The 57,671-nt window shown below is 62.9% G+C and carries 50 protein-coding genes (1 of these 50 running past the window's edge); 16 read left to right on the top strand and 34 right to left on the bottom strand.

Annotated features, from left to right (window positions below):
* Positions 1-1,060: the 3' portion of a hypothetical protein gene (locus VKV28_01330; GenBank protein HLH75423.1), read on the top strand. The gene continues 113 nt to the left of window position 1, outside the view; 1,060 of the gene's 1,173 nt are visible here — the last part of the coding sequence; the start codon falls outside the window, past its left edge; the stop codon is at positions 1,058-1,060.
* Positions 1,061-1,124: 64 nt separating this feature from the next.
* Here the strand turns inward: VKV28_01330 and VKV28_01325 are convergent, their stop codons facing one another.
* Together VKV28_01325 and VKV28_01320 are read right to left on the bottom strand one after the other, a co-directional pair.
* A complete protein-coding gene (locus VKV28_01325; GenBank protein ID HLH75422.1) occupies positions 1,125-2,414 on the bottom strand; it encodes an MFS transporter in 1,290 nt (429 codons plus the stop codon).
* Positions 2,411-3,385 carry an amidohydrolase family protein gene (locus VKV28_01320; GenBank protein ID HLH75421.1) on the bottom strand — a complete coding sequence of 325 codons (975 nt, stop codon included), beginning with the start codon at positions 3,383-3,385 and terminating at the stop codon, positions 2,411-2,413. Before VKV28_01320 ends, VKV28_01325 begins: the two co-directional genes overlap by 4 nt.
* A gap of 249 nt (positions 3,386-3,634) precedes the next feature.
* On the opposite strand from VKV28_01320, the gene VKV28_01315 reads away from it, so the two are divergent.
* From VKV28_01315 to VKV28_01300, 4 genes are all read left to right on the top strand, one after another.
* Positions 3,635-4,450, top strand: coding sequence for a class III extradiol ring-cleavage dioxygenase (locus VKV28_01315; GenBank protein ID HLH75420.1), 816 nt, complete (start codon positions 3,635-3,637; stop codon positions 4,448-4,450).
* 93 nt (positions 4,451-4,543) lie between these two features.
* On the top strand, positions 4,544-5,101 hold the full coding sequence (locus VKV28_01310; protein ID HLH75419.1) for a sigma-70 family RNA polymerase sigma factor: 558 nt from the start codon (positions 4,544-4,546) through the stop codon (positions 5,099-5,101).
* A 1-nt stretch (position 5,102) separates the two neighbouring features.
* Positions 5,103-5,939 (top strand): anti-sigma factor, encoded by an 837-nt coding sequence (locus VKV28_01305; GenBank protein ID HLH75418.1) that lies wholly within the window; start codon positions 5,103-5,105, stop codon positions 5,937-5,939.
* A gap of 252 nt (positions 5,940-6,191) precedes the next feature.
* Positions 6,192-7,061, top strand: coding sequence for a hypothetical protein (locus VKV28_01300; GenBank protein HLH75417.1), 870 nt, complete (start codon positions 6,192-6,194; stop codon positions 7,059-7,061).
* Between the two features lie 154 nt (positions 7,062-7,215).
* Here VKV28_01300 and VKV28_01295 read toward each other — a convergent pair whose 3' ends face one another.
* From VKV28_01295 to VKV28_01280, 4 genes are all read right to left on the bottom strand, one after another.
* On the bottom strand, positions 7,216-8,340 hold the full coding sequence (locus VKV28_01295) for a hypothetical protein (protein HLH75416.1): 1,125 nt from the start codon (positions 8,338-8,340) through the stop codon (positions 7,216-7,218).
* Positions 8,341-9,583: 1,243 nt separating this feature from the next.
* Positions 9,584-9,799 (bottom strand): hypothetical protein, encoded by a 216-nt coding sequence (locus VKV28_01290; GenBank protein HLH75415.1) that lies wholly within the window; start codon positions 9,797-9,799, stop codon positions 9,584-9,586.
* A 175-nt stretch (positions 9,800-9,974) separates the two neighbouring features.
* Positions 9,975-10,634: a TetR/AcrR family transcriptional regulator gene (locus tag VKV28_01285; protein HLH75414.1), complete on the bottom strand. Its 660-nt coding sequence runs from the start codon at positions 10,632-10,634 to the stop codon at positions 9,975-9,977.
* 60 nt (positions 10,635-10,694) lie between these two features.
* A complete protein-coding gene (locus tag VKV28_01280) occupies positions 10,695-11,663 on the bottom strand; it encodes an NHL repeat-containing protein (GenBank protein ID HLH75413.1) in 969 nt (322 codons plus the stop codon).
* A gap of 186 nt (positions 11,664-11,849) precedes the next feature.
* Here VKV28_01280 and VKV28_01275 point away from each other — a divergent pair, with 186 nt between their 5' ends.
* Positions 11,850-12,464: a class I SAM-dependent methyltransferase gene (locus VKV28_01275; GenBank protein HLH75412.1), complete on the top strand. Its 615-nt coding sequence runs from the start codon at positions 11,850-11,852 to the stop codon at positions 12,462-12,464.
* Positions 12,465-12,629: 165 nt separating this feature from the next.
* Here the strand turns inward: VKV28_01275 and VKV28_01270 are convergent, their stop codons facing one another.
* The 7 genes from VKV28_01270 to VKV28_01240 all read right to left on the bottom strand — a co-directional run bounded on the left by VKV28_01270 (position 12,630) and on the right by VKV28_01240 (position 20,428).
* Complete coding sequence (locus VKV28_01270; GenBank protein HLH75411.1) at positions 12,630-13,613, bottom strand: quinone oxidoreductase; 984 nt, start codon at positions 13,611-13,613, stop codon at positions 12,630-12,632.
* A gap of 26 nt (positions 13,614-13,639) precedes the next feature.
* Positions 13,640-14,479 carry a hydrogen peroxide-dependent heme synthase gene (gene hemQ, locus VKV28_01265; protein ID HLH75410.1) on the bottom strand — a complete coding sequence of 280 codons (840 nt, stop codon included), beginning with the start codon at positions 14,477-14,479 and terminating at the stop codon, positions 13,640-13,642.
* Positions 14,480-14,532: 53 nt separating this feature from the next.
* Positions 14,533-15,096, bottom strand: a complete 564-nt coding sequence (locus VKV28_01260) for an arginine decarboxylase, pyruvoyl-dependent (GenBank protein ID HLH75409.1) — start codon at positions 15,094-15,096, stop codon at positions 14,533-14,535.
* 72 nt (positions 15,097-15,168) lie between these two features.
* On the bottom strand, positions 15,169-16,839 hold the full coding sequence (locus tag VKV28_01255) for a methylmalonyl-CoA mutase family protein (protein ID HLH75408.1): 1,671 nt from the start codon (positions 16,837-16,839) through the stop codon (positions 15,169-15,171).
* A 16-nt stretch (positions 16,840-16,855) separates the two neighbouring features.
* Positions 16,856-17,347, bottom strand: a complete 492-nt coding sequence (locus VKV28_01250; protein HLH75407.1) for a biotin/lipoyl-containing protein — start codon at positions 17,345-17,347, stop codon at positions 16,856-16,858.
* A gap of 8 nt (positions 17,348-17,355) precedes the next feature.
* Positions 17,356-18,855, bottom strand: a complete 1,500-nt coding sequence (locus VKV28_01245; GenBank protein HLH75406.1) for an acetyl-CoA carboxylase biotin carboxylase subunit — start codon at positions 18,853-18,855, stop codon at positions 17,356-17,358.
* Between the two features lie 22 nt (positions 18,856-18,877).
* Complete coding sequence (locus VKV28_01240) at positions 18,878-20,428, bottom strand: acyl-CoA carboxylase subunit beta (protein ID HLH75405.1); 1,551 nt, start codon at positions 20,426-20,428, stop codon at positions 18,878-18,880.
* A gap of 267 nt (positions 20,429-20,695) precedes the next feature.
* Between VKV28_01240 and VKV28_01235 the strand changes: the two genes are divergently transcribed.
* On the top strand, positions 20,696-20,947 hold the full coding sequence (locus VKV28_01235) for a hypothetical protein (protein HLH75404.1): 252 nt from the start codon (positions 20,696-20,698) through the stop codon (positions 20,945-20,947).
* A gap of 36 nt (positions 20,948-20,983) precedes the next feature.
* On the opposite strand, the gene VKV28_01230 is transcribed toward VKV28_01235, so the two are convergent.
* Complete coding sequence (locus VKV28_01230; GenBank protein ID HLH75403.1) at positions 20,984-22,651, bottom strand: glycosyltransferase family 39 protein; 1,668 nt, start codon at positions 22,649-22,651, stop codon at positions 20,984-20,986.
* Between the two features lie 9 nt (positions 22,652-22,660).
* On the bottom strand, positions 22,661-23,164 hold the full coding sequence (locus VKV28_01225) for a DUF192 domain-containing protein (GenBank protein ID HLH75402.1): 504 nt from the start codon (positions 23,162-23,164) through the stop codon (positions 22,661-22,663).
* A 118-nt stretch (positions 23,165-23,282) separates the two neighbouring features.
* Here VKV28_01225 and VKV28_01220 point away from each other — a divergent pair, with 118 nt between their 5' ends.
* Positions 23,283-24,527 carry an MFS transporter gene (locus tag VKV28_01220; GenBank protein HLH75401.1) on the top strand — a complete coding sequence of 415 codons (1,245 nt, stop codon included), beginning with the start codon at positions 23,283-23,285 and terminating at the stop codon, positions 24,525-24,527.
* A 5-nt stretch (positions 24,528-24,532) separates the two neighbouring features.
* Here the strand turns inward: VKV28_01220 and VKV28_01215 are convergent, their stop codons facing one another.
* Positions 24,533-25,210: a hypothetical protein gene (locus tag VKV28_01215; GenBank protein HLH75400.1), complete on the bottom strand. Its 678-nt coding sequence runs from the start codon at positions 25,208-25,210 to the stop codon at positions 24,533-24,535.
* A 256-nt stretch (positions 25,211-25,466) separates the two neighbouring features.
* On the opposite strand from VKV28_01215, the gene VKV28_01210 reads away from it, so the two are divergent.
* From VKV28_01210 to VKV28_01195, 4 genes are all read left to right on the top strand, one after another.
* The gene (locus tag VKV28_01210) at positions 25,467-26,336 is read left to right on the top strand and encodes a TIGR03620 family F420-dependent LLM class oxidoreductase (GenBank protein HLH75399.1); all 870 of its coding nucleotides are present in this window, start codon (positions 25,467-25,469) and stop codon (positions 26,334-26,336) included.
* 5 nt (positions 26,337-26,341) lie between these two features.
* Positions 26,342-26,680: a hypothetical protein gene (locus VKV28_01205; GenBank protein ID HLH75398.1), complete on the top strand. Its 339-nt coding sequence runs from the start codon at positions 26,342-26,344 to the stop codon at positions 26,678-26,680.
* Positions 26,681-27,196: 516 nt separating this feature from the next.
* Positions 27,197-28,846, top strand: coding sequence for an Ig-like domain-containing protein (locus VKV28_01200; protein HLH75397.1), 1,650 nt, complete (start codon positions 27,197-27,199; stop codon positions 28,844-28,846).
* Positions 28,847-29,085: 239 nt separating this feature from the next.
* Positions 29,086-30,477, top strand: coding sequence for an O-antigen ligase family protein (locus VKV28_01195; protein ID HLH75396.1), 1,392 nt, complete (start codon positions 29,086-29,088; stop codon positions 30,475-30,477).
* Between the two features lie 10 nt (positions 30,478-30,487).
* On the opposite strand, the gene VKV28_01190 is transcribed toward VKV28_01195, so the two are convergent.
* Genes VKV28_01190 through VKV28_01115 form a run of 16 tightly spaced genes read right to left on the bottom strand, consistent with a single transcriptional unit; the run spans position 30,488 to position 48,117 of the window.
* The gene (locus VKV28_01190) at positions 30,488-31,321 is read right to left on the bottom strand and encodes a polysaccharide deacetylase family protein (protein ID HLH75395.1); all 834 of its coding nucleotides are present in this window, start codon (positions 31,319-31,321) and stop codon (positions 30,488-30,490) included.
* Between the two features lie 16 nt (positions 31,322-31,337).
* Complete coding sequence (locus VKV28_01185; protein HLH75394.1) at positions 31,338-33,155, bottom strand: HAD-IIIC family phosphatase; 1,818 nt, start codon at positions 33,153-33,155, stop codon at positions 31,338-31,340.
* 25 nt (positions 33,156-33,180) lie between these two features.
* Positions 33,181-34,527, bottom strand: coding sequence for a hypothetical protein (locus tag VKV28_01180; protein HLH75393.1), 1,347 nt, complete (start codon positions 34,525-34,527; stop codon positions 33,181-33,183).
* A gap of 38 nt (positions 34,528-34,565) precedes the next feature.
* Positions 34,566-35,303 carry a hypothetical protein gene (locus VKV28_01175; protein HLH75392.1) on the bottom strand — a complete coding sequence of 246 codons (738 nt, stop codon included), beginning with the start codon at positions 35,301-35,303 and terminating at the stop codon, positions 34,566-34,568.
* Positions 35,304-35,309: 6 nt separating this feature from the next.
* Positions 35,310-36,491: a glycosyltransferase family 4 protein gene (locus VKV28_01170; protein ID HLH75391.1), complete on the bottom strand. Its 1,182-nt coding sequence runs from the start codon at positions 36,489-36,491 to the stop codon at positions 35,310-35,312.
* Positions 36,488-37,702, bottom strand: a complete 1,215-nt coding sequence (locus VKV28_01165) for a hypothetical protein (protein ID HLH75390.1) — start codon at positions 37,700-37,702, stop codon at positions 36,488-36,490. Before VKV28_01165 ends, VKV28_01170 begins: the two co-directional genes overlap by 4 nt.
* Entirely contained in the window at positions 37,693-38,556 is an 864-nt protein-coding gene (locus VKV28_01160; GenBank protein ID HLH75389.1) for a glycosyltransferase family A protein, read from the bottom strand. Before VKV28_01160 ends, VKV28_01165 begins: the two co-directional genes overlap by 10 nt.
* Positions 38,557-38,567: 11 nt before the next feature.
* Positions 38,568-39,614 carry a GNAT family N-acetyltransferase gene (locus VKV28_01155; GenBank protein ID HLH75388.1) on the bottom strand — a complete coding sequence of 349 codons (1,047 nt, stop codon included), beginning with the start codon at positions 39,612-39,614 and terminating at the stop codon, positions 38,568-38,570.
* On the bottom strand, positions 39,611-41,017 hold the full coding sequence (locus VKV28_01150) for a sugar transferase (GenBank protein ID HLH75387.1): 1,407 nt from the start codon (positions 41,015-41,017) through the stop codon (positions 39,611-39,613). Before VKV28_01150 ends, VKV28_01155 begins: the two co-directional genes overlap by 4 nt.
* The gene (locus VKV28_01145) at positions 41,010-42,158 is read right to left on the bottom strand and encodes a DegT/DnrJ/EryC1/StrS family aminotransferase (GenBank protein ID HLH75386.1); all 1,149 of its coding nucleotides are present in this window, start codon (positions 42,156-42,158) and stop codon (positions 41,010-41,012) included. Before VKV28_01145 ends, VKV28_01150 begins: the two co-directional genes overlap by 8 nt.
* Entirely contained in the window at positions 42,155-42,655 is a 501-nt protein-coding gene (locus VKV28_01140; GenBank protein HLH75385.1) for an acyltransferase, read from the bottom strand. The genes VKV28_01145 and VKV28_01140 overlap by 4 nt, the downstream gene beginning before the upstream one ends.
* Positions 42,655-43,740 (bottom strand): Gfo/Idh/MocA family oxidoreductase, encoded by a 1,086-nt coding sequence (locus tag VKV28_01135; protein HLH75384.1) that lies wholly within the window; start codon positions 43,738-43,740, stop codon positions 42,655-42,657. Before VKV28_01135 ends, VKV28_01140 begins: the two co-directional genes overlap by 1 nt.
* Entirely contained in the window at positions 43,730-44,515 is a 786-nt protein-coding gene (locus tag VKV28_01130; protein ID HLH75383.1) for a hypothetical protein, read from the bottom strand. The genes VKV28_01135 and VKV28_01130 overlap by 11 nt, the downstream gene beginning before the upstream one ends.
* Entirely contained in the window at positions 44,512-45,816 is a 1,305-nt protein-coding gene (locus VKV28_01125; GenBank protein HLH75382.1) for an ATPase, T2SS/T4P/T4SS family, read from the bottom strand. The genes VKV28_01130 and VKV28_01125 overlap by 4 nt, the downstream gene beginning before the upstream one ends.
* A 15-nt stretch (positions 45,817-45,831) precedes the next feature.
* A complete protein-coding gene (locus tag VKV28_01120; GenBank protein HLH75381.1) occupies positions 45,832-47,340 on the bottom strand; it encodes a hypothetical protein in 1,509 nt (502 codons plus the stop codon).
* A gap of 24 nt (positions 47,341-47,364) precedes the next feature.
* Positions 47,365-48,117, bottom strand: a complete 753-nt coding sequence (locus VKV28_01115; GenBank protein HLH75380.1) for a polysaccharide biosynthesis/export family protein — start codon at positions 48,115-48,117, stop codon at positions 47,365-47,367.
* Between the two features lie 947 nt (positions 48,118-49,064).
* On the opposite strand from VKV28_01115, the gene VKV28_01110 reads away from it, so the two are divergent.
* Positions 49,065-50,327, top strand: a complete 1,263-nt coding sequence (locus VKV28_01110) for a Rieske 2Fe-2S domain-containing protein (GenBank protein HLH75379.1) — start codon at positions 49,065-49,067, stop codon at positions 50,325-50,327.
* Between the two features lie 353 nt (positions 50,328-50,680).
* On the opposite strand, the gene VKV28_01105 is transcribed toward VKV28_01110, so the two are convergent.
* Together VKV28_01105 and fumC are read right to left on the bottom strand one after the other, a co-directional pair.
* A complete protein-coding gene (locus VKV28_01105) occupies positions 50,681-52,057 on the bottom strand; it encodes a glycosyltransferase (protein HLH75378.1) in 1,377 nt (458 codons plus the stop codon).
* Between the two features lie 57 nt (positions 52,058-52,114).
* Entirely contained in the window at positions 52,115-53,530 is a 1,416-nt protein-coding gene (gene fumC / locus VKV28_01100) for a class II fumarate hydratase (GenBank protein ID HLH75377.1), read from the bottom strand.
* A 323-nt stretch (positions 53,531-53,853) separates the two neighbouring features.
* Here fumC and VKV28_01095 point away from each other — a divergent pair, with 323 nt between their 5' ends.
* From VKV28_01095 to VKV28_01085, 3 genes are all read left to right on the top strand, one after another.
* Complete coding sequence (locus VKV28_01095; protein ID HLH75376.1) at positions 53,854-54,993, top strand: acyl-CoA dehydrogenase family protein; 1,140 nt, start codon at positions 53,854-53,856, stop codon at positions 54,991-54,993.
* Between the two features lie 429 nt (positions 54,994-55,422).
* Positions 55,423-56,970: a glucose-6-phosphate dehydrogenase gene (gene zwf / locus VKV28_01090; protein HLH75375.1), complete on the top strand. Its 1,548-nt coding sequence runs from the start codon at positions 55,423-55,425 to the stop codon at positions 56,968-56,970.
* A partial coding sequence (locus VKV28_01085; GenBank protein HLH75374.1) for a glucose-6-phosphate dehydrogenase assembly protein OpcA occupies positions 56,967-57,671 on the top strand: 705 nt, incomplete at its 3' end. The genes zwf and VKV28_01085, both read left to right, overlap by 4 nt.

The raw sequence follows: 57,671 nt of genomic DNA, 5'->3' as shown, positions 1-57,671 counted from the left end.
GACGATCGACGATTTCGCCGCTAGCGGCATCCTGGCGATTTGCCGGCCAGCGCGCTTCGGCGGCTACGAACTGGGGTGGGATGTGGTCTGCCAGGTCGGTCAGACCCTGGCCCGCGGTTGCGCCGCGCAAGCCTGGGTTGCCAATATCTTCAGCGATCATAACCAATTGCTGGCCTCCTTCGATCCGCGCGCCCAGGAGGACGTTTGGGGTGCCAATCCCAACGCGCGCATTTGCGCCAGTATCGAGCCCGCGGGCCAAGCCCGACCGGTACCCGGTGGGGTGATTTTTTCCGGCCGCCATCGCTACCTGAGCGGGATCGATCACGCCACTTGGGCAATTTGCGGCGGTTTCCTGCGCGTCGACGGCCAACCCCCGCAGCGCTGCTTTTTCCTGCTGCCCAGGGCCGCGGGCACGCTGATTGACGATTGGCAGGTGGTCGGGCTTTCCGGCACTGGCAGCAAGAGCCTGGAGCTCAAGGATGTCTTCGTGCCTGCTCATCGGGTGGTGGACGCCGATGCGGCCGACAGCGGCGCTTCGCCGGCGCTCGATTCCCACAGCGCGGCCGTCTTCCGCATGCCGCGGATGCCGATCGTGGCCACCGGTTTCGCCGCGCTAGCGGTGGGGGTTGGCGACGCGATGCTGGAGCAATATCAGAAGGTGATGCAAACGCCGCGCAGCAGTTCCACTGGCTTTGCCATGCCCCATATGGGCACTGAGATGACGGCCGGAGTCGCGGCGGCGGAGCTGACCGCTGCGGGGCTGGCATACCTGAACCCCCTGCGCGCGGCGCTGGAACCCGTGGAAAGGGGCGAGATGCCTTCAACCGATCAGCGCTTGCGGGTGCGGGTCAATTCGGCCTTCGCGGTGCAATTGGCGCTGGCGGCCGCGCAGCGACTGTTTAATGGCGCTGGCGGCCGGGTATTGTTCAGCAACAATCCGATGCAGCGTCAGATGCGCGATCTTTACGCGATCGCAGCTCATCGTGCGCTCAATTGGGATGCCGCGACAGCCGCCTACGGCAGCCATCTTTTGGCCACTGCGTCGGAAAAAACTTCCTGACTGGATAGCCCTGGAGTCATCTCACAGCGTGCAGAGTCCAGCTAGGCGCAGTCTTAATCTAGCGTCAGGTGGGAACGGCGGCGGCGCCCTCTTCCAACGCCGGCATCGATTGTCCGGCCGGGTAGCGATACGGCCCCAGCGGTGCAAACAGGGCGATGGCGACCAGCAGGGCGGCCTGGAACCAGACAAAAGCCGGCCCGTAGGAGTGGTACCAGTTGTAGGAGTGAGTGGCCAAAAAGGGACCCACCCCGTTGGCGCCGGCAAAAAATCCGAACATTACGCCGTAGATGGTGCCGTAGGCCTTGAGGCCAAAGTAGCGAGTAACCAGAAAAGCCATCAGGTTGACCTCGGCGCCCACCGCCAGGCCGCACAGCAGGGTGCCCACGATCGGCACCAATCCGCCGCTGCCGCGGCCGAGCAGCGCGATGCCGGCGATGGGGAAGAGATAGAAGCAGATCGAGACGTAAGGGCCGAAGAATCGGTCCAGGCACCAGCCCGAGATCACCCGGCCGGCGATCAGTGCTAATCCCGCCACCCCCAGGATCGAGGCCGCGGCTTGCATACTCATCCCTCGATCGGTGAGTAGCGGCACCAGTTGCGAGAGGGTCCCGTTGATGGCCGCCACGCCCAGAAAAAAGGCCACCGTCAAAGCCCAAAAGCGCCAGGAATGCAGGATGGCGTCGCGGGCGCTGACTCCAGGCAGGTCGGGGCTTCGGCGCTTGGCCGCGCGGGCGGTGCCGTAGGCGGCGGGTTCGCGCACGAAGATCGCCACCGGAACCCAGGCGATCAGCAGCATGCAGACTCCCAGCCATACAAAGGCCTCGCGCCAGCCATAATGGCTAATCAATAGGGCGGTCAGTTGAGGGACTACTGCCGCGCCCACGCCTACTCCGCCCATCGCAACTCCTAGGGCTAGGCCGCGTTCATGATCGAACCATTTGGAGACTACCGCGGCGTAGGGTACCGGGGACTGTGCGCCGCCGAAAACCCCCGATAGGGCGAATAGTAGATAAATCATCGCGGCCGAAGAGGTCATCAGCGAATATGAGGCCACGCCCATCGCATACAGTGCGATCCCCGGCATAAGCACTCGGCGCGGTCCAAAGCGGTCGACCAAGGCGCCGACCACCGGATTGGCCAGGGTACCGACCGCAGTGGTAATCAGCAGCGCCGATCCCAGCAACCCGCGGCTAATCCCCAACGCCTGCGAGACTGGTTTGAGGAAGACGCCAAAGGCGAAGATGTTGATTGGACCGGCGCTGACGATCAGCCCAAACGCCGAGGCGACGACCACCCACCAGCGATTGGCAAAGATGCCATAGTCCTCCCCTGCCGCGCGGCCCGCGCGGCTCATAAGTGCAGCACGCGCTCCGCGTTGAGATGGGCCACCTTCTCCAGGTCGGCCGAGCTAATCGGCAGTTGGCGCAACCAGTCGGTCCCGGCGCGATTGGATTCGTAGGGCCAATCGACCGAAAACATGATGTTGTCGGCTCCCAGCGCCAGCAAAGTGCAGACAAAGGCGGGAGTGAAAAAGTTGCCGCTGGTGGTGACCAGCAGATTGTCGCGCAGATATTGTGCCGGCCGTTTTTTCAACCCCCGTCGCTTGGCCTGGAAGCGGGTGTGGTCGTCGAAGCGATGGAGCCAAAAGGGCAATCCTTCGCCGAGGTGGCCCAGAATGATTTTAAGCTCGGGGAAGCGGTCAAACAGGCCAGCGGAAATCAAGCGCATGAAATGGGTGCAGGTGTCCATCGCAAAGCCCCAGGCGGCCAGGGCCAATTCGTCGTAGCCGGCGAAGTAGGTCTTCATCACGGTAGGATGGGGGAATGTCGGATGGAGATAGATCGGTACCCCATGAGCCTGAGCGCACTCGAAGATCGGCCAGAACTTCTGGTCATCGAGATACTCACCGCGCGCGTGGCCGTTGATCATCGCGCCTTTGAAACCCAGGCGGCTGACCGCGCGCTCCAATTCCTTGGCCGCGGCCTGTGGCTCGGCGGTGGGCAGCGCGGCGAAGGCTGCCAGCCGCGTGGGATGAGCGCTGACCGCGGCGGCCATCCGATCGTTGGCGTCTGTCGCCATCGCGATCGCGGTGTCGGCGGCAAAGCCTTGGCAGCCGGGCACCGTTAGCGACATCACCTGTAGATCGATACCCGCGGCATCCATCGCGGCTATCCGTTTTGCTCCCAACTCGTCGAGTTCGGCGAAAATGTCGATTCCGAACTCGGCTCCGCGCTCTTCTAGGCTGCTGGTACGTTGGCCGCGCGGCGGTAACATTTGATTGTGCATCGGCGTGCTGATGTGATCTTCGAGGGTTACAATCCTCACGCGCGGTCCCTCCTGGCGGCGGCTTTGGTTAGCTGCGATTAGGATTTTGCGCTATCGCGCAGAACGCTACTGCGAGTGCGATAAAAATGCCAGCATTGGCGTCCTGATCCTCACAGGGCGCGTGAACCGCGGAGAGGAAGTGGCTGAGTGAGCGCATTGTAGCGCGACCCCGAGCGCGGTATCGTGACCCTGTGGGCAAGAGCGTCGGCACACGTATTAGTCCGCTAGGCCCTGGAGTGTGGGAAACCGATGGTTAGCGTCCGGCAATCCACCCTACCGATGCTGTTTATCTCACATGGAGCCGCCGCCGAGGCACTAGCTGAAGATCCCTTTATCGACGCCTTGCACCAAGTAGGGCGTAGCATTCCCACCCCAGCCGCTATCGTGGTTATTTCGGGCCATTGGTGGGAGCCCGGCCCGAGCCAGCTCACCGCAAGTTTGAAACCCCCGACCATTCACGACTTCTCGGGCTATCCGCCACCCTTTTACCGCCTGCGCTATCCTGCGCCAGGCGATCCTGCGCTCGCCGCCCGTATCGCGGCCTTGCTGGAGGCGGGAGGCGAAGCCGCGGGGATCGAGCCCGAGCGCGGGTTGGATCACGGGGCCTGGATTCCGCTGCGCGCGCTCTATCCCAACGCCGATATTCCGGTGCTTCAGCTGTCGATTCCGGCCGGCCGCGACCCGCGCCAATTGGCCCGTATCGGCAGGCTGCTGGAGCCGTTGCGCGGGCAAGGGGTGCTCTTAATCGGGAGCGGGGGCAGCGCCCACAATCTCTTTCTGCGCCGGCGGGAAAAAGAAGTGCCGCCGATGGCCTGGGCGGAGCAATTCGATCGCTGGTTGGCCGACCGCCTGCTTGCTGCGGATAGTGAGGCTATTTTGGACTTCCAGCGGCGGGCGCCTCACGCGGCCTTGGCGGTGCCGACCCCCGACCATTTTGATCCCTTGTTCTACATCCTGGGCGCAATGGCCCCCGGGGAGCGGGTAAGCAGGCTTTACGAGGGGATTTTCTATGGCTGCCTGTCCAATCAGACCTTTCTCTTCGAGCCGCCGCCGTCCGCTAGGTGACCTCGTTGCCTGAGCCGTAGACCCGCCGGCTGGGGTTTTCAGTGAAAATTAAATCTGACAAGCTACCAGCCGCGTATCTCAGCCGAACAAGCGGTGGCCGATCCAATCCAGTCCGAGCTGTCCGATCATGAGTTGATCGGCAAAATCGCGGCGCGCGACACCGCAGCGCTGCGGACGCTCAACGCACGCTACGCCAGGATGCTCACCGCGCTGGCTTGGCGGTTTTTGCGCAGCGAAGAAGATGCCGAGGAGATCGCGGCCGATGTCTTGTGGCAGGTCTGGCGTGAAGCGGGTAATTTCAACCCCAGCCGCGGTACGCCGGCGGTGTGGCTGATTACCATCGCGCGCAGCCGCTGTTTGGACCGCTTGCGCGCGATCAAGGCGCGTTCCAAGACCATGGCGGCCGACGATCCCGAGCCCGTACCTGAGCCGGCCGCGCAACTCGAGCGCGGCCGGCGCTCCCAAGTAGTGCGCACCGTCCTGGCGGGCTTGCAGCGTAGTGAGCGCGACACCTTGGAACTGGCCTACTTTTCCGAGCTTTCGCAAACCGAGATTGCCGCCCGACTGGGAGTTCCGCTAGGCACCGTCAAGACCCGAATTCGCAGTGCTCTGACCAGGATGCGTCAGGCACTGGCGGGGCGGGACGTGTAGCATGGAGCATCAGGATTACAAAGACCTGTTGCCGCTGGCCGCGGTCGACAAGCTGGAGCCACAAGAGGCGCGGGATCTAACCGAGCATCTGAGCGCCGGTTGCGCCGAATGCCAAGCCGAGTTGGACGCCTTGCGCGAGGCCGCCGCCGCAATGGCCTTCGCTCTCGATCCCGCGCAGCCAAGCGCCGAACAGCGGGTGTGGCGGCGTGTGGCCGCGCGCCTGGAGCCCCAGACTGCCGCTCCTCGGGTTGGCTTGGCGCGCCGAGCAGGTGTGACGCGCGGCTGGCGCTGGGTTAGCGCCGCATTGGCGGCTGGCTTGGTTGGAGTCGTGGTTTACGCCGGAGTTATCAGCCGACAGCTTGCACAAATGCGTGGGACTAGCCAACTTCAGAGCGCTCGCATGGCCCAGATGCGCTCGCAATTGGCGTCGGCGCGTGATGCAGTCGCCACGCTGCAACAGGTGCTGGGCGAGCGGGTCCGCATGGAGCAGGTGCTGACCGCGCCCGACCTGCAATTGACCCGCTTGCAGCCGCTTTCTCCCAACCGCGGCGGCGGGGCTCTAATCGCGGTTAGTCAGCGCAACCATGCGGCACTGATCCAGGCCTCGGGCTTACCCCGCACCCCGCCCGGAAAAGCCTACGAGGTATGGTGGATTACCCGCGAGCACGGGCCGCTGCCCGCCGGCCTGTTTCGGGTCGGGCAATCGGGCCCGGTAGTGGCGCCGGTGGCCATGCCGCCTTCAGATCAGCACGTGCTTTTGAGCGCGGTCACGCTGGAGCCCGCGGCTGGCGTCAGCAAACCCAGCGGTCAGATGTATCTCAAGGGCGCACCCACCTAACAGCGCCCTGAATGGCGCGGCGACCTTCGCTGCTAGACGGGGTACTTTCCCCAAGGCTGCACCGGCCTGTCGCGCCACATCTGTCGATTGTTCTACTACATCCGCTACATACAAGGCTGCTGGAAGACCCTGGGTTTCCGCCGGCGCCATCAGACGGGGCCGCGGAAATGTCAAAAATAAGTCTTATCCGGCAATCCGTTTCTTCTTCCGCTCCGTATCTTGGCCATCACTAACCCGGGAGGGAGAAGATCAATGAGGCTTCGAGATGGCATCTTCAGCGCTGCGCTGGCGAGTCTTTTAGCGGTGGCACTGGCGGCCTGCAGCGGTTCGGACTCGGCGAGGGCCCAGGCGGTACCCACCGCAACCCCGGCTAGCCTGGCAGCCAACCAAACCCTCGGCTTCGGCGCGGGTCAAGTGCTCACTTTCACCTATACCATGAATTATGACTGCGTGGACGAACCCACCGACGACCTCAACTTCAACGGCATCCTGGCCCAGTCCGATCCGGGCGAATTTCAGACCCAGATCTGCCAGGCGGCGATTCAACCCACGATCGATCCCAGCGGCGCTTCAACCACCCAAACTGAACCCATTTACGTCTTAATTCCGATGTTCTCAGTGGATAACGATCAGAATCCGGCCGACGCCATGGCGTGTCCCCCTGGGGTTCGCTCCACGACTCTATGCGGCTCGGCCTTGGGCAGCACTCTGATCAAACTGTTCGGCGCGATTCCCGAGGGGTTCAAGACCAAGCCGCTGGTCTATACCCAATGCCCGACCCCAGGCGAAGCGCCAGGCACCTGCACGATGCATTCCTCGACCGTGGATCTGGGGCCTGCCCTGGTCGCGTTGGGCAAGCTCCCTGCTCCGGCCACCAATGTGTTCGTGCCCACTCCCAATCATAGCCACGTAATCGACAACACCGAGCTGAACGACCCGGCAATCTGGTGGGAAGTCAAACCGGTTCTGGTGACCTCGCCCAACGAGTGGCCGCCGGCCGACGGCAGCACTGGAATCACCTCGACCGAGGAGTTGGACGCGGCGGAAAAAGCGGGCAGCGCAATCGAGGTACCGTCCAATTTCTTCCTGTTCTTCTCTTCCAAGACGATGGCAGGTATGTAGCTCGCCTGCGCAAGTTGCGGGCAGGCGCAGGCGAAGGGGGGAAGGGCGACCCGCACCCGTCGCCAGCGGGCGCCTGCCCGTAACCATTCAACTGAGCAATCTTTTCAGCTGAGCAATCTTTCTGTCCGATTAAAGCCTGGGTAGCGGGCGCCAGTTAAAGCAGGTTGCTTTGGATGATATCGACGCCGCGCAGCCGATCGACGACATAAATCAGCCCGCGATCGTCGATCGTCACGTCATTGGCGCAGACCCGGTCGCATCCCGGCTGCAGGTCGGGCAGATAATGGCCGACCTCGTGCGGCGTGTAGGGATCGGAGATATCCATCAGGCGCAGTCCCTGGGCGAACCAGGCAAACGGGATGACGTCGCCCGCCAGCCGCTCGGTAGGCTGATGGCAGCCCGTCATATCGGGCTGTGGTGAGCCGTCGCGATCTACGCCCGGGACATGAATCGAGCTTATCGGGAAAGGTTGGCTCTCGTGGGTAATATCGAACACCCAGGCGAAAGAAGGGGCAGCCGGCCGCAGCTTGAGCACATCCTCGTTGGCCACCACCGCGACGCGGCGTCCTTTGAGCGGATGGGGTATGGGCAGCACGGTATGGGTGGGCCAGGGGAAGGCCGGCTCGACGTTGAACTGCCCGACCATGCGCGGTCGGCTCATGTCCTCGATGTCCAGGATAAACAGGCCGTGATGCCAATAGCTAACATACAGCCGGTTATCCAGCCGCAGCGGATGATGGCAGCGCGGCGGCACGCCATCGCCCCACGGATATTGTTCGCCCCCGGCTTTCCATTGGCCCGGAATCCACCACCGGCCTACTTCCAAAGGTCGGCTGGGGTCGGCCAGGTCAAGGATCATCATGATATTGCCGATATAGCCTTCGACCGTGGGCGAGATATAGGCGTAGCGGCCGTCGAACGAGTAGCGGTGGACCCCGCCGCCCTCGGTCTTCCATTTGGTGATAAGTTTGGGTGCGCCCGGGCGGCTGACGTCATAGATCCCCAGCCCGCCCCCGAACTCGGGGTTGGCTTTGCCGGCCCGCTCGTGGTTGACCACCATCACGCCGCCTTCGGCGCGCACCTTGTGCGAATGCCAGCCCTCGGGAATCTCTACCGTGGCCAGCAAGCGTGGCCTAGCAGGATCGGAGACATCGACGATGGAGGTGCCATGGGGACTGCTCATGTGTCCGATATACATGGTTGTGCCGTCCAGCCAGACCTGGCCACCACCCGGGCAATCGAAATGCCCCACCAAGCGACAGTTAGTGCTGTCAGCCATCGCCAAACCTCCTTGCACGTGCGTCGCCGGATCAAGCCGGTGAGTAGAGTTTCTTCATAGCACGGGAGCTTGACTGCGTGGGAGCGGGAAAGCGGCCGAATTAGGGTTCGATGGAGAGCCCGGCGGCTGTAGTTTCTGCGAAAGTTCCTTTTCTCTTGGCCTTTTGCGAAAGGCCAGATATCACGCCCTGAAATTGGGGCTGGTCGGGTGAGCAACTGAGTGTGGGCGTTGCACTTTGGCAACCAGCGTGCGGTCCTCGCGCCAAATCTCGCGGCAAATTCTTCCCAATAGCGGCGGTATAAAATTTGCGTCGTGCCCGGGTGCGCTGTTCCCCCAGACAGCGCCATCCCCCAAGCGGAATGGCTGGGCTGCCGCTGCTGACGGTATCCCCCAAACCGGCAGCGCCAAGGGCGCGCGGCCCAGCCATTTCGCGCTCACTCTCGCTCAACCGTGATTCGCTGACCACGCTCCCGCGCCGCGAAATGCCTCGGGTCGAAACGAACAAGGCAAAGCCGCGCGAGCACGATTGAAACCCGGCAGAATTGCCCGATAAAAAGCGTTGCCGAGCAAATTGAGGATTGCTTGCTAAGTATTGCTGTGGGGCCGGCCGATGGGACCCGACGGGCTGGTCTCAGTGGCTACTTGGCCTTGGTGATTGGAAAGATTATCGATGCTCAAGTCGGCGTCGCTCAAATACAACCGATATGGCACCGGCGCTGCGCGATCGAAATAGGCGACATCGCTATGCCTGAGCCAACCAGGCGTTGGTTCATAGTGCGCTGCAGGTAGCTGGTCGGGATATGTCGGCGACAAAAGACCCGCCAAAAATCGCCAACAAAACCACCGCCATCGCAGTGCTCCAAAGCAGCGTGCGCGGAAGCTCGCATAGTGCAGCCCATTCGCGCTGGCGCCACGAACTCCCGCGACTCCTTAACTGGTTGTTCATTACAATTCTTGCGACCACGTCTCCTAACTCTCATGGTAGCGCGGCAAGCGGGCGGCGGTGCGGCGAAAGCTATCTCAATGAGTCACTGTGGCAGAACGAGGGCGCGGCTGCACATTACTTCTGGCGCTCAAAGCGTTGAGATACGTGCCGTCTGCTAAAAAAGCGTAGTCAAGCGCTGAGGGCGGGAGCCGCCGTGTCCCAACCTTCGCGAGGCAAGGCCGGGCTCGCCCTTAGGTGCCAAGCGGTGCGCGACTCCTCAAAATCTCGCTTAACCTGGCACAAAGATTCGCGAGACGACTAGAAGATGCGGCGCGACCAGCACAAATGACGTACACGATCGCACCACTCGCAATCGCCAGCCAAATGTAAATGCCCCTCAATGACCGCCACCAGACCGTCACGGGGCTGAACTTGTTGGCCATGCGGAAAGTGACGGGCCTGTAGTTTGTCGCCATTATAGCACGCCATTAGATAACGATCGGGCTCGAAGCCTGCCAATTCGCCGGAATACATCGAAGGCCTCCTCTTTCTCACGCTGGTCCAATCCGGTCGCCTTTTACACTGCCCCGAGCGACCCCATTAATACCGCTCAACAAAGGCTAATATAGCTAACTCCGGCGTCTACTAACTGTCAAGGGTAACTATGCACGCCTAATGCATGGCATGATGGCTCCGTGCGTGGGGCGGCTTATTGGCGGTTGGGATCGGCGGGCGCGAGGCTGCTGCCCAGGGCAAGTTCCGTACTGCGCGCAGCGAAAGCCTCACGCAGCAGGGCCATTGCGGATTGCGCCATGACTTGGCGGGCGGCCGCCTGACTGAAACGATGGACCACACGCAGATTCTCCCACGACGGCCAACAGCAAACTGTGTGCAGCGCGGCGATCAGCTCTTTTCGCTTGGCGGGCAGCAGGCGGTAGATCTCTGGGGTCACGACCTCGGCAATAGCGCCGATGGTGTCGCGGCGGGCACGACGCAGCGAGGCCGCGACGAGAGGCATGGAATACTCCAGGACACAGCCGGCACGGCGAAAGGGCGTCATCGCTTCCAACATGCGAGTATGGCGCTCGACGAAGGCTAAAAAGCGTGCGCCCAGTGGCAGCGAGTAATCGATCGGCTGGGCCATCATGCGCTGGGATTCGGTCAGCAGTTGCTGGATGACGGCTTTGCGCAGGGAGTTGGCGTCGTGAAAGTGCTTAAAGAGGACCCGGAGTGAAAGCCCGGCCCGCCGCGCCACCTCGACCGTAGTGGGCAAGGGAATGCCCTCGCGCATCAGATCTGTATGTGCGGCGATAATTTGAGCTTTGATCTGTTCTCGAATGCGCTTTCCGCGCAGCGTCCGTCCGTCCATCGAAAACCGCGTGCGGCGACCTGTAGATCGCATCGCCTGGTTCGAGCCTTTGACTTTAGCTCAGGGCAGGATTGTTACAAACACCGGATGGGCTAGGCCGGTGGAAGCGCCCGTTAGCACCGCGCTGGGGGCGATCGCGCCGTTGCCCCTGACCGGATAGCTGGTGATGCTCGTTAAATTCACCACGTATATGGAACCGGCTCCCACGGCCACTCCCACCGGCTGGTTCAGGCCGCTGCCCGTACCATAAATGGTTTGCGAGGGGGCCAAGTTGCCGTTGATGCCCACCGGGTACACGTTAAGGGTGAAACCCAACTGGTTGGTCACGTACAGATTGCCGCCGGCCAGGGCCAGCCCGGCGGGGCCATTAAGACCGGTATTGCTGCCAGCGATCGCGCTGGCGGGAGCCACGTTGCCGGAGCTGTTGGCTGGAAAAATATCCACCGCGCCGCCGTTGGTATTGCCCACGTAGAGGTTACCGCTGGCGTCGATCGCGATCCCGGTGGGGAAGTTAAGCCCGGTGGAGGAGCCGGCGATCAGGGTGCTGGGCGCGATATTGCCATTGGCACCAACCGGAAAGGTCGCGACGCTGTTATTACCGGCGTTGACGACATAAATCGTGCCGTTGGCAACCGCCAGACCCATCGGTTGATCCAGCCCAGTGTTGTTGCCGCTGATCACGCTCATCGGAGCGGTGTTGTTATTACTGGCGGGAGGGTAGACCGTGATCGATGCGGCCGCGCTGGCGCCGCCCAGGTTGGCCACGTACAGCCGCCCGCTGGAGTCGAAGGCCAGCCCGGTAGGTCCATTGAGTTGAGTAGAATTGCCGGCCAGAATGGCGCTAGGAGCGACATTGCCACTGGCGCCCGCCGCATAGAATGTGACGCTGTTGGCGCTTTGGTTGCTCACCGCCAGCGCCGAGCCCAACGCACTGGTGCTACTTCCGCTACCGCATCCCGCCAACCATCCCAAGGCCAGGAGCAACAACCCCAGCCGACATGCCCAAAAAAAGCGTATTGAGTTTTCCATCGGCGATAGCCGCTTAACCTAGCAGCCGGGAACAGCCGCGAGCAACCTGAGGGCGCCCAACGCGCGTGAGCGCGATCGGCCAACTCCACGGGTGCGGCTTTTGTCGGCTGGACGTCTGTCGTACTATCCTACCGTGGGGTCGGGGCCTGGATTTTTGCTGAGGTCAAAAAACGCCGAGGTGCAAAAATGGAATCGCCCGCAGGTCATCCTCCGATGGGAGAGCACGACTGGCACTCAGCCGAGTATGTAGCTGAATGGATCGCGCGTGACGTCACGCGCGACGATGAGCGGCGGCCGTTGCTGGCACGAATGCTAGCGCTGGCTCCTTTCCCGACCGATGCAGCCCTGGAAGTGCTGGACGTTGGGGCCGGGTATGGCTTGGTCACCGAGGAGGTTTGCCGCCGTTTTCCCCACGCGCGGGTGACGCTGCAGGATTACTCCGCGCCGATGTTCGAGCAGGCACGCGCCCGCCTTACCGCTCATGCCGCTAAAATCCGCTACGTGCTGGCGGACTTGACTGACCCCGCCTGGAGTTCCCGGGTGGGTGGTCCCTTCGACCTAGTCGTCTCCGGGCTGGCCATTCACAATCTGCGGGCGCCGGCCGCGATGAGTGCGGTCTATCGCGCGATTCATGGAGTTCTCAAGCCCGGCGGACTGTTTCTGGATTACGACTTGGCGGGCTTGGCTCCAGGGGGTATCGACGCCCATCTGCAATGGCTGGAGCAGGCGGGCTTTCGACACTGTGAGGCACCTTGGCGACACGACCAGTCGCCAGCCGCAATCCTGGTCGCCAGCAAATAGCTGGAGACGCGGTGCGAGCCGCTGGGCCCGCACCGGTCCCATTTCAATCGAATTTGCCAATGCGCCGGCCAGACTTTGTGCCCTGCCCGCTCAGCGCAGGCCAAGGCCATAAACGCAAGCCAGTAGTCCGAGCGAACTGGGCTTCTCGTTGCGGCTCAGTCGGCGCTATTGAGCAAGGAGGACCAGCGCGCCAGTGGTGGCGCGGCTCTCCAGCGCACGATGGGCCTCGGCAGCCTGGGCCAGGGGATAGCGCGCGGTGATGGGAACCGAGAAGATCTTGCGCCGCAGCGCGTCGAAGACCGCTTCCACGGCGGTGTCGAGCTCCGCGCGCGTGGCGATCCAGGCCGGTAGCGTGGGACGTGTGACGATTAGCGCTTTGCGGTGCAGGCGTTGCAGGGGCAAGGGCTCGACTTGGCCTGAGGCAGTGCCGTAGTTGATTGCCATTGCGCGCGGCCGCAGGCATCGCAGCGAACCGGCGAAAGTGTCGCGCCCCACGCTGTCGTAAACCACGTCCACCCCTTTACCGCCGGTCAGATCCATCACCCGCTCGACAAAGTCTTCTTGGGTATAGACGATGGGATGGTCGCAGCCCAGGCCGCGGATCAATTCGGCCTTGGCCAGCGTGCTGACGGTGCCGATCACCGTGGCACCCAGATATTTCCCCCATTGGCAAAGGATCATCCCGACTCCGCCCGCCGCGGCGTGGACCAGGATGGTGTCGCCGGGCTGGACGCGGTAGAGCCGCCGCAAAAGGTATTCGGCGGTCAAGCCGCGCACCATCGCTGCCGCCACAGTTTCGTCGTCGAGGTCGGGCGGGGGTTTGACCAGTCGATCGGCCGCGATTACCCGCTCGCTTGCGTACGATCCGATCGGCCCCGGATAGGCCACCCGGTCGCCTTCTTTAAATCCGCTCACGCCGGGGCCCAGCGCGATCACCACACCGCCACCTTGGATTCCCGGGATGAGAGGCAGGGGCGGAGAGTCTTCTTCACCGAACTGACCGGTGCGCTGATAGATGTCGGCGAAGTTGACCCCGATTACGGTATGGCGCACGACGACCTCGCCCGCCGCCGGGGGGCGCAGTTCCAACTCGTGGTATTGCAGGACTTCAGGCCCGCCGTGGCGCTGTACGACGATTGCGGTGGCCAAAATTCGCTCCCTGGGATGCAGCCTGGTCAGGCCAGGAGTGCGTGGGCCAATTCGCCCGGGGCAATACGCAGCCCCAGATAGAAGGTTCCAAACGCGGCGTAAGCGGCGCTGGCGCTGTCAAAGCGCATCTCGTAGATAAGCTTTTTGAAGACCAGGGGGTCGTCGGCGAAAAGATCGACGCCCCATTCCCAATCATCCAGGCCGATCGATCCGGAAATTATCTGAGTTACCTGACCCGCGTACTTGCGCCCGATAAGCCCGTGGTCGTGCATCAGTTCCTGGCGTCGCGCGATGGGCAATTCGTACCAATTGCGTTGCTCGCCCCGGCGCTTGTCCATTGGATAAAAGCACAGGTAGCGGCGCTGGGGGATGGGGGGCGACAACCGCCCGGCCATCAATTCGCGCAAGCGCGCGCGCTCGGCGCTCACCCGCTCGCTCCATGGCGGACTGCCGGGGGCGATCCCCTCCCGCGCCAGGGCTTGGTAGAGCTTGAGTGAAGCTTCGTACAGCCCGAGTTCCACTACCGATAGGTAAGAGCCGGCGTATTCGCACAGATCCGCCAGCGCCAGCCCCTGCCATTGGCGCTCGGCCTCCTGGAGGGCCGCGAAATCAGGGCGGAAATGGACCAGCATCAGATCGCCCTTGTGGCCGAGCAGGGAAAACAGGGCACTGGAGCCGGAGGCGGTTTGTGCCAACAGGGTTTCGGCTTGGGCGCATGCTTGGCGACGGATCTGGGGATCAAGCCTTTTCCAGGCCGCCCAGTTAACCCGCACCATCTGATGCAAAATCGCTGCCCCGTCCAGGGTCAGCGGCTCGGGTGGCAGCGCTGTTTGCGCACCGCCTGGGGCTGTTTTGGCTTCGCTCATATCAGTGCGCTGCCTGCGTCGGTTGAGCCCGCGACGAAAGCAAGTTGCCTTAATTAGCGGTTGTCGGGTACGACCACGAAGACCGCGGCCGCCACCACCGTGGTCCACAGACCGTCACGATCGCCGATCGCGGATTGGGTAACGTTGCGGGTGGTGACGATTTTGTCCGACATCCGCCAAATATCCTTGCGCTCGTCGTAACCCACGTTGGGATCGAAGTCCACACCCAGAATCGTGGCCAGCATCGAGGCCGCCAGATCCTCGGCATAGTCGCCCGCCTTCTGCTCGGTTTCGCCGTAGCTGTGATGCTCAGACAAGTAGCCGTACTGGGAGGGATTGGCGGGAATCGCCAGCCCGACCGAGGCCGCCATCAACCGGTGGGGTTCGTTAGTCGCGTTGTCGTGCATCACCGTATACACGATCTGGCCGGGGGTGAGGTACTTCAGCCCTTCTTGTTGCGGGATGAGCCGGCAGTTGGGCGGAAAGATCGAGCTGACCCGCACCAGGTTGTACTCGGCAATGCCGGCGGCGCGCAACGCTAACTCAAAGGAAGTGAGCTTCTCGCGGTGCTTGCCCACGCCTCTGGTCAGAAAGACTGCGTTGCCGACTGGCCCCATGCTGGTTCTTCTCCCCTTGCGATTGAATTCTATGATGAATGCGAGGGCGCGCTCTCGCAATAGAGGAGCGGATTAAAACTCCCGCCCCGGACGATATTCGCCAAATACCGCGCGCAAAGCGTCGGCGATTTCACCCACCGTGGCCAGCGCGCGCACCGCCTCCAGAATCGCGGGCAGCAGATTGTCGCCCGCCCGGGCGGCGCGCTCGACTCCAGCCAACGCGCGCGCGGTCGCGACGCGGTCGCGCCCGGCGCGCAACTGCGCCAAGCGCTCATGCTGTTTTTGCTCCAACTCGGGATCGACGCGCAGGACCTCGATCGGCACTTCCTCGTGACTGCGATACCGGTTGACTCCGACCACGACGCGCTGACCGCTTTCGATCTCGCGCTGGTAGCGATAGGCCGCGTTTTGAATCTCGCGCTGCAGGTATCCTTGCTCGATTGCCGCCACCGCGCCACCCAGCTCGTCGATTCGCGCAAGGTAGTGCAATGCCTGGGCTTCCAAATCGCTCGTAAGCCGCTCCACGAAATAGGAGCCGGCCAGCGGATCGACGGTGCTATCGACCCCGCTCTCGTGCGCGATTACCTGTTGGGTGCGCAGGGCGAGCAGGGCCGAGGCCTCAGTCGGCAGCGCCAGCGCCTCGTCCTTGGCGTTGGTGTGCAGCGATTGCGTTCCGCCCAAAACCGCGGCCAGCGCTTGCAGGGTCACCCGCACCACGTTGTTGTCGACCTGGTGAGCGGCCAGCGTCATGCCAGCGGTCTGGGCATGAAAGCGTAAGGCCATCGAATGAGCCAGGCGGGCGCCAAAACGCTGCCGCATGATTTGGGCCCACATCCGGCGCGCGGCGCGAAATTTGGCGATCTCCTCGAAGAAATTATTGTGGACGTTGAAAAAGAACGACAGGCGCGGCGCGAAGCTATCCACAGCCAGCCCCGCCGCTAGCGCTGCTTCAACGTAGGCGATGGCGTTGGCCAGAGTGAAGGCCAACTCCTGGGCCGCGGTCGAGCCAGCCTCGCGGATATGGTAGCCGGAAATCGAAATGGGGTTCCAATTGGGCACCTCGCGGCTGGTGAAGCCGAAAATATCGGTAATCAGCCGCATCGAGGGGCGCGGAGGATAGATATAGGTGCCCCGCGCGACATATTCCTTGAGGATGTCATTCTGAATCGTGCCGTTGAGCTTGCTCCATGCCACCCCGCGCCGCTGCGCCACCACCAGGTAGAGAGCCAGCAGGACGGCGGCGGTCGCGTTAATCGTCATCGAGGTCGAGATCCGGTCCAGCGGCAGTCCCTCCAGCAGCTGCTCCATGTCGGGCAGCGCACTGATCGCCACTCCGACCCGGCCCACTTCGCCCTGGGCCAGCGGATGGTCGGCGTCACGGCCCATCTGAGTGGGTAGATCGAAGGCGACCGATAGGCCGGTCTGTCCCTGCTCGAAGAGGAAACGGTAACGGCGATTGGCCTCCTCGGCGGTGCCGTAGCCGGCATACTGGCGCATCGTCCACAGCCGCCCGCGATACATCGTGGGCTGAACTCCGCGGGTGAACGGGTATTGGCCGGGAAACCCGAGGTCGCGCAGGTAGTCGAACTCGCTCAGATCGGTCGGGTCGTACAGCCGATGCACCTCCAGGTCCGAGCTGGTGGTGAAGCGTTCGCGTCGCTCGCCGCTGCGCGCTAGGGCCGGCTCCAGCACTTGCTCCTGCCAGCGGCGGCGCGCCTGTGCCAACTCCTTTTCTTCCGCCATCGCCGACCTCACCCGATTATTCCAGGACCATCAGGACCTGTCCGGTTTCGACGGTTTGCCCGGCGGTTACTTTGATCGCGAGGATCCGACCGGCCCGTGGTGCCCGAATTTCATTCTCCATCTTCATTGCCTCGATCACCACCAAGCCCTGTTCGGCCTCGACCAGCTTTTGCGCAGTGACTAGAACTTCCACCACCCGACCGGGCATCATAGCTTTGATTTCCAGCGCTCCGCCCGCCTGGGCCTGGCGCGGAGCGGCGGCACGGGCCGCGCCGAGATCGAGCCGCAACGTCTGTCCCGCGATCTGAATTTCGAAGCTGTCGTCATGGGCAGTCAGGTCCGCAAGCAGCGAACGGCCATCAAGCAGGATGGAAAAGCACCCGGGGAAAAGCTCTTGCAATTCGAGCTCGTAAGCAACGCCGTTGAGTTCCACGCGCCAGTTGTCAGGTGCCGTTTCATGCGCGCTGAATTCAAACACTTCGCCATTTACCGAACCGCTGCGTTTCATTTCCTCGCCTAACGGCGCTGAAGCCATTGCAGCCGGCTTAGAGTCTTCCAGGCCGAGCCCGTCTCCGCTCGTGCGCCGGGCCCGCTGTGGGCGCGGCGCCTGGTAGCTAAAGCGGCCGCCAGCGCTGCCGCCAGCAAGGGCGGTTCCACCGGCTCGGTTGGCTGCGGATGGTACTCGTCGTGGACGAAGCCGACGTCGTAATCGCCGGCCAAGAAGCGGGGATGGTCCATCAGCCAGCGATGGAATTCCAGATTGGTGTGCAAGCTGCCGCCGATCTCGTACTCGCCCAGTGCCCGGCGCATTCGGCTGAGCGCCTGGGCTCGATCGCTGCCCCACACCGCCAGTTTGGCGATCATTGGATCGTAATAGGTAGAGACTTCGCCGCCCTCGCGCACGCCGCAATCGTTGCGTACACCGGGGCCTTCGGGCAGGCGCAAGCGCGTGATTCTGCCTGGAGCTGGGGCGAAGTCATGGCGTGCGTCCTCGGCGTAGATGCGGCATTCCAGCCCCCATCCCGATTGTCTCAGCTCCTCCTGGCGAAAGGGCAGCGGCAGCCCGGCGGCAACCTCTATCTGTGCGCGCACCAAATCGGTGCCGGTTACCAGCTCGGTGATCGGATGCTCGACCTGGATTCGAGTATTCATCTCCAGAAAATAAAAATTGCGCTGGCTATCGAGCAGAAATTCGATAGTTCCGGCTCCCGTGTAATTGACCGCCTGGGCCGCCTTGACCGCAATCGCGCCCATCGCGGCACGCAAGGCGGGCGTCATTACCGGCGAAGGACTTTCCTCCACCACCTTCTGGTTGCGGCGTTGAATAGAGCATTCGCGTTCGAACAGATGGACGGTGCGGCCGGTTTGATCGGCAAAGATCTGGAACTCGATATGATGGGGTTGACGAATGAAGCGTTCAACGTAAAAGCGGGCGTCGCCGAAAGCTGAGCGTGCCTCGCCCATGACCGCGCGGATCGCGGGGCCGAGGTCCTTTTCCTCCTCCACCAGGCGCATCCCTTTGCCCCCGCCGCCGCCGGCCGCCTTGAGCATGATCGGCAGCCCGATTTCCTTGATAGTGGCCCGGACTGCTGCTTCGTCGGCCACCAGCCCCGGCGAACCAGGGACCACCGGCACGCCGGCAGCCGCCATCAGACGGCGCGCCGCGACCTTGTCGCCCATTTGCTCGATCGCTTCGGGCGAGGGGCCGATAAAGACCAGCCCAGCTTCGTTTACGGCACGGGCAAAGCGCGCGTTCTCCGACAAAAAGCCGTAGCCGGGATGAATCGCCTGCACCCCGACGCGCCGGGCCGCTTCAATCAGACGTGACGTATTCAAATAACTCTCGGCGGCCGGCGCAGGGCCGATGGGCAGCGCCAGGTCGGCGGCCAGAACGTGCGCGGCGGTCCGGTCGGGTTCGGAAAAAACCGCCACGCTCTCGATTCCCAGATCGCGGCAAGCTCGCATCACGCGTAGGGCTATCTCGCCACGATTGGCGATTAGGATGCGTTTGAACATGGCGGCGAGGGTCTTGCAGGCGTCACAATGGAATATTGCCGTGCTTGCGCGGCGGGTTGTGCTGGCGCTTGTTTTCCAGCGCGCGCAGCGAAGCAATCAGTCGCGGGCGGGTATCGCGCGGACGCAGTACTTCGTCCACGTAGCCCAACTCGGCGGCCTTGAAAGGATTGGCGAAGGCACGCCGGTATTCCTCGGTCAGGCGGGCGCGCTCGGCGACTTCATCGGAAGCCTGCTTGAGCTGGTCGCGAAATATGATGTTGATCGCCCCCTCGGGTCCCATTACTGCGATTTCCGCGCTGGGATAGGCGAAGTTGAAATCGCCGCGCAGATGCTTGGAGGACATCACGTCGTAGGCGCCGCCGTAAGCCTTGCGTGTGATGACCGTGACCTTGGGTACGGTGGCCTCGCAATAGGCGTACAACAGTTTGGCGCCATGCTTGATAATTCCGCCGAATTCCTGCGCGGTACCCGGCAGGAATCCCGGCACATCGACAAAGGTGACCAGCGGAATATTGAAGCAATCGCAAAAACGCACGAAGCGAGCAGCTTTCACCGAGGCGTCGATATCCAGGCAACCGGCCAAAACCGCCGGTTGATTGGCGACCACACCCACCGAGTAACCGCCTAAGTGGGCAAAGCCAATTAAGATATTCTGCGCATAGCGCGACTGAAGTTCGAAGAATTCACCTTGGTCGACCACCCGGCGGATAATGTCGCGCATGTCGTAGGGCTTGGTCGGGTTTTCGGGCACGAGCGTGTCCAATTCGGGGTCACGACGTTGCGGGTCGTCGCCGCTGGCGCGTGCCGGTGGATCTTCCAGGTTGTTGGGTGGCATGAAGCCAAGTAAACGGCGGATAGCTAGCAGGGCCGAGCGATCGTCGGGTTGCTGCAAATGGCAGACCCCCGAGCGCAGCGCATGGGTGTCGGCGCCGCCGAGCTGTTCCATCGTAACCTCTTCGTGAGTGGTGGCTCGGATCACGTCGGGACCGGTGATGAACATGTAGGAGCTATGTTCCACCATCACTACGAAGTCGGTCATCGCCGGCGAATAGACCGCGCCGCCAGCGCACGGCCCCATGATTGCCGAAATTTGCGGCACCACTCCGGAGGCCATCACATTGCGCAAGAAGATATCGGCGTAACCGGCCAGCGAGACCACGCCCTCGTGAATGCGGGCGCCGGCGGAATCGTTGAGTCCAATGATCGGGCAGCCCACGCTGGTGGCCAAATCCATGACTTTACAAATCTTTTCGGCAAACGCGCCCGACAGACTGCCACCAAAGACGGTGAAATCCTGGGAGAAGACGCACACTTGGCGGCCGTCGATGCGACCATAGCCGGTGACTACGCCGTCGCCGGGGATGCGTCGCTGATCCATCCCGAAATCGCTAGCGCGATGGGTTTTAAACTTGTCCAACTCGACAAAGGATTCGGCATCCAGCAGTACCTCGACTCGTTCGCGCGCGCTCAGCCGTCCACCCGCGCGCTGGCGCTCCAGCCGGGCCGCGCCGCCGCCGGCCTCGGCCTGGCGCTCCAATTCTTCCATCCGCTGCAAATTTTCTTTAGCACCCATCGCAAGTTGTCATCCAAGCAAGGCGCGTGCCCGCTGTCAAAGCAAGACCACTAGCGAGGGAGCCGCGCCTTTCCGAAAGCTGGAAAATTAAGGTACAGTTCAAACCATGCCCCTGAAAAGCACCTACGACGCCGTCAAGCAGGCGATCCAAGACCTGTTCGCCCCGAACTTGAACGGATCAAGGGCGATATAACCGCAGTCAGGGGCGAGATCGGTGGAGTCAAGAGCGAGATCACTGCACTGGATACTAAAATCGGTGCGCTGGACATGAAGATTGGCGCAGTCGACACCAAAGTCGAGTCGCTGCGCGTTGAAATGCAGGCTGGGACGCGGTCGTTTGACGAACGTCTCGACGGGCTGCGTCGCGAAATGCGCGCGGGCTTTGGCTCAGTTGATGATCGGATCGAGACGCTCAAGGAGCGCGCCTCGGAAACCACGCGGCGCATTGACCAAACCCTGGATATCCGCGAACGGCTAGCCGCGCTCGAAGCCGCTGTTCGGCTTGGCCAACAGTCCTGATTTGGTTCCGCTTGCCTAACGCCGAGGGGGCGGAGCCTATTTCAGCAAAATCTTGTATGCCGGATAGGCCTGGTAGCCGGGGGCCCCGGCAAGTCCCGGCACCACGCTCGTGGGTGGCGCGGGAGTATCCTCATAGCCGGTGAACAGAAACGCCCCGTGAGTTAGACGGGCGTAAGCGACGGCGGGATCGGTGAAGTAGTAACGATCGAAATGGCGCACTGGAGCGAACAGCTCCGGGCTCTGATCGCGGGCCTGCTGTTGAAAGCGAGCGGGCGGGTAGGCGGTAAAAAACAAGACATAAATATAGGGCTGATTGATCCGGTCGCTTATCACTATCGGCCCGCTGGGGTGAGCCCGCACGATCCATTGCACCGCCGGTCCGAGCCCGTATTGGAATTGGTAGGCAGCCAGGGCTGGATAGAAGGTGAAATAAAAACTAACGAAGCGCACCGCCTGGACCATCGCAATTAGCAAAACCAGCAGCGCAGATAGAGCGCGCAGCCCGGCCCCCACCCCGCGATAATCGAAGAGGAAAACCATCCCCACGGCTGACAGCAGCATTAACGGCGTGACCATTAGAATCAGGTGCTGGGGATGGAAGCGAGGCAAAATCAACGCTCCCGGCAGAGCGCCCAGGAACAACCAACCCAACAGAAAAATCACCGGGCGCCGATAGCGCGCCTCGCTCAGCGCGCATAGCGTCAAACCCAGCATCACCGCCTGCGCAACCAGGAGCTGGCCGAAGCCGGGCGGATGGAGTTCGACCCAAGGGCTGCCGCGCAGGAAGAGAAAGCGAGGGTCAAAGCTCAGCGCCCATGAGTGGACGATGATGAGCGCGACGTGAGCCAAGTCTTGATGCAGCACCGCGCCAGGCGCCATCGAATGATAACGCGCCATGGTCAGTGTGGGATGGCGCCACAGTACAAGTGCCTGCGGGACAGCACTGAGCAGGGTCAGCGCGGCCGCGCCCAGCGCCCAGCGGCGCATCGCCGCGAGTTGGCGCCAGTAGATTAGAGCGATCCATACCATCATCAATGGCACGAAGGCCTTGGTGATCGCGTAGGAATAGAGCGCGGCGCCCAGGAAGAGGCCCGCCATCAGCAGCCAGCGGCCGCGCTGGCGGCGAACGGCGAGCAACAGACAGGCCATCGCGAGGGTGACAGTAGCGCTGGCGGTAATAGCTTCGTGTCCCATCCGGCTCAGCGGCAGATGCCAGGGCGAAAAAGCCATTAGGGCAGTGGCGATGAGTGCGCCGCGCAGCCCGACGAGTAGCCCCGCCAGCAGCGCCAGCGCGAACAGATCGGCGCATCCCCACAGCGCCGCGCCCACGCGCACCACGGCCGGGTGCAGGCCCGCGATCGCCACCGGAACGATCAGCGAATAATCGAACAGCGGCATGCGGTAATCATTGAAAGCCTGGATCAGCACGGGAAAGCGGTTGCCATGCTGATCGCGCCCAGTGCGCAGCAGACACAGGGCATCGTAGCCGTTGCAGGCCTCGTCCTGGTTGAAGCCCGCCGGCACCTCAGCCAGACGGCTGGTGCGCAGCACAACGCCGGCCACCAGGATTAGGCCCAGCAGCAAAAGCGCACTGACGGTGGCGACCACTCCCGCCAGCCCGGTTGAAGTCATCCGTGTGGCCAACGGTTCGAGTTGTTCCAAACCGTGCGCCGAGCGGAGCGAGCTGTCGTGCGCCTGGCTCATCGGAATTGGTCAGTCCGCGGCACTGGGCGTGAAGTTGACAAATCGCAACCGGTCGCCCGCGGCAATTCCATGGCGGGCGCAAAAGCCGCCGTTGACCTCCAGTACATAGAGCGCGTTGCCCTGCACGCTAAGCGAACGGTCCGACATCGGGGTGGCGTTGGCGACGATTCCGAGGATCCGGCGGTCGGCGCCCACGAACAGCATATCGAGCGGGATTAGAGTGTTGTGCATCCAAAAGGCCTGCGGGGCGGGCTGTGCGAACACAAACAGCATCCCGCGGTCAGCACCCAAATGCTTGCGGAACATCAGTCCCACCTCGCGTTGGGTCCGGGTGCGCGCGATCTCCACCACGAGGGTGGCCAGTGGTTGGCCAGTGGGAGAGACGATCGCCACCGCCGGCTGCTTGGAATCGCATCCCGGTCCCATTACCGGCATCAACGCCAGCAAGGGGAGCAGGGCCAAGAGGGAGCGCCAGCGCAGATAGCGGCGCGGATCGGTATGAGGATTGAGCATCGGGTCATTTTAGCCAGCCGCCGAGCCGATTCCAGTTCTGTGCCGTAGCGGTTGACAGCCGAGGCGGCGTTGTGAGTATCTTCGGGCCGATTTTTTCACCTCCAATTTGAAGGCGGATATGGAGAAGAGCGCCCGGCGCGGCTGGATCGTGGTCATCGCTTTCCTGATGGTCAACGTCACGGTGATGGGCGCCGCGATCGGCACCATGGGGGTTTTCATCACTCCGCTGGTGCGTGAATTTCACTGGACCCGCGCCCAGGTTTCCCTAATCACCACGGCCTGGGCGATCGGGCTAGCGCTCTCCAACCCGATTGCAGGCTGGTCAGTAGAGCGGCTCAATGCGCGCTGGTTGGTGCCGGTGGGGGCGATGCTGACCGCGCTGGCGCTGTTCGTCGCCAGCCGAGTCCACAGCCTGGCGCCGCTGGTCGGCTTGTATGGAATAATCGGCCTGGGCTGCTCTTTCACTGGCCACGTCCCGCTGATCGTGTCGGCGGTCAACTGGTTCGAGGAGCAAAGCGCCACCGCCGTGGGCGTGGGCGAAATCGGCATCTCGCTAGGCATCGCCCTCAGCTCGCCGGCGGTGGCTTGGGTGGTCGTGCGTTGGGGATGGCGCGTGGGCATGCTGGCCACCGGGCTGCCGATGCTGGTGCTGGCCGTTCCCGTCGCCTTGCTCTTCATCCGCACCTCCCCTGACACCCACTCCAGCCGCGTCCAGCTTCACCAGGATCGAGTCGAGCTAGCGGGGCTAAATCTGGGCCCGGCGCTTAAGACCTGGCCCTTCTGGCTGCTGGTCGTGGGCAACGTCGCCTTTACCCTGGGCAACGGCGCGATGGTGGTGCATGCGATCCCATACCTGATTACGGTCCATTACTCGGCCCAACTGGCGGCCAATATCTTCGGTTTTCAAGCCGCTTTCTCGGCCCTGGGTCACGTCACAATGGGGTTTCTGGCCGACCGCTTTGGGGTCAAGCGGATGATGGTGGCAGGGTTTCTAGGGATGGCGCTGAGCGCTCTCTGCCTGGTCGGTGCGGGGCTGCCCCACCTCGGTCTACTCCCGGTTATCTGTTTCACGGTCCTGTTCGGTTTCGATCAGGGAGCCGATATGCTGGTGGCGCTGGTAGCCGCGCAGGCGCTGGGTCGGCGCCGCTTTGGTACCATCACCGGGTTGCTCTACTTTGCCAGCGCGGCGGGCCATTCCATGGGGCCGCTGGTGCTGGGCAAGGCCTTTGATGTGTCTGGCAACTATCGCGCCGGGCTGGAGCTCTGTTCGCTTATCATCGCGCTAGGCGCGTTAGCCGCGATGATGGTCTTTCCGGCTCGCGGTAGCGCCGATCAAGTGGTGTCTGCCGCCGCGGCGGGCTGAAACCATCAACTGTTGGGCAGCGCTGTCTTGCTGTTGATGGTGGACAGCAAAGAGTTTCCGCGCTGCACCTCGCGATCGATCGCCGCCAGTTCCGCTGGCGTCAGCAGATGCAAGATGCCTTCGTAGTTAAGCTGAGCATGCCCATCGCCCACGCTATAAGCATAAGTGTAGCAATGGGCCCGCATATGCTGGTGATCGATAAGCGTGAGCCGAGTTACTTCTTGCTGGCGGACTTCGGGTGTGCAGGAACGGCAGAGCGAATCAAGGCGAAATTCGATAGTCTTTGGGTCGATGACTTTGACCGCGGTTTTGACCACTGGCCATTGCGGATCGCCATAGACATTGGTTTTGAGAAAAACCACCCCATTGCGCTCGCCGAAGTAATAGCTCATTGCCACGTCGGAACTTTGTGCGTAACTCATCTGGCTGGTCGCGGCTTGAATCTGAACGTGACCGCCCCAACTACCGGCGAAGCCCTGATCAACCTTGGGGAGCAGAAAAAGGTCTGACATCGCTGGCCCAGCGGCGGCATTGGAGAGGTGAGGGCGCACCGAATGTGCGCCCTCAAGGATATTGGCATCGCGAGCGGCAGCGACCGCGGCGGTGCGCCGAGGCTGAAGCAATTGGCTCGCGATGATCGCGCCCAAGGCCAGCAGGCCGAAGAGCGCGACTCCCAGTAGCATCCCGCGCCGCAAGCGTGAGCTTGCGCGGGCGCCCCTGGCCGCACCGCAACGCTGGCAGATAGCCGAATCGGGGGATAAAGCAGCGCCACATTTGGTGCAAAACATAGCTTGACCTGAAGCGATAAGTGCGCGATTTCCCGCTAAGCTTATCACGCGTGTGCCCTCGGCTGAACCAGCGCGTCGTCAGCGGCGCGTTGGTTTGCTTCCCTCGCCTCGAGCCGTGATCTGGGCTACAGAATTTGCAGAGGGTGGTGTTATGGAAATCGGCCGACTCGGGGTCTGGTTCTTTCAGGATGCGCTGGATGCTGTACAGAGCCGAGATTTTGCGCGGCAAGTCGAGAAGCTCGGCTACTCGGCGCTTTGGATTCCCGAAGCGGTGGGGCGCGAACCGTTCGCGCACTGCGGCTATCTGCTGGCCAACACCCAACGGCTGATTGTAGCCACCGGTATCGCCAATATCTGGGCGCGCGATGCGATGACCATGAATGCCGGTGCCAGGACCCTGGCAGAGCTGTCGCAGGGCCGTTTCATCCTGGGTATTGGCGTCAGCCATCAGCACCTGTTGCGCGTGCGGGGGCTCGATTACAACAAGCCCTTCTCCTATATGAGCCAATACTTGACCCGGATGAAGAGCAGCCTCTATATGGCGGCTCAGCCCAAGGAAGAGCCACCAGTGCTGTTAGCCGCGCTCTTTCCGCGGATGTTGGGCTTGGCCGGCGCGCAAGCGCGCGGGGCCCATACCTATTTCGTTCCGCCTGAACACACCGCCAAGGCTCGTTCCATTCTGGGGCCTCAGGCTTGGCTATGCCCTGCCCAGGCGGTGATCCTGGAATCCGATGCCGCGCTGGCACGCGAGGGAGCGCGCAATTACATGAAAGTTTATCTGCGTGCTCCAAATTACGTTAACATGCTCAAGGATCTCGGCTTTGGCGACCAAGACTTCGCCAATGGCGGCAGCGATCGCTTGGTTGACGCCGTGGTGGCATGGGGCGATGAAAGCCGCATCCGCGCCCGCCTCGACGCTCACTACGCCCAAGGGGCCAATCACGTGTGCATCCTGCCCGTGCGGGCGGACAAAAGTCCCTTGCCCGATTTTCGCGCGCTCAGCGCCCTGGCGCCGGGCTGAGCGCAGTGGTCAAGCAAGCGCCAAGCGCGGGTTCGCCAACGAGAGCGCGCAGCGGGGCGTGGACTTCGCGCCTGCTGATAGCGGCTGGCGCTCTGGGCCTGGCCGCCTGTGCATCCCAGCAACAGCTGGCCCAGGCCCAGGCGCAAGCGGCGCGTGCCCAGGCCGCGGCTGCTCGGGCCGAGGCCGCCGCCGCGCAAGCGCAACAGGTGGCCGATCAGGCGACCGCGGCGGCGCAACGGGCCACGGTCGCGGCGCAGGCGGCGGCGCGAGCGATTGACGCCGACGCTGATCGGATCAATCGGCACCTGGGTTCCCAAGCGGCGTCGTCTCCCGCCACGCGTTAATTGCATACGACATTTCCGACACCGAGCCGTGGCGATCACCGGAGGTCGGTTGGTCAGCCCAGGGCGCCCCATGTCGCGTCTTTAAGGTACAAAAAGTTACTCTTTTCAATCTATCTATTTCGCCAACATCTAGCCTGTTCTATACTTTTTAATGTGATAATCTCTCATTTCTTACCAAGTAACGAAGCTTTACTATTACATGTGTACTTTGACGTCATCTTGTCTCAATTCATGTCTTGATGTGTAGCAAGCCGTCCGATTCTGACTCACCTTCCGATCGCCTATCCGTAAAACCCATTACATAGCTTGGCCTCTGATTTGGGCATGCAGCTTGCTGGCTGACGGCCGGGGTCTGCAATAGACCCGCGTTAACCGTTTTTCGCCTAACAGGCGTTCGCTCGATTGCCAGGTCTTTGGCTTGGTTCGCCCAACGCGCGGCTTCTCGGCGCGTTGGCAAATAGAAGCGGCGAGCGCACAGCCCGGCAAGCAGCCGGCCAGCGAGGAGCTCAGTGGTCAATGGTTTTTAAGCAGGTTTGGATACGGCATGTCGGGTTGGTGCTTGGCACCTTGGGGCTAGTTGCGCTGGTACAGGCGATTGCGCTCTGCGGTTCGGCCTGGGCCTCGGTCAGTCTGAGCACGCCTTCGGACGGCAACATCGTCAACGGAACGGTCACGATTACCGCCCAACCCAGCGCCTCGGTAGCCTGGGTCGACGTATATATCGACGGGAACTACCTTACCTCATCTCCACCGTTCAATTTCTCTTGGAACTCAAATAATGTGCCCAACGGCAATCATACGATTTCTATCCAGGCCTATAACAATGCCAATCAGGGCGACGGTTACGCCGCGGTTACTGTGCAAGTAGCCAATGGCCAAACCACCGGCGGGTCGGTGGCAATCAGCACACCCTCGCCAGGAGCTACGGTCTCGGGGGCGGTTCCGGTCAATGTCCAAGTAGGTAGTAACGTGGACTGGGTTGATGTATACATAGACGGTAGCTACTGGACCTCATCGCCACCCTACGATTTTAGTTGGGATTCCACTTCAGTCCCTGACGGCAACCATACGATTTCGGTAAGTGGCTTTGACTCCAGTGATGCGCCGGTGGGCGAAGCGTCCACCAACGTGTCGGTCAACAACAGTAACCCTTCGCCCACGGCATTATCGCAGAACTCCTCCTCCGTGGTGTCGATTACCGCTCCCTCCTCTGGCGCTTCGGTTTCCGGCTCGGTGGGTATCGACGTGTCGGCGGCGAGCAATGTGGAATGGGTGGATGTGTATGTCGATGGCAACTACCTGGCGTCCTCGCCGCCCTTCAGTTTCAACTGGAATGCCAGCGGAGCGACCAACGGCCAGCATACCATTTCGGTGACGGCTTTTAACTCCAGCTCTCAGGTGATGGCTCAGAGTTCGATCCCAGTGACGGTTACGGGCGGTAGCGGAAATGTCGGCACCAGCTCCGCATCGAGCGCTCAAGCGGGGGGTTCGGGCGCGTCCTCGGGCGGCCCCTCTTATTTGGCCACTCTGGGTACGCTGCCTCCCGGCTCGTCGCTTCCCAGTGGCAGTCAATGTGCGAGCATGATTTCGTACTCGTCTTGGGAGCCGCGCCCGGGCAATGCCAGTTACAATCAGACCACGCCGCCGGGCTGGTGGCTGCAAAACTACGATGCGATAGTCGCTTCGGGTGAGGGTGGCGCACCTGGCTCCTATTTGCAGCGGGTAACCGGAAACTTTACCGGGACGACTGATGAGATTCTGCAATGGGGTGCCTGCAAGTGGGGATTTGACGCCAACGTGGTGCGCTCGATTGCAGTCAATGAAAGTTATTGGCATCAAAGCGCCGACGGTGACAACGGTATCAGTTTGGGAATCATGCAAATTAAAGATACTACGAACAACTATCCTTCGACAGTGCCTTACTCAGCACAATCAACTGCATTCAACATCGATTATAAGTTGGCTCAGCAGCGTGCATGTTTTGACGGTCAAATGTCATATTTGGATAGTGGAAGTTATCCGCAGACCGGCAGGACTAACTATATGCTCTGGGGATGCGTGGGGCAGTGGTATAGCGGCGGATGGTATGACAGCGGCGCCCAAAGCTATATTTCGCAAGTCCAACAGATCCTGAACGACCAGACTTGGGCCCAGTCAGGCTTCTAAGCTGAGAGACGGGGAGCGCAGTTAAAGCCGGGCTGTGTTCCCCGTTCGTTTTAGGCCGGCGAGCGCGTTACAAGAAATCATTGTAAACCCAATCGCTCGCTCAATTACGACCGTTTCTGGTTCCTCGCCGATCTTCAACGACAGTCCCGAATGGTGCGCCAGGTCTAGGCTTTAAGCCCCGGTCGCCAGTTTGAGTAATTGGCTCCACAGGGTGGTGCGCCGGCCGACGAGGTGATTGGATGGCTGCGATTGCGGCGACTACGGCTCTGCTTGGCTTGTTGGGATATTTGCTTTTTCCTTCTTCCGCTGTGATCGCGGTGGGGGCAGTAGTGGGTGGGGTGGTTCTGATTAAAACCATCGCTTGCACGACCCGTCACCCTCACTGGGTATTACTTCCGCTGGTGATTATCGAGGCGTTGACCGCCAGCACTGTGGTCGGCGAACAGCAACAGGCGCTGGGCGCGCTCATCCGCTATCCCTTGGTAGCGCTGTTTTGCCTCCCGCTACTGCCGCGGGTATGGCGCTCGAGGCTCCTGTGGCAGGGGGGCTTTCGGGATTACAGCCTCTACCTGCTGTGGGCCGTGCTCAGCGCCGCTTATTCGCTCTTGCCCGAGGTGTCCTTGGGCCGCGCGTTGTCTTCGTGGCTGCCATTTTGCGCCGTCTGCGCGATCGTTGAATCCATAGACGACCCGGTTCAGGCCCGCCGGGCGATCGGGGTGCTGATGCTGGGCTGCGGCCTGGTGATACTGGTCAACTTTATCGTGCTGGCTTTTTTTCCGGCCGGCATTTCCTGGCTGTACGATCCGACTACCGGCATCGAACGGTTCGAAGGGATCTTTAGCCAGCCCAACGAGATTGGGGCCTTGATGCTGACCACGCTGGCCGCGGGCTTCGCCTGTTGGCCAACCCTGCGAGGCTGGGCGCGGCCGGCTGGTGCGGTCGCGATGGTAGGTTCGGTGGTACTGGCCGCGATGGCCGATTCACGCGGGGCGCTTATTGCCGTTGCGCTCGGGGGGGCCTCGTACCTGGTCTGGCGCTACCGCATCAAGGCCGTGCTGGGGTTGGGAGTGATGGGATTGGGCCTGGCCTTGGCGGCGATGGAAGTTCCCTCCTCGCTCAACTATGCCAATCGCGGTCTAGGGACCTTCACCGGGCGCAATGTGGCCTGGAGCTACGCCCTCAAGAGCATCGGAGAACATCCGTTGATGGGCTACGGCTACGAGGTTGACGGTCAAATTTTTGCACAGCCCGATTTTCAAAGCTGGGATATGGTCTGGGGCGAGGGAGCCTACAGCTCCATCCACGACGGTTATCTCTCGCGTGCAGTCGGGCTGGGTCTGCCGGCACTGCTGTTTTGGCTGTTTTTCATGTGGCGACCAGCGCTCAATTGTTTTTACCCAAGCCGCGATCCCTGGCAGCTTCGCGCTCTCGTCTTGGTCGGCTTCTTGCCCCTGATGCTCTTCAACCTGACTGAATCAGTGCCCGACTGCCGATATTTCGAGGGCGTTCTATTGACCCTGGTGTGGGCCGTGATGGAGTTGCAGCGCCTGCGGGTCAAGAACGCGGCGCAACCTGCGACTGAGGCGCCACCGTCGTGCGCCGGAGCGGTGTGGCAGGCGGTGCGCGGTTGAGGGGCGCGGTTTAGGGCGAGATCGGAGGCTTTGCCAGCCGCGCCCGCAAACGGCGGCGAAGCTGGATCGCGCGACCTACCCAGGCGTAGCCGCCAACGGCCTTTAAGTGGAACTCCAGCCGCCAATTGTCGGGGTCCACACGGACTCGACCGCTGAGGAATTCGGCGGGCTCGCGCATCGCCGCTTGCGGCAACCCGCTGAACGCTCGCCGATAGCCGGCCTGACGGCATAGCTCCAACGAGGGCCCATCGCACTCACCGAAGGGAAAGGCAAATAGATCCACCGGCGCGCCACTGCAGGCCTCCAGCGGCGGCCGTGCGAGAGCCAGTTCGCGCCAGGCTTCGGCGTGGCTGAGGCCAGGTATCAGGCGGTGCGAGAGGGTATGGCAGCCGATGGTGACCATTGGGCCGCTCAAGGCGGCGACTTCGGCGCCAGACAGTAGACGGTCGCCTTCGCAGTCCGGCACCGGCGGGGCAGAGTCGCCCAGGTGGCCGGCAATCACGAAAATGGTAACCGGGATAGCGCGGGACAGGGCTTCGGGCAAAGCGTTTTGCGCAAAACTCAGCCAACCGTCATCGGCCGTTACCGCCACCCAGCGCCCGCTTGCCAAGGGGCCGGTGTGACCGGCTGGGATGGGCTTGCACCAGTGGCGCAAATGCTCCATTTGCCAGGCAAAGCGCGCGCGCTCGTCGGCCTTGACTTGATGATAGTAAATGACGGTGACCCGAGCTGGGGGCCGGCGTCCCAGGCAGCGCAGGCCCGCGTCGCGCAGCTCCAGCGCACACCAGTATAGGCCGGCGGCCAGGAGCTTGATGATCCGGTTCAGGCGCCTTGCCGGAGGCATCCGCGCGCGCTCCCTTTCAGGCCGTGGGCGGTTGCGCACAGGCCGCGCAACGCACGCTTACGAATTCGCAGCGTAAGCGGTCCAGGGCCACAGTCAGCACCGCGAGGCCGGTTTCGCTGACGTTGGCACCCAGCGCTTGGAGAACCGCGCGCGCCGCCTGATTACGTTGGGTGGCGCGGAAATTCAACCGCAGGCAAGTTGCTCCACTTGCGTTATGATGAGTCAGCAGATGTCCGAAGAAGGCCTGCTCCACCATTCGGCCCTGCACCCGGCAGGAAAGCATGAAGTCGATTACTTCAAGCTGCGTGACCGAACGAACTACGCAAAAACCAACCGTTCCATAGCCGCCGTAGCGATCCGAACAACGCAAGACGTACTTATCCAGCCGCTCATCCGCCAGCACCTGGGCCAGTTCTTCGCGGCTATATTTGTGGCCTGAGAAGTTAAGCTGATTGGTGCGCTGTGCCAGCTCGGCGACCCGTTGCGCATCGTCAGGATGGTAGGTGCTCAGCTCCAGCACCATCGCGCAACTGGCCAGAAAGCCCAGGTAGTCCCCGCCGAAAGCCTGCAGGTCCTGCTCGCGTTCGATTTGTTGCTGGTAGAGGCGCCGCCGTTGGCGGGCTTCAGCGGTGGTGCTGCCGGCAAAACGCGGGTCGCTGAGTAAGGTGGCGATACGGTCGGCGCCCAGGACGAGCACGGTAGGCAAGGCTCGGGCGACTTCAGCCAGCTCAAAAGGGTTGTCGTCGATAAAGGCGAAGCTGTCCAGGCCCAGATTGAGCGCCTCGGCGATCGCCTTGAGCTTAAGGCTTTTGGGCTGCCAATCGATTTGCGGATAGAGGAAGTAGTCGACCACCCCCAGCTCGGTCAATTGTTTGACTGCGGCGGCGTGGTCGTTTTTGCTGGCGATGCTATGCAAGATCCCACGCCGGTCCAATTCTTCCAGCAGTTCGCGCATCCCGGCGCGCAGGCAGACCTGGTCGCCCTCGACCAAAATGCCCTCCCACATGGTGTTGTCCAGATCCCACACCACGCATTTGATAGCCCCGCCCGCACCCGGGCGCGGTGTGTTCCAGCGCACCAAGTCGGCGCTCAGGAAAACCAGCTGGGCCTCTTCGTCGCCCTCGGGTTGCAGGGAGATGAGAAAGGGCAGTGCACCCTCCAGCAGCGGCCGAAGCTGGGCCGCATCGATTTCGTGGCGCGAGTAGCCCGGAGGCAAGGTGCAGGTTCTGATAATCGGGGCGCAGCTGGCGCTGCTCGCGGCCGTTCCTCCAGGCAAAATCCGGAAGACTATCTGCAGTGCCACCGGCTGCTCGCCAGGATTATAGACTTCCAGCAAAAAGGCGTCAGGCATGTTGCCGCGCTGGTGGCGGTCAAGTTGGCGCAGCAGCTTGCTGACGGCGGTATAGGTCAATTGCGCATGCCGCCAATCGCCCGACCAGCGATAGAGTAGGCGAGCCAGCCGGTTGCTCAGCGGCGTGCCGCGCTCAATCATCCGCTCCCAGCGCATGACGGCGGTGGCTGGACGCAGGACGGAAGTGCCGAGCGCTTCCAATTTGCCCCATTTCTTGAAGCTCACCTCCACCCCATAACCACGCAGGCAAGGAAAGGCCGGATTCTTCAACGCGCCGTACTTAAAGCGGCGGCAGCGTCGGTCGGGGCGGGGTTGGTAGAGGTCGCAGCTGGCGTAGCATTGGGGCGCGGCACACTCCACGCAGTGTTCGGCCCACCCAAGCAACGCCATCGCGCCGATATCTCGGGCGGGCTGATAGCTGGTGCGCGGTTGTAGCGCAGGCCCCCGGCGTAGCGAGGGTTCGTACTGATCCAGCTCGAACATGGTAGCCGATGCCTCCTGACCCGAGTTATTGGCCCACGGCCAGCTCTCCCAGCAATTCCAAAGCGATTTCTTCCAACGAGCGGGGGCGCAGCCCCTTGCTGGCGGCGAACATTAAGACCTTGTCGAAGCGCTCCTGGGTGCCGTGATCGCGTAGACGGCTGAAATGGCGCAGGCCGAAATCGCCAGGATGGGCGGCGGCGATAATTGGCAGGTCCAGGGCCCCCAGGGCCAGCAAGCGGTCGTAGCTCAGAGTAGCCAGAGCGTGGCGGCGCAAAACCGGAAACCAACCCGCGTAGAGGCTCTGAAACGGGTCGGAATAACGCAAAAAGGGCGGCAGATGAGCTTCCTCCGCGCCGCGGTTATCCAGGCTTTCGACGCTGGCGATAAATCCCGCGCGCTTGAGACTGCGCATGGTCTCGGGGGTGGCCCGCTCGTAGGGAAAAATCATGACCGGCTGGAAGCGCACGCCGAAGCGCCGGCAGATGCTCTCGACCCGGCGCCGGCCCTGCGCCAGGGCTGCTTCGGGGCGGCTTAGGCGGCGATGATCGACATGCTGATGGAAGCCATGCCAGACGAAGCCGGCGCCAAAGGCCTTGAGAATTTGCACGTAGCCGCGGCTGGGATGGTACTGGCTGGGTGTCCAGGCAAAATCCACATGCACATCGGGGCACAACCCCGCCATGTGCATCAGCCAACTGCGCAGCGCCGTCTCGCGCCCGTACTCGAAGCTGCGCGGCCGATCGTCGAGCACCAGATCGTAGGCGGGAGGAGCAGGCGCGGGCAAGCTGGCCCGACGGGCGGCGATCAGGGCACCAGCATCGGCGCAGCGGCTGCGGGGCTCGCTCAAGCGATGTAAAATGGGCACTTGCACGGTGGTGGCCGGCGGCTCTTCGGCCTGCAGGTCGCAGATCACGACGCCTTGGCCCACGCGCTGCGCAAATACCAGCGGCCACTCGCCGCCGTGAGTTGCGCAGGCAACCAGCAACGGACGCACCGCGCTGCCCAAGCCGCTGGCGTAGGGTAGTTTCGGGGTGCATTCTACCGTCTCGCCCATCAACACCGCTGGCACTAGAGCGTCGTGGGTGAAGCGGCAGGCCGACGTGAGGACCTCATCGCCTAGGCTAAAGCGCAGGTCGATCAAAGGTGCCAAGCTGAAATTGCCGGCCGCAAAGGGGCCACGCAGGTAGAGCACGGCTCCCTCGGTGACCAGTTGTTTGAGCTGAGCGGCCTGGTTCGGCCCCAACCGTGCAAAGTCGCCTGCCGTCGCGCCGATGAGACGAACGTGCGCTCCAAGCGCCGGCTGATGCGCCAATTCGGCATAGCGATTGCCCAAGCCGCGCAGCCGCGCATAGCGGCCGGCGCTGGTCAGCATCGATCCTGACCGAGGCAACCGGCTAGGGCTGGGCGTGCTCATCTATCTGCGCTCGCTGGCGCTAATTCCTTTGCGCGCAGTTGGTTGGAGTCCAAGATCGCCTGGAATAGGGCGCTGGGGCGAAGTTGCTGAAGAAGCTTGAGATTGGGAATCACGCAATGGCCGCCGATGAACCCGGGGAAGTAGCGGCAGCGGGGTAGGAAATCAATTTCCTCGAAAAAGCTGGCAGCCTGATCATAATCGCCCTCCAATTGGGCAGCATAGCGATTGAGTTCTTGGGCGAAGGCAATCAGCACGCCGAAGTAGGAAGTCTCGGCCAGCTTGGCCAACTCCAGGGTTTGCGGTCGATCGATCTGGGTGGTCTGCATTCCGCTCTGGGCGAAGTGGGCTTGGGCGGCAGCGGCGGCGGTTGGCTCAGTGGCGGCGACAAATTTGCGATAGCGCAACAAGTCGGCCTCCATATGGGTGTGTTTGCCGCGGACCGGAGAGAACACCATCGGTTGCCGGCAGCGAGCAGCGAGCGCCGCGGTGGTGCCGGGTCGCACGGTACTGTTGATGATGGTCAGTTGGGGCTGAAACCGCTCCACATAGCTGGCCACGGCCGCCTCGAACGCGGGAGCGTGCACAAAGGGAAAACAGATGTGCATCACTGCGATCGGACGCGGGATCGGGCGCGGTTCCAAATCCAGACGCTCCACCCGCCAATGGTGTGCGAGGACGTTGGCCAGGGCGCCTCCAACCTCGCCCACCCCGACCACCAGGACTGTGGTTTGCATCGTGACTCAGGCCTCCTGCTCGGGAAGTAAGGAATCGATCGCACGGTAATAACGCTCGCGTTGCGTGCGCCCCAACTCGCGCACGATTTCATAAGCATTGCGCGCCAGCGTCGCGCGCAATGCGGGGTCGTGGTAAAGCCGGCTCAGCGAGCGCGCCAGCGCCGTCGGATCGTCGGGTTGGAAATAAGCAATGGCGGCTGGGTCGAAATAATGCTCGATGGTACGCAGGCGGGCGCTGACCACCGGAATACCCAGCATCGCGTACTCCAACAGTTTGACCGGCAGCATCAGGTGGGTGGCACCGCTGGGATGGTTGGGCACCAGCCCCACCGCCGCCTCGCGCAAGAGCGCGGGCAGCCGCTCGATCGGCACCGGATCGTGAAAGGTGACGCGGGAGGTCAGGCCCATCGCCACCACCAACTCGTTGGCGTGTGCCAGATAATCGCCGGTCCCGATCACGCGCAAGTGCAGCCGCGGCAATTGCTCCGCCACCAGGCTTATCGCCTTGAAGGCGACCTCCAGTCCCAAGCGTTCGGTCAGCGTGCCGTGGCAGACTACGGTGAAGCGTCGTTGATCATCGTCCTGGACGAATCGCAAGCTCTCGGCTTGCCATTGGAACAGGTTGGGGTCGGGCACGTTCATCACGGTGCGGATCTTGTGGGCCGCCACTCCGGCCCGCTCCAAGCGACGCTGATGGGGTTCGTGTACCGCCAGCACCCGATCGGCCAGCAGCGCGCTGGCGCGTTCTTCCAGCAGCAGCAGGCGAGCTCCGATATAGCCGCGTCGGCCGGGGAATTTGTCCTGATACAGCTCGGGCATCGTGTCGTGCACGTCGAGCACAACTGCGCTGCCCAGCAGCTTGGGTAGCAGCGCGCACAAGACCGCGGCGTCGGGCATCGTGCACACCATCACCACGTCGTAGCGCTGGGCCAGGGTGCGGCGCGTGGCCAAGGTCGCGGCGCGGGTGAAGAAGCGGAGATAGCTGGTGATGTAATTCAGGCGGCTGGCGCCACGGTAGCGTGGGATGCGGATTCCGATCACGTTGACCTTGCTGGCGATAACCGGCGGGGTAGTAGCTAGGCAAATAACGTCCACTTCATCGCCGCGCTCGGCCAGCGCTTCGGCGTGGCGCTTGACCCGTCCGTCGTGAATATAGGTGGTGTAGGCTATTATCAGGGCTCGCCTCATAGACCGTTGTTCCGCCCGTTGTCGGCAGCCTCCCGCAGGGTCACCACGCGGGCCGCGGCCGCGCCTTCCCCGCTGATATATGCCTTGCCTTTGTCGATAGTCAGTTGCATCTGCGCGCGTTGGCGCCACCAGCGCGCTACTTCCGAAGGTAAGGCGCGCCAAGCGTGCTCCAAATCGGCTAGCTGTTTGAGCAATTCCTCGTAGATTTTCAAATAGGGAGCGGCGCCGCAGTAATCGGGGTGAATCAAGCTTAGAATCATGCCGCCGCGTTGGGCTATCCAGCGCGCCTTGGCTATCCAGATTGGCAGAGGGTCGCGATGGAGCAGATGAATCAGGGTGTGATCCTGGGGCAGGGTGTAGGGCAATTCCACCAACGAGCCGAGAAAAAAGGGAAACAGACTGCAGGTGCCGCCGGGCTGCGGCTCGTACGGGTCGGTATCGGCGAAGGAGCAGTCGTAATCGAAGTCCATAAGCTTGATCCATTCCGCCCGACGCAAGGTGGAGGGCGAGCGGAAGCCGCGCAAATCATGGGCCCGTGCGCTTTGCTGCAGCCGGGCGCTCAGGGTGCGAAAATCCTCATAGCTGCGGAACAGCCGACCGTCGTGGCTCAAGCCATGCGCGCCGAATTCGAAGCCGCGTTGGCGCAGGCGGGCGATTCGCTCCCAATCCAGCGGATATTGAGCCAGCGGCAGGTTCCAGGCCGAGCGAAAACCGTAGCGTTCTTCGACCTCGGCCATCCGTTCCATTCGCTCGAAGCCCAGCAAACTTTCCACGTCGTGGGTGAGCACTACCGCGCAGCGCAGACCCTGCGGCCACAGCCCGATATGCCACAGCTCCTGACCGGGGGCGGCGATTTGGCGCAGCCAACTCAGGCGCAACTCCAGCAAGGCGCTCTCCCACGGCCAGGCCGGGAAAGAGACGCGCCGGCGCGCTTTGATTACCAGGTAATTGACCCGATGGCGCAGCCAGGGCGGAATGGCCTGCTTGAGAGCATAGTAGGCTTCCATACCGCTGGGTGGTCGGCGCCCGCGCTCGGGTAAATAACGCTCCAGCAGATACCATTCGGCCAGCACTGCCGAAGCGCGGACGCTAATCTCGCAGCGCTCACGCCAAGGCTCGGGCGGCTTCCAGAACGAAAAGGCATCGTTGCCAAACTGCGCGTCTCCTCCCGAGTCGAGCTGGACTGCGGCCGGCGCTGCTTCTAACGCCATAGACTTGTCCTCAGCAACAAGCGGCGATGTTGTTGGTGGCGGATAAAGCGCACCAGTTGTGGTTCAGCCAGCCGCGGCCGCCGCCTCAGGCAGGAGGCCCAGTAGCTGGCTAGCATGAGAAGCGGTGTCGCCAGCGGCGGATTGGCGGTGAGTTGACGCAGCGCGCGCGCCATCATGAATAGAGGTGAGTAGCCTGCGTTATAAGCCGCCACCCCCTGTGCCAGCCGCAAGCGCGCAAAGCCGCGTGCCCCCCCGCAGGGGCGATGATGGCGGGCCTGGACGTGAAGAAAGGTACGGGTGGTAAAGCCTTTCATCCAGGCCCGCGCTTCGTCCACCGTATCCCAGCCCAGGCCCGCTTCCAGGCCGCCGATCGCCTCGAAGCAGCGGCGCGAATAGAACTTGGTGGCGCCGCGGGTATGGAAGGCCGGACCGCCGACCGCATGCCATTGTCCGCCGCGCCATTCCAACAGGCTGGCGCCGGCTATCCCAAGACGCGGATCGCGCGCGAATTCAGCCAGCAGCAAGGCGGCGAAGTCGGGCGCGAAGCTTAAATCGGCGTCCAGCCGCAGCAACCAGTCGTAGCCCTGCCACAACGGTTTAGGCAGAGCCTGCATGATGACTGATTCGCCGCCCGGTGCACGGCCTTCCTGGCGCGCAAGATGAACGGGTTCGATGAAGGAATAGCGGCGCGCGGCCTGGTCGATTATCTCGCCGGTGGCGTCGCGCGAGCTGTCGTCGATGATGATCCAGCGCTGCGGACGGATCTGCTGCGCGACCATGCATTCAACGAGCTGCCCGAGCAGGGCGGCTTCGTCGCGGGCTGGAGTGATGGCCAGATATGGCGGTGAGCTCATTGGGTACTTTCTCAGCCCAGATAGCGGTAGAAGGTTGCGCCCAGCGCGTTGCACAGCGAGCGCGGCAAACGTCGAATTATGACTGCCAGCAGGCCGAGCGCGCCGGTGGTGATCTCGGCGCTGAGATAGCGCGGGCGGCGCGGGTAGAATGCATACGGCAGCGCCAGCGCCTGCGCGCCCAGCTCGCGCTTGAAGCGGTTGAGACCGCTGTTGTGCCGGTCGCTGCGCCCCAAATCCAGGCAGTGCACGCTGCCTGCGTAATGCTCCACCACGCTCCAGAAGAGCAAATGATTGGCGCCCGCCGGCGCCTCCACCGTGCGCGCGGCCCATTTGGCGTGCAGCCGTTCACCCTCGCGCAGCACCACTACCGCGGCCACCGTACGGCCCTTGAAGCGTGCCGACCACACCTGCAAAGCGGATTTGGGAAAAATCGAGCGGGCCAGGTGAAAGAAGCGGCGCGGCTGGGCCAGCAGTCCCAGCCGGCGGCGAGTTTCCACCTGCAGTGCATGGAAGGCGTCGATGTCTTCGCGGGCCTGGCCGATCACAATCTCCACTCCGGCAGCGGCCGCGTGACGCACTTGGCGGCGGAAATTGCGGTCGGCGGCGCGCTCCAGCGCGGCCCGCGAGCGGCGCAGGTCCAGGCTCCAATGGAGGAAGCAATCACTGATGTGCCAGGGCGGTCCGGGATCGATACCGCGCAGCTCGCAACTACCCTGGGTCAGCAAACCGGCTAACAAATCCTTCAGCGCGCCGTGATCCAGCGCCAGCGGTGGGCACAAATCTGAAAAGGGTAGACTGACCCGGCGCGCCCCGAGCAGCGAGCGCGGACGGGCCAACAGGCAGCCGGCAGCTAGATCATGGCCGTCGCTGATGGCGGCCAGACTCAGCTCGAAGCCGTAGCATTCGCATAACAACCGCAGCCAGGGCTCGCGATGGTAGAGGGTGGCACCCTCGGCCTGGGTCGCCAGCCGATGCCAGGCCGAGAGGGCTTCGCGCCAAGGCCGGAGATGGAAATGGCGTTGTTCGTCCCATGCGCTGACGGGCGCGGGTTGGCTCATAGTCCACCTCCGCTGAGCATGGCGGGCAGGGTGCGCAACAGGATGCTCAGATCCTTGGCCAGCGACCAATTGTCGATATATTCAATGTCCAGCCGCACCATCTGTTCGAAGGAGAGCTGGTTGCGCCCACTGACCTGCCATAGTCCGGTTATGCCCGGTGGCGCATCCAGGCGGCGCCGATGCCAGCTCTGGTACAGTTCCAGCTCGTAGGGCAGCGCCGGCCGCGGACCGATCAGGCTCATCTCGCCGCGCAGCACGTTGATGAGTTGGGGCAGTTCGTCCAGGCTGAAGCGGCGCAGCCAGCGCCCCACCGCCGTCACGCGCGGATCTTCGCTTAGCTTGAAGTGAGCACCCGCCGGCGCACCGGCGGTGATCCATTGCTGCACGTATTGGCGATGGATTAGATCGGCCGCGGACACCGTCATGGTGCGAAATTTGAGCAGCTCGAAGGGACGGCCGTGGCGCCCCAGCCGGACTTGGCGGAAGAGCAGTGGGCGGCCCTGGGTCAGCCACAGGGCCGCGCCCGCCAGCAGCATCAGTGGGCCCGCGCACAGCAGGGCCGCACAGGCGGCGGCAATATCGAAGGCGCGCTTGAGGAGCAGGTTTAATCCCTCGATATTGCTGCAGCGCGGTCCGATCAACGGGACCGCGCCGATCATGTCAACCAGCAACTCGCGCCCGGGCGCGCCAAACAACCGCGGCACCATTCGCCAGTGAACGCGCAACTCTTCGCACCGCCGCACGATCCGTTCCAGCTCGGCCGGCGCATCCTCGGGCAGGATAATGAACACCTCCAGGTTGCGATGGCGCGCGGCCAGTTCGGCCAGCACCGGCTCGCCACCCAGCACGGGACCCCGATAAGCGCTGCACTCTGGGCCGATAAAGCCCAGCAATTCATACTGAGTCAGCTCTTCTCGGATGCGATCGCAGACGTAGTGGGCCAACGCGTCCTGCCCCACGATCACCACGGGGATAGCGATTTTGGGATCGGCATACAGGTGGCGAATGAGGCGGCGCAGGAGGGCTCGATTGCTCCGCACCAACAGCACGCTGACCGGCAGAATCAGCATCAGGGTCAGGCGCGAGAGTTGCAGATGGGCCAGGAAGGCTATGAACAAGGTCAGCGCTAAAGCGACGACGCAAGCCTTGAGCACCGCCACGGACTCCTGGGCGCCGCCATTGCGCAGACGGTAAAGGCCGCAGCTTCGAAACACCAATAGCCAGCCCAGAGCAGCCGCCATCAGGGCCAGCGCGAGGGCCGCAGGATCGGTGCGGCGCAACTGCCCGGCCATCGCGCCGGCGGGATCGTGCAGCGCCAGCGCCAAACCCGCTGCGCCCAGCAGTGCGGTTTGATCGACCAGCGCGAAAAGAACCTTTTGTCGGCGTTGCTCGACGTCAAACATTGCTTGTCCCCGCGCCCGCGGCGGCGCGTACCACGCTGGCGACCTGCTGGACCTCGCGCGCGCTCAGATGGGGATGCATGGGCAGCGACAGCACGGTGTCGGACAGCCGTTCGCTGATCGGAAAATCGCCGCGCCGATAGCCTAGCTCGCGGCAAGCGGGCTGCAGATGCAGGGGTACGGGATAATGGATTCCGCACTGGATTTGAGCGCTGAGCAGAGCCTGGCGGATAGCGTCGCGCCGCCGGCTCTCGATCACGAACAGGTGGTAGCAAGGTTCGCAATCGGCCGGTTCGGCAGGTAGGCCCACGACGCTGTCGGCCAGGAGCTCGCTATACCAGCTAGCGATAAGGCGTCGGCGCGCGTTCCAGGCCTCTAGACGTTGCAGCTTGGCGTTCAGAACCACCGCCTGCAGACTGTCCAGGCGTGCGTTGTAGCCATATTCCTGGTGGGCGTAGTGCGACAGGCGACCGTGATCGCGCAGGCGCGCGAGCTGATCGGCCTTCTCCTCGTCATTCAAGGCGATTGCCCCGCCCTCGCCCCAGCCGCCCAAATTTTTGCCGGGATAAAAGCTGAAGCAGCCGAAGTCTCCCCCCGCGCCCGCTCGTAGCATCCGCCCGCCCACAAGCACGCGTGCGCCATGGGCCTGACAGGCGTCTTCAATGATGGGCAGGTGCCACTGCGCGCCGATCCTGCGCAATTCATCCATCGCCGCCGGCAGCCCATACAGATGCACCGGTAAGAGGGCGCGTGGCCCCTGCGCGGTCTGCCAGCGTCCGGCCTGCAGATAGGCGCGCACGGCTTGGGGGTCCATCGTGCGCCGGATTGGGTCGACGTCGATTAGCACCGGCCGCGCACCGGTCTGAACGATCGCCTCGGCGGTCGCGATAAAGGTCAATGGCACGGTCAAGACCTCGCTTCCGGGACCGACCCCGGCCGCGAGCAGCGCCAAGCGCAAGGCGTCAGTGCCGCTGCCCACTCCGATCGTTCGCTTGACGCCAAGGTAGGCCGCCAGAGCATTCTCGAAGGCGGCGACCGACGGGCCGCCGACATAAGCCGTCTGGCGATGGAGCTCGGCCAGCGCGGGTTCGGTCTGGGACATGATCTCGGCGTTTTGGGCCGCCAGATCGACCAACTTGATCATCGTAACCCCTCCCCAAAGCGCCTATGCGCCCGCGCTGGCGAGCCCATCACGCAGGTGCCGGGCGCGACGTTATGGGTGACCACCGCGCCCGCGCCGATCAAAGCTCCAGCACCAATCTCCACGCCGCACATGATGATTGCGCCGCTGCCTAGAGAAGCGCCGCGGCGCACCACGGTGGGTTCCAGCCGCCAGTCGGCTTCGCTTTGCAGCTGTCCCTGGGAGTTGACCGCGCGGGGCCGGCGGTCGTTGATGAAAATCACGCCATGCCCCACGAAGACCTCGTCCTCGATCACGACCCCGGTGCAGATGAAGCTGTGGCTGGAGATTTTGCAACGGGCGCCGATGCGAGCCCCGCGTTGAACCTCGACAAAGGCTCCAATGCGACTTTCTTCGCCGATCTCGCAGCCGTACAGGTTGATCCAAGGCGCCAGACGCACCGCCCGCCCCAGGCGCACATCGGCGGCGACCCCCACCGGACGTTCCCCACCGCCCTCCATCACGCCACCTCCGGGCATCGCACCGCGGTTTGCGCGCCGCCTTGTCGCAGCGAGCAGCCGGCTGCCTCCAGCACGCTGACCACGCGCAAGCCGTTGATACCGTCGGTGGCGGGCCGCTCGCCGGTCAGAATGCAGCGGGAGAAGTGCTCGCACTCAGTCTTGAGGGGCTCGGTATCCTCCAGACGGGGGATATGAATGTCGCCGTAACGATAGGAAAACTGGAAGTCGCGGTAGGTGTCGTAGTAGGGCAAAACGGTCACTCCTTTGTCGTAGATACGGATTTTTTCCTGAGTCGCAGTGTCGTCGTACACCAGCATCTTCTTGGAGCCGACGATGGTGGTGCGGCGAATCTTGTTGGGGTCAAGCCAGCTCACGTGGATGAAGGCAACCACGTTGTTGGCGAACCACAGGGTCAGCAGGGCTACGTCCTCGACCTCGCAGCGGTAATGGCTTTGGCCTTGGCAACTGACCGCCTCGGGCAGCCGTCCCAGCAGCATCAGGATGATCGAGACGTCGTGGGTGGCCAGGTCCCAGGCCACGTTGATGTCATGTTGGAACAGCCCCAAGTTGGCTCGCACCGAACTGATGTAAAAGACTTCGCCCAGCTCTCCCGAGCGAATCAGCTCACGCATCTTGAGTACCGGGGCGCTGTATTCGAAGGTGTGCCCGGCCATCAGGGTCAAGCCCTGCTCGCGCGCGAGCTGGACCAATTCCAGTGCTTCCGTGCTGGCGGTTGCCAGCGGCTTTTCCACCAGCACCGACTTGCCCGCCATTAAAGCGCGCCGGGCCAGTGGATAATGGGTGCTGACCGGGGTGGCGATGATGAGGCCACGGATAGTGGGGTCTCGCAGCACGTCTTCGAATTGGTCGGTAGTCTCCACGCCGGGATAGAGCTGACGGATACGGGCGCGGCGCTCGGCGTCCAAATCGCAGCACACCAGGCGGCGGGCGCAGCGCAACAAGCTCAGGTTACGGACCCAGTTGGGACCCCAATAGCCCAAACCCACCACCGCCAAACCGCTCAACGTGGGCGCCAGTTTGGGTTGTGCGGTGCCCTCTTTTTGGACCTGAGGCTCAAAACTCATTGCGGACTCCTGTGCCGAAAATTCGACGGATAGTGGGGGGTAAGGAACTGCGCGCGGCGTTGAAGATCACCCCGGCCAAGGCTCGGTTGGCGGCACGCAAGGCACTCACCGTAGTCGCCAGCTCGGCACGTTCGGTATGGCCGTAACGCACCACCAGCAGGATTGCGTCGCCGGGCCGTGCCAGGGCCAGCATCCGCGCATCCAGCCGCAGTACGCCAAAATCGACCACCGCCAGCGGGAAGGCGTCCAGCGCCTGATCGATTTGTGCCGCCAACGCGCCGTCTGCGGCCCCAGGTTCGGGTAGATGACAGGTGCCAAGGGCGAGCTGGGACCAGCGCGTAGGGCGCACGTTGACCAGAGCGTTGGCGGCCGGCCAGGCGCCTTCGGGGGAGGCGAACAGGCGTTGCAGGGTGGGGTGGCGAAAATGCAAGTCCATCAGCACCGTGCGTAAGCCCAGGCGCTGGCTCAAATCGAGCGCGATGCCGCCGGCCACGCTGGAGGCGCCATCGCCGGGGCGGCAGCCGCTGACCAGCAGGCGTACCGGGTTGCCCAGCGCCGCCAGTGGCGCGACTCGTTCGGTGAGGCGGCGGATGGCGCGATCGCGCGCAATGTTGCCGACGATGGAGGGGGCGATGGGAAGTTGGGTCACGCTGGACGCGGGTAGCGGGCGCGGGGCTGGCGGCGGCTCGGCGGGCGTCTCCAGCGTAATCACATCCTCGGCGGCGTCGAGATTCTGACGGGCGGCGCGTTGCAGCACTTCGAAATAACTACTCATCGAGACGGTCCTCCGACGGCGGGAAGGATCATGGTTTCTCCCGGGAACACCCGGTTGATATCGGTGATCTGCGGATTGACGCGCGCGACCTGGGCGAGGGTTTGCTGGGCGTTGGAGCCCAGATATTGCAGGGCCAGGGCGCCGACCGTGTCGCCGGGATGGATGACGATCTGACGATGAGCCGGCAGGCTGGAGACAACGCTAGGGATGGGTAGGGCGGCCAGCGGCGCGCGCTGTGAGTCGTGGGCCTGCGCCATGGGGCCAGGACCGGCGGCGATCGCCGCCGGCGCCATTGCTGTCACCAGGGGGCGTGGAGCGCTGTTGCGCACGAGACGCGCGGCAGGCATCCCGCCACGCGCGGGTCGTGCTGGGGAATGGGGTGCGCCATGTTCCCAGCCTTGCCAGGCCGCCAGCCCCAGCATCAGCGCTGCCGCCAGCGGCCCCATCCGCCGCAGCCGCGGGCGCGCGGGTGCTGGGGCCGATCCGCCTGCCCGCGCACTCAACCAGCCGCCGTACTCGCGCGCCGCGGCCCGCACCATGCCCCCCCCTACCCGGCGCTGGTTAGCCACATAGGCCAGCAACATCGCGTTGTGACACAGCACGTTGATGCGGCGTGGCAGCCCTTCGGAATGGCGCGCGAGCTGGCGTAGCGCGCTGGGGCTAAAGATGGTGGTAGCTTTGCCACCCACCGCGCCCAGCCGACAATCGACGTAGGGCGCCACCTCGCGCCGCTCCAGCCGGCTCAATTGGGCGCGCGCGCCGATGCGCTCGTTGAATTGGCGCAACTGGGGCTGGCGCAGGCGAGCAGCCAATTCGGGTTGGCCCACCAGGATCAGTTGCAAGGGAGTGCGGGTGGCGGCCGGCAGATTGGCCAGCAGACGTAAATCTTCTAAGGTCTGGTCGGATAAACCCTGGGCCTCGTCCAGGAGCAGGACCAGGCGGCGATCGGGTGCCAGGTTGGCCAACGCCTGATTGAACCCTTGCACCAGAGCCAGACGTGAGAACCGGGTCCTGATGTTGAGTTCAGCCAACACCAACCCCAGCATCTCGCGAAAGCCCAGTTTGGGATCGCTTAGATGAACGATCCGGACTTCGGGATGGCTGCGCGCCAACAACGAATAAATGAGCGTGGTCTTGCCGGTGCCGGTCTCGCCGGTAACCAGGGTAAAGCCGCTCGGTTCGGACAGCCCCCACTCCAGGGTAGCCAGCACCTCGCGATGGGCGCGGCCCAGGTAGAGCGCCGCGCTGACGCTTGAACCTTGGAACGGATTGGCGCTCAAGCCGAAATGCTGATTGAGCATCGCGTTTCGCCCTACCTAAAAGGCTTCGGGCAGTATCGCCACCGTCGGCAGACCGCTGGCGCGCTGAATCGCCGCCAAGCTGTGGATGCGACTGTCACGTTCTTCATCCCACCAGGCTGCTCCCAGCCCCAACCCAAGCCCCAGCAACGCCCCCACCGCCAGGTTCAGCGGCAGGTTGGGAAACACCGGGCGCAACGGCAGGGCGGGTGGCTCGGCGATGCTGACGTTGAGGATGCGGCTTTGGTTGAGGGCTCCGGCGGCACGCGCCTCTTCGCTCTTGCGCACGTAGGAGAGATAGGCTTCTTTGGCCACTTCGACCTCGCGCGTGGCTTCCTCGAAGCTGCTTTCATCGCCGGTCAGCGCGCTTAATTCGGAGCGGTAGCGGGTTACTTCCTGGGCCAAGTCCTGCTGGCTGGCCTGCAGCGCCGCCGCCGATACCTTGGCCTGGGCCAGCTCGCTGTCGAGGGTCTCCCAGGCCGGGTTGATATCGGTGCTGCTCTCTTCAATCTCGGTGTGGTTTTCGCGTGTCAGGATGGCCTGCGCGGCCTTGAGCTGGGCGTCGATGTCGCGAATGCGCTCGCTGTCGGGCCGGTAGCGGGTCAGCAGTTCGGCGCGTTGGGTTTGCAGCGCCAGCACCTGCGGTTTGATACTTTGCAGGGCCATATTCTGGACCACTTTGGTTTCCTTGGTGACGCGCTGGGGATTGCTACGCAGTTGCTCCTGCAACGAAGCCACCCGTTCGTGACTGGCCGCCAATTCAGCCTGATTGCGCCGCATACCCGCCTGGAAATTTTCCAGATCGTTGAGCAGGGCCTGCTTTTGCTCGTCCAGATTACTAATGCCGGTCTGTCTTTCGATCGCGAGCAGGTGCTGCTCGGCCAGGCTCAGCCTTTGTTGCAGAAGGGCGGCCTGGGCTTGAAAAAAGCGCTCGGCTTGGGGGTCTTGCGACAGCCGGGCATGGTAGTCCAGGTAATGGCTAAGCAAGGCGGCGACAAAGCTGCGCGCCCAGCCCGGATCATGGGAGCGGAAGCTGACCTGGAGCAGGTTGGAGCGCTTGACTACCCAGGCCGACAAGTTGGACTGCACCGCCATCGCCTGGCGCTGGACGGGGTCGGGCGCGGGGGCGTCATGCAAGGCGCGGTAGCCCAGGGCTGGCAACTCCAGCAAGTCGCGCATGGCGCGCAGGCGTTCACCCCACAGATTGGGGTGTGGGGGCGGTAGTGCGGCCAGGGTTTGCTCGATCAAGGCGCGGCTGGTGAGCAAGGTTTGCTCGGAATTGAGATCTTCTTCGCTGACCGGATTGACCATCACCGCCGGCTGGTTAGTGGCGGCGCTGGGCAAAGTGGGCGAAACCAGAAATTGCGCGCGGTTGTCCTGGACCAGCACGGTGGCGGTAGCCTGATAGATTGGCGGCCAGGCCAGCGACAGCAGCAGAATTGCGCCGAAGACCCCAAGGGTCACCCGGGACACCAGCTCGCGGCGGCGAAAGGCTATCTCCAGCCATTGGTTTAAATAGTTCTGCATGATTGTGCTTATGCCTTGCTCCGGTTATGGAATCGGAATGGGAAGATAGGGATCGACCGGAATGTTGTTCTTGACGAAGTGCTTGACCAGCAAGTTGAAGTTGGCGATGCCCGAGCGCGGCACCACCACGACGTCGGCCGGCATCAAGGCGATATCCTCTTCCCCGTTGCTGTCGTTGAGCGCGCTTTGCAGGTCGAATTTGCTGCCGTGGGGGTAGCCGCAGGCGTCATGGCGGATCAAGATACTGTTGGCCGCACCTGCGTCTTCAGTAAGGCCGCCGGCTTCTGCCACCGCCTGTATCACCCGCATTCCGGGCTGGAGCGCAATGGCGCCGGGGTGGGCCACCTGCCCTTCGACATAGACCCGGCGGTTGGGCGAGTCGGCGATCCGTACACTGGCCTGCGGCGCCAGTAACTCGTGCCCGTAAGCCTGATCCAGATCGCGCGCGAACTGAGCCGGGGTGCGTCCGGCGGCGGGTAGCTCGCCGACCAGCTTGAGCTCGACATCGCCATCAGGGCGCACTCTTATGTTCTGATCGAATTCGGGCGACAGATAGAACGAAATCGAAAGCAAGTCGCCGGGCGCGATGCGGTCGCCGGGGGCGGTGGTACCTTCGGGATCGTTGGCGCTCAGGCAGGGCGGCGAGGGGACTTCCTGGTTGAGTAGCGCGGCGGAGTCGCTCTGGCGCGCGCAGCAGGCACAAACCCACAGCGCGGCAGTCAACGCCAGGGCGCGGCGTAGCGCACCGCAGTGCTGACTGAAATATGTTTTTACCATCGTTATCGTGTCCTCAGTGAACGCCACCAGTGGTCGGGTGCAGGCGCGCGGATCTGTTTGCAGGAGCCGGATGTCGAGTCGCGCCGCGCTACAAAAATGAAATAGCCAATATGTATTGTCAACTTTCCGCCCGATATCCTGAATGTCGTTCAGTAGCTAGTTCACTTGATACTCTGATCGCGCCCAAAAGAAGCCCACATGATGCAGTAATGGTCGTGGTCACTCGCCTGCCCTTGAGGACAGCATAGCCGGCCTAATTTGATTCAATGTGTCGAGGTCGGCCGCTTAAGCCTTGTAGGACAAGGATTTTTTTGTCGCCCGAAAGGGCATGGATCGGCCGCTGTGCGTAATCCTTGCGCCATCGTCGGCTCGCGCCAACTTTCGTTTCGCACATGCTGGGGGCAAATATGCACTTGTCGTCGGCCCTCGCCGAGGTCCGATTCACCGCGCCGCGCCGGCTGCCGAAAGAGCCTGCGCAGGCTACTCCCGCGCCCTCATTTCACCTTGATCGGTGCAGGAGGGTTGAGGTCAAAGCCATTTTGACCTCGAGGGTTGCTTGCAAGAGCGAGCGCCGATATTGCTGGAGGGGGTCTTCGCGCCCTGCCTGAGCGCTCAGTGCTCAGCCGCTTAGCCAGATCGCTCCTTCCACAACAGCGCCATCACCATACCGTGCGCGCGACGGGTGTGCGCAGGTGTGGCGATGCTTCCAGCTTGCCGGCTACGCTTGATAGGCGGATGCCGGTCGACGATGTTCCCTACTGCGGCCGGGGGTGCAGCATTGATGGCCCGGGGCCGATATCGCGCAAGCGATATCCCGCGGAGGGAAATTCTGCTAAGCCAATAAGCAGATAGCCAGGTGCGGTGCTTGCGCCAGACCAAGGGTGCGCGCCGCGCGGATCAATGAAGAGCGCGCCCGTTGTCGTGGCGCGCGACGGAGGTCTGTAGATATGCTCAAGCCGGAAGAAAACGAATTGTTGACGCGGGTTGGCCCTGGCACTCCCATGGGTGCCTACATGCGCCAATTCTGGACTCCCGTGCTGCGTTCCGAACGCTTGAGCGCGGGTGGAGCACCAGTGCGGGTGCGGCTGCTGGGCGAGGATTTTGTGGCCTTTCGTGCCAGCGACGGCCGGGTGGGATTTTTCGACGAGGCCTGTCCTCATCGAGGGGTCTCGCTGCAGATGGCGACCAATGAAGGTGACGGGTTGCGCTGCGCCTATCATGGCCTAAAACTGGGGCCGACCGGCGAAATACTGGACGTCCCCTGCGAGCGCCCGGAGCGACGCAGCGAGTATGCCGCTAAAATTAAAGTTGGCCATTACCCGGTGCGCGAAGCTGGTTTGGTGGTGTGGGTTTATATTGGCGCGGGCCAGCCGCCCCAATTTCCCAAGTACGATTTCTTTGCCTTGCCCAAGGAACACTTGGATGTGTGTGTGGGAATCGTCCATGCCAACTGGCTCAACGGGCTGGAGGGGCAGCTGGATTCGGCTCATGTGCCGATCCTGCATCGCGACTGGTTGCGCCAGGTCAATGGCAACCGGCGCCGCATCGGCGCCCGCGGTGTGATCAGCTACGACACCGGGCCGCGCTTCGAGTTTGAGAACACGCTCTATGGCTATCGCGAGGCGGCCGTGCGCAAGGCGCCGGGCGATATGCGCTACGTGCGGGTGCGCGACTTCGTGGTGCCCTATTACTCCTTCATTCCGATTGGCGGGCGCGCCGACGATCATGACATGACCATCTCGGTGCCGGTGGACGACGAACATTCGGCGCAATGGGACGTGGTCTACAATTACGTGCGGCCGCTGGGTCCCGAAAACAACGCCCGTCGCATCGACGGCGTGGACGACATCGCCCAGGGCATCGCGCCGCTGGGAGTGGAGCAGCGCTTTGGGCAAAACCGCGCGCGCATGAAAGAGGGCAGCTGGGCCGGCTTTTCCCATCTGCGCTACGAGGACTTCGCGGTGGCGATGGCCCAAGGCATCATTTGCGACCGCAGCCGCGAGTACCTGGGCATGAGCGATACTTCGATTAACCGCGCTCGCCGAATGCTGCTGGACGCGGTCAAGCGCTTTGCCAAGGGCGAACCTGCTTTCGGCACCGACGAGCGAATCGATTATTCGCCCATCCGCGCCGAAGATGCGGTTATTCCCGCCGGCGAGGACTGGCGCAAAGTGGCGCGCGAGTTCGTCGAAGAGGGTGCTGCAGGCTGAGTTTCCTTGTAACCCCAACCTCCTCCCGCTTGCCGGGGGGAGGTTGGGGTAGGTGGCCTACGCTAAGTCGGGCTGGTACCAGCCCCTTGCTGCGCCATAGGACCTCATCATGTGGGAATGGCTAGAAGGGGCTCCTGCAAGCGGCGATTGTCAGAGCAGGTAGGGTTTCCTAAGTGTCCTGCGCGAGCTCCTGCGAAAATGCCGCGTATCAAGTCGAGCTCAGAGCAACCGTAGGCTTAATGTAGGAACCCCGTACGAGGAACAAACGGGGCCGCCAGATCGTGCGAGCGTCGGGCGGCGTCGCTTGAAGCCGCCAAGGGTCCTGTCCCACTTTCAGCCTGGCCTGCTCCGGCCTACCCTGCTGCGTCAAACGCCGGGCTGGTAGAAGCGCTGGCCACAGCGGCTTCGTTCGCAACCGGCTTAAGGGCGAGGGTGGGTTTGCGATAACGCATGATCAGTTCGCTGCGCGCCACGTAGGCAGTAGCCTCGTGCACCAAGCCGCGCCGCTCCAGCAATTGCGCCAAGCTTTGGCGGGTATAATGGCTGATGTGCTCGTCACGGTAGCCGCCTGGCATGAGTGCCCCGTAGATGGGTTCGATCATACGCCAACCAATGGTGGCGTAGTCCGGAGTGCCTACGATCAGCTGGCCACCGGGACGCAGCACTCGCACCATTTCGTCAAACAGCGTCTCGTCGAAGGGAATATGCTCGATCACCTGCGAGCTGATTACGCAATCAAAACAGCCGCTGCGAAAGGGCAGAGCGAAAGCCGAACCGCGCGTTACCGGAATTCCCAGTCGCTTCAAGTAGCGAGTCTTGGAAAAATTGTATTCCATCGCGATTGCGTTGCTCAGACTCTGGATGATCATGCTGGAGCCGGCACCGGCGTCCAGGGTGCGGCCGGCGGCGCGCGCCCAGCCGGTGATTATCTGGTGGCGGCGGCGCTGCCAGTAGCGCTGCAGCGGAATGGGGCTGTAAAAGGCGCGCGCGTCGTAGTCGGCCGACTCGATCGAATTGCGCAGCTTCCACAACTTCAGCGCAGAGACGCTGAGGTCCAGGCCGAAGCGCAGCAAGCGGGCGTGGGAAACCCCACGATCGCGTGGGAAGTAGGTGAAGGGGACTTCGCCGATGCTGAAGCCGGCGGCGTAAGCTTTGATCAGAATCTCCTCGAGCACTTCGAAATTGCGCCCCTGCAGACTGAGCTCGGCCACGGCGTCGCGATGGTAGAGGCGGAAGCCGCTGGACAGATCGCGCACCGGCATCGAGAGTAGCCGGCGCAGCACGCGGTTGAGGAGCTGGCTGAGCGCGCGCCGGCCCCAGGAAGTATAGGCCAGCCCGCCGCGCACGTAGCGCGAGGCGATCACGATGTCGCCCAGATGGCGGGCCTGCCACAGACGCCCCACCATGGTGGGCTCGTGCGACATGTCGGCGTCCAAGGTGAGCAGGTACTGACCGCGCGCAGCCTTGAAGCCAGTCACCAGGGCACCGCCGTAACCGGGTCGCTGCTCGGGCAGCAAACGGGCGCCCGCCTGCGCCGCTACGGCTGCGGTGTCGTCGCGCGAGCCGCCGTCGATCAGCATGATCTCGTAGCGCAGGCCGTTGTGTTCGAGCGCCTGGCTGAGCTTGGGTAGGAGCTGGCGCAGGTTATCGGCCTCATTGAGGACCGGAAGTATAACGCTTAAGTCCAGCGTCGCCGCCCTCTCGCCCGGGCTCAAGCCATCCTGAGGCATGCTCCCCATCCTATAGCACGAAAGCGGCGCGGCAAGCCTAGCTGATAGGCGGTTGGTTCAGGCTTCCGGCCCCAGCATTAGCTCGGGACGGACCACCCGGTCGAATTCCTCGCCACTTAAGAATTTGAGTTCCAGGCAGGCCTCGCGCAGCGTTTTGTGCTCTTCGTGAGCTTTTTTGGCAACCTTGGCAGCGTTGTCATAACCGATTTGGGGGCTGAGGGCGGTCACCAGCATCAGGGAGTTGTGTAAAAAATGCGCAATTTGGCGATGATTGGCCGCCAGTCCCTTGACTGCGTAGGTTGTGAAGCTGTGCGCCGCGTCCGCCAACAGGCGGACCGAATGCAGCAGGTTGTGAATGATGAGGGGCTTGAAGACGTTGAGTTCGAAATTGCCTTGGCTGCCGGCAAAAGCGATGGCGGCATCATTGCCCATCACCTGCACGCAGACCATGGTCAGCGCTTCGCATTGAGTGGGATTGACCTTGCCGGGCATAATCGAGGAGCCCGGCTCGTTCTCGGGCAGAATCAGTTCGGCCAGCCCGCAGCGCGGGCCCGAACCCAGCCATCGCAGGTCGTTGGCGATCTTCATCAAGGCCACCGCCAGGGTGCGCAACGCGCCGCTGGCCGCCACCAGCCCGTCGTGCGCGGCCAGGGCGGCGAATTTATTGGCCGCCGAGACGAAGGGTAGGCCGGTCAGCCGCGCGATTTCCGCCGCCACCCGCTCGGCGAACTGAGAAGGAGCATTGAGCCCGGTGCCGACCGCGGTGCCGCCGATCGCCAAGTGGTAAAGCTCGGGTAGGCAGTTTTTGATGCGCTCGATCGCCTGATCGAGCTGAGCGACATAGCCGGAAAATTCCTGGCCCAAGGTGAGCGGCACCGCGTCCATCAGATGAGTACGGCCGATTTTGACGATTTGATCGAACTCCGCCTGTTTGTGCGCCAGAGCCTCGCGCAGTTCGGTCACGCTGGGTAGCAGCCGGTGGCTGAGCTCTTCCAGCGCCGCGATGTGCATCGCCGTGGGGAACGTGTCGTTGGAGGACTGCGACATGTTGACGTCGTCGTTGGGATGGATGGGCCGCTTGCTGCCCATCACCCCGCCCGCCAACTCGATGGCGCGATTGGAGATGACCTCGTTGGCGTTCATGTTGGATTGAGTGCCACTGCCGGTTTGCCAGACGTGCAGGGGAAACTCCCGGTCCAGGCGTCCCTCGATCACCTCGTCGGCCGCCGCCATGATCAGCTTGGCCTTGTCCGGGGCCAGCTTCCCCAGATCCTCGTTGACCCGCGCCGCCGCCCGTTTGAGGATGCCCATGGCCCGGATCATTTCGCGCGGCATGGTGTCCGCGCCGATTGCGAAGTGGATCAGCGAGCGCTGGGTCTGCGCGCCCCAGTAATGGTCGCTTGGGACTTCGATCGCTCCCATGCTGTCGGTTTCCGTCCGGGTTGGTTTGCTCCCAGTCTTCGCTTTTTCCATGGACATGCTCTTTCCTCGATCGATTGTCCGCTGCGCGTGCGCGAATTCATCTTAGCTCGCTTGAAAATCTTAATTGAGCGGGTTCAGAGGCTCAGTCAAGCTGCAGCACAGGCATGGCTGGCCTTGCATGCAGGCTTACTGTGAGCAGGCAGCACTTGCGACCTACGCTATTTGGAGTACAAAAATCTACCAAATTATTGGTACATGCGCTGCACTGGCCATACCTGCTACAATATGTTCTGAAATTCGCAATTTTGGATGATTTTTGTGCACATCAGCTTGACTTGAAAAATGTGCAAAACTTGCGCGACCAGACCTGAAATATGAGCAGTGAACAATCCAACGCGCGACAGGTCGCCGCGCAATTCGCGAAGCGCACACTGCGGCCGTCCGCGGCACCGATTGATGGTCTTAAGGATCCCGCCGAGCTGATCGCACAAAACTCTCCGCTGTGGAAGGTACTCAAAGCCGCGTACCGCGCCGGATATCACGCCGCGATCTTGCCCAAAGCAATCGGTGGGATGGGGCTTGACGGGGTCGGCCAGCAAGCAGTGTTCGAGGAGTTGGGATACGGCTGTTCCGGTTTGGCGCTCGCGTTGCTGGCAACGGCGATGCCTTTTGCGGCCTTGGCGCGGCTGAACGATGAAGGCTTGAGCGCGGAATTTCTGCGCGCCTACGTCAGCGACGTTGGGGCTCGCGCAATTGGCGGCTGGCCGCTGGCCGAGGGGAGCGATGCTATCGCGGCTCACAGCCTGGGCGATTATTTCGTGCTGCGCGGTATTTTGCCCTGGGTTGCCAACGGCGCCATTGCAACTCATGCGCTGGTGTTCGCCCGATTAGAAGGCGAGCTGGCCGTGTTTTTCGCGCCCTTGCGCAGCGCCGATGTGATTCGTACTCCCGCGCCTGATCAGATCGGCCAGCGAGGCCTGACGGTGGCGGAACTCAGGTTCGCCGGGGTCAAGCTGCCACGCCGGTTGCGGATTTGTTCGGGCAGCCTGGCGGAGCAACTTCGCCTGGAATTGAAAGGTGCCTGGCACGCGGTCCATGGCGCGGTGGCCACCGGACTGGCGCGGGCCGCGCTGATGGAAGCCCTGGAGCATTGCCGGCAGACGTTGTACGCCGGCAAACCTGTCAGCGAGCATATCCAGGCCCAGCATGAGCTGTTCGAAATGTTCGCCTGGGTGGAGGCCTGCCGGGCGCTGTCGCGGGCCGCGTTGGAACGAATTGACGCGACTTTGGCCGAAGGCGCTCACTATGCGTTGGCGGCCCAGCTCTTTTGCGCCAACGCCGCCTTGAGAGTGGCGGGTCACGCTTTGCCTTTGTTCGGCAAGCATGCGTTGCGCGCGCCCATCGAGCTATTTTTTCGCGATGCGCGCGCCGCCTGTATCAGCTACGGTGAAACCCCGGTGCTGTGGGGCGCCAAGCGGGTGCTCGCCGAGGCGCTGGCCTCAGCCCCTAATTGAGGTTCCCCACCCTCCTTATTCTTGCGACTCCCGCGGCATGGCTACCCTGAAAAGGTTTGGGGCGAAATCTGCCTTTTCCGACCAGGGCCTACGTAGGGATGAAAATTGATACGCCGCGCCAGTGCGGCCCAGCTCAAACCCATCTCCACAGCAGTTTGGATTGACTTCCCGCACCCACAGAAATGAAACGTGTTTTGGTAGATAACAGGCAGGGGAAGCTGGCTGCAAAGACTTTGTCCGCAGTCTGCTAGTCTATCGGGCTTATAGCCCGTCTTTGAGGCGTGAGCTGCCTCGCTCTTGCTAACAAGCGGGCCAGTTTGACCACAAGCATCGGCTTACCGCACTAGTTGCCGCCACGCGGCGGTTAGGCAAACATTGATCGCGATGGTGTCAGGCACGGCCGGTCATTGCCGGTGCGCGCCGAGGTAGGTGAGTGTGCTGGAAGCCACGCAATCCAATCCGCTGGTATCGGGACTGACCAGCAACCTGGTGCCGCAGCCTTGTTCGTTGGTAATTTTTGGCGGCGCTGGTGACTTGGCCGGGCGCAAGTTGATACCGGCGCTCTACAACCTGTTGCTCGAGGGCACCCTGCCGACCAGCTTCGCGGTGGTAGGTTTCGAGCGCCGAGCCCTGGATAACCAGGCCTACCGCGAGTTCGGGCGCGAGGGCGTGACCCGCTTTTCGCGCCGCGCGCCCGACGACAACCATTGGCGCGAGTTGGCCCAGCGGATGTTCTATGCCTCCGGTGACTTTGCGGATCTGAGCGCGTTCGCAGCGCTCAAAGCGGAGCTGGAGCGGATCGAAAGCAGGCTGCAAATCCCGGGCAATCGGATCTTTTACCTGGCCATTCCGCCGCGGCTCATCGGCCTATGCGTTCAGCAGCTTCAGCGTGCCGGGCTGGTCAACCCGCCCGCTTCCGGCAAGCCTTTCAACCGAATCATTGTGGAGAAACCGGTGGGCAGCGACTTGGCCAGCGCGCGCCGGCTCAACGACGCTTTGGCGGAGGTGTTCGACGAAAGCCAGATCTACCGCATCGATCATTACCTGGGTAAGGAGACGGTTCAGAATATCCTGGTAATGCGCTTTGGCAACGCGATTTTCGAGCCTTTGTGGAACGAGAAATATATCGACCACGTGCAAATCACGGTGGCCGAAGAGGAAGGGGTGGGCACGCGTGCGGGCTATTATGAGGGGGCGGGTGCGCTGCGCGACATGGTCCAAAACCACATCATGCAGTTGCTCTGCCTGACCGCGATGGAGCCGCCCTACGCGATGACCCCCGAGGCGATTCACGACCACAAGCTGGAGGTGCAGCGCTGCCTGCGCCCGCTGACGGGCGAGGAGGTCGATCGCTGCGTGGTACGCGGCCAGTATCGGCGCGGTTACGCGATGGGCATCGAAGTGGCAGGCTATCGCGAGGAGCACGGAGTCGATCCCCATTCGGCCACCGAAACCTATGTGGCGATGAAGGTATTCGTGGACAATTGGCGCTGGGCTGGAGTGCCGTTCTATTTGCGCACCGGCAAGCGCCTGCCCAAGCGCGCCAGCGAAATCGCGGTGCAATGGAAGCAGGTCCCGCGCCTGATGTTCGATCAGGCCGGGGTCGCCGAACCTAACGCGCTGACCCTGCGCATCCAGCCCGACGAGGGGATGTCGCTGCGCATCTCCACCAAGCTGCCCGGGCCGCGCTCGCGCCTGTTTCCGGTCAAGATGGATTTTCGCTACGGTACTACTTTCGGCGAGCAGGCCTCACCCGAAGCCTACGAGACTCTGCTGTTGGACGTGATGGCGGGCGAGCAGACCCTGTTCATGCGCCGGGACGCGGTGGAAGCGTCCTGGGCCTGGATCGATTCCATTCGCGAGGTCTGGGCCAGCCGCGGGCGTAGCGGGTTGAGCGAATATCCGGCCGGTACCTGGGGCCCGGCCGCCGCCGATCGGTTGATCGGTGCCGATGGGAGGCGATGGAGGACGCTGTGAGCGCAGCGCTGACGCCGGTGAAGCCGAGCGAGATCGAGGCCGCGCTGGCGGCGTTGTGGCGTCCCGCCCAGGCCCACGGAGCGGTGATGCCGGCGCTGACTCGCGCCTGCATGTCCAACTTGATCGTGTACTGCGACGATGCTGCGCGTGCGGCGGAGGTGATGGAGGACTTGCCCCACGTCGTACGCAGCCATCCGGCGCGCGTACTGACCCTCATCGACGACTCCGAAGCCGGAGTTCCGCAGGCGGCTGTCAGCACCCAGCGGGTCTCCGACGACCGCGGCCATCAGGTGGTCTGCGAGCAAGTGGTTCTGCGCGCCCGCGCGGTCAGCCTCAGCTCGTTGGCTCGGCCCCTGCTTCTAGGCGATATTCCCACCTCTTTGTGGTGGGCCCCGCCGATGGCGCCGCCTGATGGCGGCCGGCTGTTCGTCGATCTGGCGCGGATGGCCGATCAAGTGATCTACGACAGTATCGACTGGCACGATCCGGTGGCCGCGATGATCGCGACCGCCGGCTGGGCTAGCCGCCCCGAGATTCTGACCGCCGCCGATCTCGCTTGGCGCAGGCTCAAGCCCTGGCGCCGTCTGCTCAGCCAGGGACTGGACCCAGCGGTGGTGCCTGGCGCCCTGGCCAGTTTGTCTGAGGTGGAAATCGAGCACGGCCCGCACGCGCTGCCTCAGGCCTGGTTGCTGATGGGTTGG

The organism is Candidatus Binataceae bacterium, assembly GCA_035294265.1.
Lineage (GTDB): Bacteria > Desulfobacterota > Binatia > Binatales > Binataceae > DATGLK01.
This window is presented reverse-complemented; position numbering and strand designations above follow the sequence as displayed.

Bases quoted from the DNA above. Each gene is read 5' to 3' on its own strand.
- VKV28_01095 (HLH75376.1), top strand. From the start codon at position 53,854: ATGAGCAGTGAACAATCCAACGCGCGACAGGTCGCCGCGCAATTCGCG.
- VKV28_01315 (HLH75420.1), top strand. From the start codon at position 3,635: ATGGTTAGCGTCCGGCAATCCACCCTACCGATGCTGTTTATCTCACAT.
- VKV28_01235 (HLH75404.1), top strand. From the start codon at position 20,696: ATGAAGATTGGCGCAGTCGACACCAAAGTCGAGTCGCTGCGCGTTGAA.
- VKV28_01175 (HLH75392.1), bottom strand. From the start codon at position 35,303: ATGCAAACCACAGTCCTGGTGGTCGGGGTGGGCGAGGTTGGAGGCGCC.
- VKV28_01245 (HLH75406.1), bottom strand. From the start codon at position 18,855: ATGTTCAAACGCATCCTAATCGCCAATCGTGGCGAGATAGCCCTACGC.
- VKV28_01165 (HLH75390.1), bottom strand. From the start codon at position 37,702: ATGGCGTTAGAAGCAGCGCCGGCCGCAGTCCAGCTCGACTCGGGAGGA.
- VKV28_01200 (HLH75397.1), top strand. From the start codon at position 27,197: ATGGTTTTTAAGCAGGTTTGGATACGGCATGTCGGGTTGGTGCTTGGC.
- VKV28_01170 (HLH75391.1), bottom strand. From the start codon at position 36,491: ATGAGGCGAGCCCTGATAATAGCCTACACCACCTATATTCACGACGGA.
- VKV28_01295 (HLH75416.1), bottom strand. From the start codon at position 8,340: ATGGCTGACAGCACTAACTGTCGCTTGGTGGGGCATTTCGATTGCCCG.
- VKV28_01135 (HLH75384.1), bottom strand. From the start codon at position 43,740: ATGAGTTTTGAGCCTCAGGTCCAAAAAGAGGGCACCGCACAACCCAAA.
- VKV28_01225 (HLH75402.1), bottom strand. From the start codon at position 23,164: ATGCTCAATCCTCATACCGATCCGCGCCGCTATCTGCGCTGGCGCTCC.
- VKV28_01300 (HLH75417.1), top strand. From the start codon at position 6,192: ATGAGGCTTCGAGATGGCATCTTCAGCGCTGCGCTGGCGAGTCTTTTA.
- VKV28_01250 (HLH75407.1), bottom strand. From the start codon at position 17,347: ATGAAACGCAGCGGTTCGGTAAATGGCGAAGTGTTTGAATTCAGCGCG.
- VKV28_01325 (HLH75422.1), bottom strand. From the start codon at position 2,414: ATGAGCCGCGCGGGCCGCGCGGCAGGGGAGGACTATGGCATCTTTGCC.
- VKV28_01275 (HLH75412.1), top strand. From the start codon at position 11,850: ATGGAATCGCCCGCAGGTCATCCTCCGATGGGAGAGCACGACTGGCAC.
- VKV28_01125 (HLH75382.1), bottom strand. From the start codon at position 45,816: ATGCTCAATCAGCATTTCGGCTTGAGCGCCAATCCGTTCCAAGGTTCA.
- VKV28_01150 (HLH75387.1), bottom strand. From the start codon at position 41,017: ATGTTTGACGTCGAGCAACGCCGACAAAAGGTTCTTTTCGCGCTGGTC.
- VKV28_01145 (HLH75386.1), bottom strand. From the start codon at position 42,158: ATGATCAAGTTGGTCGATCTGGCGGCCCAAAACGCCGAGATCATGTCC.
- VKV28_01110 (HLH75379.1), top strand. From the start codon at position 49,065: ATGCTCAAGCCGGAAGAAAACGAATTGTTGACGCGGGTTGGCCCTGGC.
- VKV28_01230 (HLH75403.1), bottom strand. From the start codon at position 22,651: ATGAGCCAGGCGCACGACAGCTCGCTCCGCTCGGCGCACGGTTTGGAA.
- VKV28_01210 (HLH75399.1), top strand. From the start codon at position 25,467: ATGGAAATCGGCCGACTCGGGGTCTGGTTCTTTCAGGATGCGCTGGAT.
- VKV28_01220 (HLH75401.1), top strand. From the start codon at position 23,283: ATGGAGAAGAGCGCCCGGCGCGGCTGGATCGTGGTCATCGCTTTCCTG.
- VKV28_01260 (HLH75409.1), bottom strand. From the start codon at position 15,096: ATGGGGCCAGTCGGCAACGCAGTCTTTCTGACCAGAGGCGTGGGCAAG.
- VKV28_01280 (HLH75413.1), bottom strand. From the start codon at position 11,663: ATGGAAAACTCAATACGCTTTTTTTGGGCATGTCGGCTGGGGTTGTTG.
- VKV28_01140 (HLH75385.1), bottom strand. From the start codon at position 42,655: ATGGAGGGCGGTGGGGAACGTCCGGTGGGGGTCGCCGCCGATGTGCGC.
- VKV28_01195 (HLH75396.1), top strand. From the start codon at position 29,086: ATGGCTGCGATTGCGGCGACTACGGCTCTGCTTGGCTTGTTGGGATAT.
- VKV28_01255 (HLH75408.1), bottom strand. From the start codon at position 16,839: ATGGCGGAAGAAAAGGAGTTGGCACAGGCGCGCCGCCGCTGGCAGGAG.
- VKV28_01115 (HLH75380.1), bottom strand. From the start codon at position 48,117: ATGGTAAAAACATATTTCAGTCAGCACTGCGGTGCGCTACGCCGCGCC.
- VKV28_01190 (HLH75395.1), bottom strand. From the start codon at position 31,321: ATGCCTCCGGCAAGGCGCCTGAACCGGATCATCAAGCTCCTGGCCGCC.
- VKV28_01285 (HLH75414.1), bottom strand. From the start codon at position 10,634: ATGGACGGACGGACGCTGCGCGGAAAGCGCATTCGAGAACAGATCAAA.
- VKV28_01290 (HLH75415.1), bottom strand. From the start codon at position 9,799: ATGTATTCCGGCGAATTGGCAGGCTTCGAGCCCGATCGTTATCTAATG.
- VKV28_01105 (HLH75378.1), bottom strand. From the start codon at position 52,057: ATGCCTCAGGATGGCTTGAGCCCGGGCGAGAGGGCGGCGACGCTGGAC.
- fumC (HLH75377.1), bottom strand. From the start codon at position 53,530: ATGGAAAAAGCGAAGACTGGGAGCAAACCAACCCGGACGGAAACCGAC.
- VKV28_01305 (HLH75418.1), top strand. From the start codon at position 5,103: ATGGAGCATCAGGATTACAAAGACCTGTTGCCGCTGGCCGCGGTCGAC.
- VKV28_01180 (HLH75393.1), bottom strand. From the start codon at position 34,527: ATGCTGACCAGCGCCGGCCGCTATGCGCGGCTGCGCGGCTTGGGCAAT.
- VKV28_01130 (HLH75383.1), bottom strand. From the start codon at position 44,515: ATGAGTAGTTATTTCGAAGTGCTGCAACGCGCCGCCCGTCAGAATCTC.
- VKV28_01155 (HLH75388.1), bottom strand. From the start codon at position 39,614: ATGAGCCAACCCGCGCCCGTCAGCGCATGGGACGAACAACGCCATTTC.
- VKV28_01185 (HLH75394.1), bottom strand. From the start codon at position 33,155: ATGTTCGAGCTGGATCAGTACGAACCCTCGCTACGCCGGGGGCCTGCG.
- VKV28_01215 (HLH75400.1), bottom strand. From the start codon at position 25,210: ATGCTACTGGGAGTCGCGCTCTTCGGCCTGCTGGCCTTGGGCGCGATC.
- VKV28_01120 (HLH75381.1), bottom strand. From the start codon at position 47,340: ATGCAGAACTATTTAAACCAATGGCTGGAGATAGCCTTTCGCCGCCGC.
- VKV28_01240 (HLH75405.1), bottom strand. From the start codon at position 20,428: ATGGGTGCTAAAGAAAATTTGCAGCGGATGGAAGAATTGGAGCGCCAG.
- hemQ (HLH75410.1), bottom strand. From the start codon at position 14,479: ATGAGCGAAGCCAAAACAGCCCCAGGCGGTGCGCAAACAGCGCTGCCA.
- VKV28_01160 (HLH75389.1), bottom strand. From the start codon at position 38,556: ATGAGCTCACCGCCATATCTGGCCATCACTCCAGCCCGCGACGAAGCC.